The sequence below is a fragment of the Streptococcus infantis genome, from assembly GCF_047464215.1.
GTDB lineage: Bacteria > Bacillota > Bacilli > Lactobacillales > Streptococcaceae > Streptococcus > Streptococcus infantis_P.
The window spans coordinates 1-57671 of sequence record NZ_JASHCG010000004.1 but is presented as its reverse complement, the minus strand read 5'-3'; the positions used below and the strand labels follow the sequence as shown (position 1 = coordinate 57671).

Annotated in this window: 52 protein-coding genes and 1 tRNA gene (1 of these 53 running past the window's edge); 7 read left to right on the top strand and 46 right to left on the bottom strand. The window is 40.2% G+C overall.

What is annotated here, in order from left to right:
- The 17 genes from QM469_RS03580 to QM469_RS03500 all read right to left on the bottom strand — a co-directional run.
- Positions 1-319 carry the beginning of an SIALI-17 repeat-containing surface protein gene (locus QM469_RS03580; protein WP_414286091.1) on the bottom strand. It extends 7127 nt beyond the left edge of the window, so only the first 319 of its 7446 coding nucleotides appear in the window; its start codon is at positions 317-319; its stop codon lies off the left edge, out of view.
- A 322-nt stretch (positions 320-641) separates the two neighbouring features.
- Positions 642-1526: an ROK family protein gene (locus QM469_RS03575; RefSeq protein ID WP_414276784.1), complete on the bottom strand. Its 885-nt coding sequence runs from the start codon at positions 1524-1526 to the stop codon at positions 642-644.
- Positions 1527-1541: 15 nt separating this feature from the next.
- The gene (locus tag QM469_RS03570; RefSeq protein WP_049529758.1) at positions 1542-2459 is read right to left on the bottom strand and encodes a dihydrodipicolinate synthase family protein; all 918 of its coding nucleotides are present in this window, start codon (positions 2457-2459) and stop codon (positions 1542-1544) included.
- A gap of 164 nt (positions 2460-2623) precedes the next feature.
- A complete protein-coding gene (locus tag QM469_RS03565; RefSeq protein ID WP_414276785.1) occupies positions 2624-3274 on the bottom strand; it encodes a DUF624 domain-containing protein in 651 nt (216 codons plus the stop codon).
- Positions 3275-3294: 20 nt separating this feature from the next.
- The gene (locus QM469_RS03560) at positions 3295-3747 is read right to left on the bottom strand and encodes a YhcH/YjgK/YiaL family protein (protein ID WP_049548140.1); all 453 of its coding nucleotides are present in this window, start codon (positions 3745-3747) and stop codon (positions 3295-3297) included.
- A 200-nt stretch (positions 3748-3947) separates the two neighbouring features.
- Entirely contained in the window at positions 3948-4790 is an 843-nt protein-coding gene (locus QM469_RS03555; RefSeq protein WP_001183246.1) for a carbohydrate ABC transporter permease, read from the bottom strand.
- Between the two features lie 15 nt (positions 4791-4805).
- Positions 4806-5672, bottom strand: a complete 867-nt coding sequence (locus tag QM469_RS03550; protein ID WP_075227343.1) for a carbohydrate ABC transporter permease — start codon at positions 5670-5672, stop codon at positions 4806-4808.
- Between the two features lie 233 nt (positions 5673-5905).
- Positions 5906-7231, bottom strand: coding sequence for an ABC transporter substrate-binding protein (locus tag QM469_RS03545; RefSeq protein WP_153225117.1), 1326 nt, complete (start codon positions 7229-7231; stop codon positions 5906-5908).
- 114 nt (positions 7232-7345) lie between these two features.
- Complete coding sequence (locus tag QM469_RS03540) at positions 7346-8044, bottom strand: N-acetylmannosamine-6-phosphate 2-epimerase (RefSeq protein ID WP_001135642.1); 699 nt, start codon at positions 8042-8044, stop codon at positions 7346-7348.
- A 387-nt stretch (positions 8045-8431) separates the two neighbouring features.
- On the bottom strand, positions 8432-12004 hold the full coding sequence (locus QM469_RS03535) for an SIALI-17 repeat-containing surface protein (protein WP_414286093.1): 3573 nt from the start codon (positions 12002-12004) through the stop codon (positions 8432-8434).
- Positions 12005-12627: 623 nt separating this feature from the next.
- On the bottom strand, positions 12628-17238 hold the full coding sequence (locus tag QM469_RS03530; protein ID WP_414276614.1) for an SIALI-17 repeat-containing surface protein: 4611 nt from the start codon (positions 17236-17238) through the stop codon (positions 12628-12630).
- Positions 17239-17606: 368 nt separating this feature from the next.
- A complete protein-coding gene (locus tag QM469_RS03525) occupies positions 17607-18590 on the bottom strand; it encodes an acetylxylan esterase (RefSeq protein ID WP_414276615.1) in 984 nt (327 codons plus the stop codon).
- 469 nt (positions 18591-19059) lie between these two features.
- Entirely contained in the window at positions 19060-19986 is a 927-nt protein-coding gene (locus tag QM469_RS03520; RefSeq protein ID WP_001291283.1) for an ATP-binding cassette domain-containing protein, read from the bottom strand.
- Between the two features lie 10 nt (positions 19987-19996).
- A complete protein-coding gene (locus QM469_RS03515) occupies positions 19997-21064 on the bottom strand; it encodes an ABC transporter ATP-binding protein (RefSeq protein WP_414276616.1) in 1068 nt (355 codons plus the stop codon).
- Positions 21065-21072: 8 nt separating this feature from the next.
- A complete protein-coding gene (oppC, locus tag QM469_RS03510; protein WP_414276617.1) occupies positions 21073-21999 on the bottom strand; it encodes an oligopeptide ABC transporter permease OppC in 927 nt (308 codons plus the stop codon).
- Complete coding sequence (locus QM469_RS03505; RefSeq protein ID WP_000761009.1) at positions 21999-23495, bottom strand: ABC transporter permease; 1497 nt, start codon at positions 23493-23495, stop codon at positions 21999-22001. The genes oppC and QM469_RS03505 overlap by 1 nt, the downstream gene beginning before the upstream one ends.
- A gap of 64 nt (positions 23496-23559) precedes the next feature.
- Positions 23560-25560, bottom strand: coding sequence for a peptide ABC transporter substrate-binding protein (locus tag QM469_RS03500; RefSeq protein ID WP_414276618.1), 2001 nt, complete (start codon positions 25558-25560; stop codon positions 23560-23562).
- Positions 25561-25741: 181 nt separating this feature from the next.
- On the opposite strand from QM469_RS03500, the gene QM469_RS03495 reads away from it, so the two are divergent.
- Positions 25742-25812, top strand: a tRNA-Cys gene (locus QM469_RS03495).
- 481 nt (positions 25813-26293) lie between these two features.
- Positions 26294-26473 carry a hypothetical protein gene (locus tag QM469_RS03490; protein WP_315639860.1) on the top strand — a complete coding sequence of 60 codons (180 nt, stop codon included), beginning with the start codon at positions 26294-26296 and terminating at the stop codon, positions 26471-26473.
- Positions 26474-26693: 220 nt separating this feature from the next.
- Here the strand turns inward: QM469_RS03490 and QM469_RS03485 are convergent, their stop codons facing one another.
- From QM469_RS03485 to QM469_RS03430, 12 genes are all read right to left on the bottom strand, one after another.
- Positions 26694-27074 (bottom strand): PBECR2 nuclease fold domain-containing protein, encoded by a 381-nt coding sequence (locus QM469_RS03485; RefSeq protein WP_414276633.1) that lies wholly within the window; start codon positions 27072-27074, stop codon positions 26694-26696.
- A gap of 324 nt (positions 27075-27398) precedes the next feature.
- Positions 27399-28730 carry a hemolysin family protein gene (locus QM469_RS03480; RefSeq protein WP_414276619.1) on the bottom strand — a complete coding sequence of 444 codons (1332 nt, stop codon included), beginning with the start codon at positions 28728-28730 and terminating at the stop codon, positions 27399-27401.
- Positions 28731-28985: 255 nt separating this feature from the next.
- Entirely contained in the window at positions 28986-29816 is an 831-nt protein-coding gene (locus QM469_RS03475) for a DNA/RNA non-specific endonuclease (RefSeq protein ID WP_414276620.1), read from the bottom strand.
- A 197-nt stretch (positions 29817-30013) separates the two neighbouring features.
- Positions 30014-30208: a DNA-directed RNA polymerase subunit beta gene (locus QM469_RS03470; RefSeq protein WP_414276621.1), complete on the bottom strand. Its 195-nt coding sequence runs from the start codon at positions 30206-30208 to the stop codon at positions 30014-30016.
- Entirely contained in the window at positions 30195-31481 is a 1287-nt protein-coding gene (gene murA, locus QM469_RS03465) for a UDP-N-acetylglucosamine 1-carboxyvinyltransferase (protein WP_153225125.1), read from the bottom strand. The genes QM469_RS03470 and murA overlap by 14 nt, the downstream gene beginning before the upstream one ends.
- Before the next feature lie 25 nt (positions 31482-31506).
- Positions 31507-31737, bottom strand: a complete 231-nt coding sequence (locus QM469_RS03460) for a DUF1146 family protein (protein WP_000615324.1) — start codon at positions 31735-31737, stop codon at positions 31507-31509.
- A 56-nt stretch (positions 31738-31793) separates the two neighbouring features.
- On the bottom strand, positions 31794-32831 hold the full coding sequence (locus QM469_RS03455; RefSeq protein ID WP_000730764.1) for a SepM family pheromone-processing serine protease: 1038 nt from the start codon (positions 32829-32831) through the stop codon (positions 31794-31796).
- Positions 32815-33303 (bottom strand): pantetheine-phosphate adenylyltransferase, encoded by a 489-nt coding sequence (gene coaD, locus QM469_RS03450; RefSeq protein WP_153225126.1) that lies wholly within the window; start codon positions 33301-33303, stop codon positions 32815-32817. Before coaD ends, QM469_RS03455 begins: the two co-directional genes overlap by 17 nt.
- Positions 33293-33832 (bottom strand): 16S rRNA (guanine(966)-N(2))-methyltransferase RsmD, encoded by a 540-nt coding sequence (gene rsmD, locus QM469_RS03445; protein WP_049509607.1) that lies wholly within the window; start codon positions 33830-33832, stop codon positions 33293-33295. Before rsmD ends, coaD begins: the two co-directional genes overlap by 11 nt.
- 60 nt (positions 33833-33892) lie before the next feature.
- On the bottom strand, positions 33893-34885 hold the full coding sequence (asnA, locus tag QM469_RS03440; protein WP_281335223.1) for an aspartate--ammonia ligase: 993 nt from the start codon (positions 34883-34885) through the stop codon (positions 33893-33895).
- 96 nt (positions 34886-34981) lie between these two features.
- Complete coding sequence (locus QM469_RS03435; protein ID WP_281335222.1) at positions 34982-35665, bottom strand: Bax inhibitor-1 family protein; 684 nt, start codon at positions 35663-35665, stop codon at positions 34982-34984.
- Between the two features lie 53 nt (positions 35666-35718).
- The gene (locus QM469_RS03430) at positions 35719-36459 is read right to left on the bottom strand and encodes a TrmH family RNA methyltransferase (RefSeq protein WP_281335221.1); all 741 of its coding nucleotides are present in this window, start codon (positions 36457-36459) and stop codon (positions 35719-35721) included.
- Between the two features lie 33 nt (positions 36460-36492).
- On the opposite strand from QM469_RS03430, the gene QM469_RS03425 reads away from it, so the two are divergent.
- Complete coding sequence (locus QM469_RS03425; RefSeq protein WP_001174501.1) at positions 36493-36771, top strand: acylphosphatase; 279 nt, start codon at positions 36493-36495, stop codon at positions 36769-36771.
- 77 nt (positions 36772-36848) lie between these two features.
- Positions 36849-37775 carry a membrane protein insertase YidC gene (gene yidC, locus QM469_RS03420; RefSeq protein WP_414276622.1) on the top strand — a complete coding sequence of 309 codons (927 nt, stop codon included), beginning with the start codon at positions 36849-36851 and terminating at the stop codon, positions 37773-37775.
- Between the two features lie 83 nt (positions 37776-37858).
- Here the strand turns inward: yidC and pflA are convergent, their stop codons facing one another.
- The 13 genes from pflA to QM469_RS03355 form a co-directional block, all read right to left on the bottom strand.
- The gene (pflA, locus tag QM469_RS03415; protein ID WP_001287990.1) at positions 37859-38653 is read right to left on the bottom strand and encodes a pyruvate formate-lyase-activating protein; all 795 of its coding nucleotides are present in this window, start codon (positions 38651-38653) and stop codon (positions 37859-37861) included.
- A gap of 133 nt (positions 38654-38786) precedes the next feature.
- A complete protein-coding gene (locus QM469_RS03410) occupies positions 38787-40040 on the bottom strand; it encodes a diaminopimelate decarboxylase (RefSeq protein WP_049528287.1) in 1254 nt (417 codons plus the stop codon).
- Positions 40041-40112: 72 nt separating this feature from the next.
- Positions 40113-40937 (bottom strand): pur operon repressor, encoded by an 825-nt coding sequence (gene purR / locus QM469_RS03405; protein ID WP_049528290.1) that lies wholly within the window; start codon positions 40935-40937, stop codon positions 40113-40115.
- A 102-nt stretch (positions 40938-41039) separates the two neighbouring features.
- Positions 41040-41981: a 3'-5' exoribonuclease YhaM family protein gene (locus QM469_RS03400; RefSeq protein ID WP_000703215.1), complete on the bottom strand. Its 942-nt coding sequence runs from the start codon at positions 41979-41981 to the stop codon at positions 41040-41042.
- Complete coding sequence (gene rmuC / locus QM469_RS03395) at positions 41971-43227, bottom strand: DNA recombination protein RmuC (RefSeq protein ID WP_414276623.1); 1257 nt, start codon at positions 43225-43227, stop codon at positions 41971-41973. The genes QM469_RS03400 and rmuC overlap by 11 nt, the downstream gene beginning before the upstream one ends.
- 1 nt (position 43228) lies before the next feature.
- Positions 43229-43891: a thiamine diphosphokinase gene (locus QM469_RS03390; RefSeq protein WP_414276624.1), complete on the bottom strand. Its 663-nt coding sequence runs from the start codon at positions 43889-43891 to the stop codon at positions 43229-43231.
- Positions 43854-44510 carry a ribulose-phosphate 3-epimerase gene (gene rpe, locus QM469_RS03385; protein ID WP_414276625.1) on the bottom strand — a complete coding sequence of 219 codons (657 nt, stop codon included), beginning with the start codon at positions 44508-44510 and terminating at the stop codon, positions 43854-43856. The genes QM469_RS03390 and rpe overlap by 38 nt, the downstream gene beginning before the upstream one ends.
- Before the next feature lie 10 nt (positions 44511-44520).
- Positions 44521-45399, bottom strand: a complete 879-nt coding sequence (rsgA, locus tag QM469_RS03380) for a ribosome small subunit-dependent GTPase A (RefSeq protein ID WP_414276626.1) — start codon at positions 45397-45399, stop codon at positions 44521-44523.
- Position 45400: 1 nt separating this feature from the next.
- Positions 45401-46273, bottom strand: coding sequence for a 16S rRNA (adenine(1518)-N(6)/adenine(1519)-N(6))-dimethyltransferase RsmA (rsmA, locus tag QM469_RS03375; RefSeq protein WP_049509632.1), 873 nt, complete (start codon positions 46271-46273; stop codon positions 45401-45403).
- Between the two features lie 19 nt (positions 46274-46292).
- Complete coding sequence (locus QM469_RS03370; RefSeq protein WP_315639883.1) at positions 46293-47006, bottom strand: dimethyladenosine transferase; 714 nt, start codon at positions 47004-47006, stop codon at positions 46293-46295.
- 89 nt (positions 47007-47095) lie between these two features.
- On the bottom strand, positions 47096-48523 hold the full coding sequence (locus tag QM469_RS03365) for an SseB family protein (RefSeq protein WP_414276627.1): 1428 nt from the start codon (positions 48521-48523) through the stop codon (positions 47096-47098).
- Positions 48524-48656: 133 nt separating this feature from the next.
- Positions 48657-49220 carry a ribonuclease M5 gene (gene rnmV, locus QM469_RS03360; protein WP_414276628.1) on the bottom strand — a complete coding sequence of 188 codons (564 nt, stop codon included), beginning with the start codon at positions 49218-49220 and terminating at the stop codon, positions 48657-48659.
- Positions 49217-49993 (bottom strand): TatD family hydrolase, encoded by a 777-nt coding sequence (locus tag QM469_RS03355; RefSeq protein ID WP_223338766.1) that lies wholly within the window; start codon positions 49991-49993, stop codon positions 49217-49219. The genes rnmV and QM469_RS03355 overlap by 4 nt, the downstream gene beginning before the upstream one ends.
- 154 nt (positions 49994-50147) lie before the next feature.
- On the opposite strand from QM469_RS03355, the gene QM469_RS03350 reads away from it, so the two are divergent.
- Positions 50148-51992 carry an APC family permease gene (locus QM469_RS03350; RefSeq protein ID WP_414276629.1) on the top strand — a complete coding sequence of 615 codons (1845 nt, stop codon included), beginning with the start codon at positions 50148-50150 and terminating at the stop codon, positions 51990-51992.
- 249 nt (positions 51993-52241) lie between these two features.
- Here QM469_RS03350 and QM469_RS03345 read toward each other — a convergent pair whose 3' ends face one another.
- From QM469_RS03345 to QM469_RS03330, 4 genes are all read right to left on the bottom strand, one after another.
- Positions 52242-54206: a peptide ABC transporter substrate-binding protein gene (locus QM469_RS03345; RefSeq protein ID WP_414276630.1), complete on the bottom strand. Its 1965-nt coding sequence runs from the start codon at positions 54204-54206 to the stop codon at positions 52242-52244.
- A gap of 133 nt (positions 54207-54339) precedes the next feature.
- Positions 54340-54474 carry a 50S ribosomal protein L34 gene (gene rpmH, locus QM469_RS03340; RefSeq protein WP_000831905.1) on the bottom strand — a complete coding sequence of 45 codons (135 nt, stop codon included), beginning with the start codon at positions 54472-54474 and terminating at the stop codon, positions 54340-54342.
- 507 nt (positions 54475-54981) lie between these two features.
- Positions 54982-55320, bottom strand: coding sequence for a Cd(II)/Zn(II)-sensing metalloregulatory transcriptional regulator CadX (gene cadX, locus QM469_RS03335; protein WP_414276631.1), 339 nt, complete (start codon positions 55318-55320; stop codon positions 54982-54984).
- Positions 55321-55331: 11 nt separating this feature from the next.
- Entirely contained in the window at positions 55332-55946 is a 615-nt protein-coding gene (locus tag QM469_RS03330; protein WP_281335210.1) for a CadD family cadmium resistance transporter, read from the bottom strand.
- A gap of 28 nt (positions 55947-55974) precedes the next feature.
- Between QM469_RS03330 and QM469_RS03325 the strand changes: the two genes are divergently transcribed.
- Entirely contained in the window at positions 55975-56103 is a 129-nt protein-coding gene (locus tag QM469_RS03325; protein WP_414276634.1) for a FanG protein, read from the top strand.
- A 143-nt stretch (positions 56104-56246) separates the two neighbouring features.
- Positions 56247-57640, top strand: a protein-coding gene (locus QM469_RS03320) for an IS3 family transposase (RefSeq protein ID WP_414286095.1) whose coding sequence is annotated in 2 segments (ribosomal slippage) — positions 56247-56688 and positions 56688-57640 — 1395 coding nt in all. Because the reading frame shifts where the segments join, the coding sequence is not laid out codon by codon here.
- The last annotated feature ends 31 nt before the right edge of the window (positions 57641-57671 follow it).

The window sequence follows — 57671 nt, the reverse complement described above, 5'->3', positions numbered from 1 at the left end:
CAGGATAAGCACGATCAGAAATTTCTTCAGGGAGTAAATCGCCAGCCACTTCAGCAGTTTTTCCTTCCTCTGCCACCTTCTCGACAGCAGGTTCTGTTTTTTCAGTTACTTCTTCTTTGACTGCTTCTTCTTTTTCATGATCTACATCTGCCACTTCTTTTGCTTGACTATCTACTTCAAGTTTTGGTTCTGTTACGATTTCATTAGCCGAAACATTACCAGACGCAAAAAAAGCAAGACCAACTGCGACAGAAGCAACACCAACAGTCAGTTTACGAATACTAAATATTCTACCTTTTTCTAAAAAATATTGTTTCATCAAATACTCCTAATCTTCTAGAGCAGTCAGCTACTGCCCAAGCCCAGCTTTAGCTGGCGACATTTTTTGTTTGATTCCCTAACTTAAAATTCTTTCCCTGAGCTATTTATTTTGAGTAAATATAAGATTGTAGAAATCGCTTACATTTTTAAAAAATAAAATAATGCTTCCATTAGCAAGAATTTTTCTAGAGTTTTCGCATTATTATAAATATACTATGTTATATTAAAAAATGCAAGGGTTTTCAAAGTTTTAACTAGATTTTTACTAAATGATCATTTTACTGTTTATGACTAAAAAATCCTAAATTGGCAAGGCCAACTTAGGATTGTTTTGTTTTGAAGTGATAGTAAGCTCCAAGCATACCCGCAGTATTTTGATGACGCGCAAACTCTAATCTTGTTTTTTCCGCTAAACTTGGAACAAGCGCATCTTTCAGAGCTGTACGAATTTTCGGTTTCAAAATCGCTTCCTGCCCCATAATACCACCACCTAGTATAACAACCTCTGGATTGGCAACATAACAAATGTTAGCAAGACCTTTCCCAAGATAGTCTACCATACGGTCAATTCCCTCCATACAGAGTTTATTGCCTTCTGTAGCTTCTTTGAAAATTCTACGACCATTCCAATGGGCTACTTCTTCACCATGAGCCTTAGCTACATACTCAACCAAGGCAGTTGTAGAAGCTAAATCTTGGAAAGCCCCATCTTGCATATGCATATAGCCAACTTCACAGGCAGAATTACTAAATCCATGGAAAATCTGGCCGTCAATGATTAAGCAACCGCCGATACCTGTTCCGATGGTCAAACATAGCGTTATTCCTGCACCTTTTCCAGATCCAGAAACAGCTTCTGCTAGCCCTGCACAGTTGACATCGTTCTCAATCTCACATGGAATCCCAAATCTTCCTTCAATTTCTTTTTTAAATTGAGTCCCAGCATAATTCGGGATCTGTGGACCTGCATAGAAAATCTCACCCTTATCCGGGTCAACCATTCCAGCTGAGGAAATAGCCACACCTGCCACTGGACCTTTTTCTAGATAGCTAGCTACAATATCTTTTGTTTTCTGTAAGATATGTGGGCCGCCCTTATGAGCCTCAGTTGCTACTTCGTGAGACTCTACAAGTTGTCCATCTTGGTCAATCAAACCGTATTTGATATTAGTTCCACCAATATCAATTGCAACGTAATTAGTCATAAAGCCTCCTATTGATTAGAGGAAACGCTCCTTAGTTTCACGAATCAATGCCGCAGCTGCTTCTACAACTGGACGATCTTCTTCGGTCACTGGTGTAAGTGGAGAACGAACTGATCCGATATTAAGTCCTTCATTGATTTTCAAGACTTCCTTGATAACGCCGTACATGTTTCCATGTGCCGCAGTCAATTTACCAATGATAGCGTTGATTGCATATTGCAATTCACGCGCTGTTTCTAGGTCTTTGTCTGCAATCAATTGGTTGAGTTTCAAGAAGAGTTCTGGCATAGCACCATAAGTACCACCGATACCAGCTTTAGCACCCATGAGACGGCCACCAAGGAATTGTTCGTCTGGACCATTAAAGACGATATGATCATCACCACCAAGACTAACAAAAGTTTGGATATCTTGAACTGGCATTGAAGAGTTTTTAACACCAATAACACGTGGGTTCTTCAACATTTCTGTGTAAAGACTTGGAGTCAAAGCAACACCTGCCAATTGAGGAATGTTATAGATAACATAGTCTGTGTTTGGTGCTGCTGCACTGATGTCGTTCCAATATTTTGCTACTGAGTATTCAGGCAAACGGAAGTAAATTGGTGGGATTGTTGCGATAGCATCTACACCCAAGCTCTCTGCATGACGAGCAAGTTCGATACTGTCTTTAGTATTGTTGCAAGCCACGTGAGCAATAATTGTCAATTTACCTTTAGCAACTGCCATGACTTCTTCCAAGATCAATTTGCGGTCTTCTACGCTTTGGTAGATACATTCACCTGAAGAACCGTTGACATAAAGTCCTTGAACACCTTTATCAATAAAGTATTGCACCAAAGCACGAGTACGTTCTGGGCTTACTTCGCCCGCATCATCATAACATGCGTAGAAGGCAGGAATGACGCCTTCATATTTTTTTAAATCTGACATAGATTTCTCCTAAGATTTCTTATTTTCTGCCCTGAGCAGATGATTTTTTACTATTTTAGTATACACCTTGTGAAAAGCGCTTTCAATACATCCAAGCCACTTAGATTTTAATTTCTATTCATCTCCCATAGCTTTTCATGTTTGAAAGTAGTTTCATATCATTTTCAATCTGCTTGATATTTAGCAAACAATTTTTCCATTAATCCAGACTGGCAAAAGGCAAGAAGGCCAAAGCCAAAGAGTAGAAATGCTGATCCACCGAGCACTAGAGTAAAGCCTGATAGATAGAGAAGCATCATGATTAATAAAATAATCGCAAGCATCAAGAAGAACCACACGAAATTAAAGCTTACCAAGAGCAAGCCCTTTTGAAGAACTTCTTTCCAAGTTAAGTCATAGCGTGCTGCAATTGGATAGCTAGCCAACATCACTAGGGTTAAAAATATCAGAATTCCCAAGCAAATGGCTTTAATGAGCTGGAAGCCTAGGCCTGTTTGCCCCCAGAATAGAGACAAGTCAACTACACTAATTAGAAAAATTCCTAGTTCCAACAAACCTAACTGGAGGCCTAATTTCAAATTTTGCTTAAAGGCTCTCATATACGTTTTAAAAACAGGAACACGACGACTACTCTTAACTTCGAAGATTGTCTGATAGAGACTAATTTTTGCTACTCCGATTGTCACAATAGGCAAACAAGACACAACAAAAAGTAGGTTGACCGTCACGATATCTAACACTTTCTCACAAAATCGCATAAGAAAGTTATCCGTATCGAATGCTGCTTTTATCAATCCAGATCCTTTATGTGCCATTGTTTGCTCCTCCTAACTGACTAATCGATTAAAATTTTAAATAAGTATTTGCGAACTTTATCTTCCATACCTGCATAACCATTAGGTTGATGAGGTTCACCTGGGAAGAAGATTGCAAAATTGTGATAACCCAACAAAAGTGGGTAGTGTTCGTGACAATGGACAAAGCCAATATCACTGGCTTCATCAAAGGCTACAGCCTCGTCTTTTACACGAGAACCGTAACTAGAATACTCATGTCCTTCAACTAACAAATGCAAATCTGCATAGTTTTTATGATGCTCAAAGCGATCATTTTCATCTTGGTTGAGAACATTTTCCTGTACAACTAGAAAGACTTTATCCCCATCAATCTCGTATTTGCCTAATTCAAAGCTATCCTTACGATGCTCATAGAGATAATCAATAGCCTTATCTAGATTAGGATGAATTCCCTTGTAAAAGCTAATGTTTTTTAAATCATCAAAAATCATAGTAATTTCCTTTACCTGATTGTTACCTTCAGACATACGATGTCTAGCCAGTAAGTTTATAAGTGTCTAACAAAACTTCATGAAGTAAGCAACTCCTCTCCATTTTGTAGACACTTATATATCCTGTATTCTCTTAGTCTATCAACTATACTGCTGCATACTGATAAACAGATTCTACTATATTCAATTTTCGCAGAGGACTATCCTTTGACAGCTCCCATAGTAATCCCTTGAGTAAAGGATTTTTGGAAGACCAGGAAGACTGTTACGATTGGCACAGCTGCAAGGGCAGCCCCTGCCATGATCAAACCATAGTTAGTTGCCATCTCGGCCTGCATAGTCGCAACCCCGAGCGAGATGGTCAAGTTTTGACGTGAAGTCAACATTACCAATTGCATGAAGTAGTCATTCCAAGTATTGATGAAAGTGAAGATTGCAAGAGCTGCAAATCCTGGTTTTACAATAGGGAAGGCTACGCTCCAGAAAGTACGAATCTCACCACATCCATCGATTTTAGCAGATTCGAGCAATTCTGTAGGAATGTTTTCACTGAACTGTTTCATGAGGAAGACCCCGAATGGCCATCCAATCAAAGGCAAGATAACTGCCCAAAGAGTATCATGGATTCCCATGAAGTTGACGATACGTACCAATGGCACAAGGACAACTTGTTTTGGAAGAGCCATGGCAGCGATAAAAATTGCAAAGAGAATGCGTTGACCATAGAAACGTTTCTTAGCCAATACATAACCTGCTAGTGAAGAGGTTGCACAAACCAAGAACATTGTTACTAAAGAAATGAACACTGAGTTCCACATCCATTGCAAGGCTGGGTTTTGCACCATCAATTGTTGGAAGTTCTCCATTGTTGGAGCTTTAGGGAACCATTGTGGTGGAATCATAATGGTATCTGGTTGTGATTTGAATGCACCTGTCAAGATCCAGTAGAATGGGAAGATAAACAGTACAGTCAACAAGAGCAAAATGATTGTTGAAATAACAGTAAAGGCTGTTAATGGTTTCTTTTGTTGTGTAGGTTGCATAGCTGTCTCCTTTCCTTAGTATTCTACATCGTTTCCGAGGATCTTGAATTGAGCGAAGCTGACAAGGGCAATCATAACTGCCAAGAATACACCAATTGTATTGGCATAGCCATATTCAGTCAATTGGAAGGCTTTTTCGTAGAGGTAGTACATAAGTGTACTTGTTGAGTAGTTTGGACCACCAGATGTCAACAACTGAATCAAGGCGAAACATTGGAATGAGTTGATGGTTGTAATGATTGCGATATAAAGTGTTGTTGGAAGAAGGCTTGGCCATTTAATCTTCCAGAATACTTGGAACTCAGTCGCACCGTCAACACGAGCTGCTTCTACAAGTGAGTTATCAATATTACCCATTGCAGCGATGTAGAGAATGATTGGTTGACCAACTGATGTTGTCAAAAGGATAATCATAATCGCCATCAAAGCCCAGTTTTTATCTCCCAACCAAGAAATGTTTTGGCTGATGATATGGCTTGACTTAAGCACGAAGTTCAAAATACCTGATAGTGGATCGTAGATCCATTTCCATACTACTGTTACGGCAACACTACCTGTTACTACAGGAAGGAAGAAGACGAAACGGTAGAAAGATCTAGCGATGGCATTTTGTTGGTAAGTTTGTGATGCTACAAAGAGCGAGAAGAGTACAACGACTGGTACAGACCCGATAACCAAGATTACGGTATTAATCAAAGATTTTGTAAACACAGGGTCTTTAAACATACGAATGTAGTTGTCCAAGCCCACAAACTCAAAGCTAGTCATCGAATAGTTGAAGAAACTTGTGATGAAGCCCATGATCATTGGAGCTAAAACGAAGACGGTAAAGAAGATTAATACTGGTGCTAGGAATGCGTAGGAAATAATAGTTTCCCGCATGCGAATTTTATTGATTTTCACAGTTGGCACCTCACTTTCACATAGTTTTGTTTTTTTGACTGTTATCTGACCCTGATCTAAAATCAAAATGAAATTTTTCTAAGATTCGTCAATGTAAAAACTTCATTTTAATTTTGACCTGTCAGTTGCTTCTATTTCAAACAAAAGTCCCCCTTTTCATACACAGATATGCTCAGGGAAAAGGGGGGAACTCAGTTTTTATTTAGGGCTTATTATTTAGCTGCTTTTTTGATTGTTTCATTCGCTTTTTCAGTGAATGCTTTCAATGCTGCAGCAGGTTGTTCGTCACCATTTGATACAGCTTGCAACATTGGGAACCATAGAGTTCTCATTTCAGCAAATCCGTCGATTGTGTTGTAGTATGGAGAGTAGTATTGAGTCCAACCACTGATTGTTTCCATACGTTTGTCGTCGTAAAGTTTTCCAAATGAAGTACGAACTGGGAAGGCACCTGTACGAACTACGTCTTTAGGACCCCATTCTTTATCATCAGCGATGAATTGGATGAATTTCTTAGCAGCAGCAACTTTCTTTTCATCTTTGTTGTTAAATACTGCAAATCCGTTTACAAGGTACTCAAGAGCTGGTTTGCCTGAATCAGATGGGAATGGAACTTCTACCACTTCAACTTTACTTGCTTCCAAGAGTTTAGCTTGGATACCGTTTTGAGCTGGTGCCCAAAGGATTGTGTATGATGTTTGACCGTTTGCAAAGTTTTGGATGTCTGCTCCACCGTCAAATTGTGAACCGTTGTTCAACAAACCATCTTTGATCCAGCTAGCTGCTTTTTCAAGACCTTTAACGAATTTAGGATCGTCAGTTGTGTATTTAGTTACTTCTTTATCAGTTACAGAACCGCCGTAAAGGTTAGAGATGAAGGCACGTGTTCCTTGGTCTCCCCCTTGACCAGAACTGAACAATGAACCTGGAGTGTATCCTTTATCTTTAAGTGCTTTCAAGACTTTTTCAAAATCATCAGTTGTCCAACCTTCTTTAACAAGGTTAGCTACACCAGCATCTTCCAACATTTTCTTGTTCATAGCCATGTAGAATGGTGCAGAACTGATTGGATACATGTATGCTTTGTCACCAGCTTTACTTGCTTGTACGATGTTTTCGTTGTTAACATCTTTCACAAATTCATCTGTAAAGAGGTCATTCAACTCAGCCAATTTACCATTTTTACCGTAATTGATGATACGACCTGGTGCATCGAAAAGTACATCTGGAGCTGTACCAGCTTCGATAGCTGTTGTGATTTTTTCTGGTCCAGATTTGAAGTCGATTGTTTCTAATTTAACTTTGATATCTGGATTTGCTTTTTCGAAAGCTTCGATGATAGATTTTTCATAAGTTCCAACACCGTCACCAGATTTTTCTTGAGTAAATACCGGGAATGCCCACCAAGTAATTTCTGTTGTTGCTGCTGCATCGCCTGATTTGGCAGCATCTTTGTTAGCGTCTGATTTGCCACAAGCAGCAAGTGATAGAACCGCAGCACCCGCAAGTACTGTACAAGCTAGTTTTCTAAATTTCATTTGTATTCTCCTAATTGATAAGCGTATCCATATTGGATAATGAGCAATGTCGACTTTGTATACGTTTTCATTTTTTCCTACTAATCAACCACTCTCCTCGTTTTTTATATTGTGTTATTTAAGACCCGCAACAAATCGTTCCGTAATCTCTTTTGGTCTAGTAATAGCGCCACCAACTACGATACCTCGCACTCCGTAACCTAGGATTTGCTTAGCTTGTTCTGGTGTGTGAATTTTTCCTTCAGCGATGACGTCCACCCCTGCATCACAGAGTTTCTTGATGAGTTCAAAGTCTGGGCCATCCACTTTTGGACTGTAAGAAGTGTAACCTGATAAGGTTGTTCCGACAAAGTCAATTCCTGCTTCAACTGCTGTTAGGCCTTCCTCAAAGGTACTTGTATCAGCCATCAAGAGTTGATTTGGATATTTTTCTTTGATCTGACGGATAAATTCTTGGATCTCCAAGCCATCATGACGTTCACGTTTGGTACAGTCAAGAGCAATGACTTCGATGTCAAGAGCTGCTAGTTCATCCACTTCCTTCATTGTAGCAGTAATGAATGGTTCTTGCGGTGGATAATCACGTTTAATAATTCCGATAATCGGAAGTTTAGTGACCTCTTTAATCTCCTTAATATCTCGAACACTGTTTGCTCGGATACCGACTGCGCCACCTTGTTCAGCTGCTTTCACCAACAAGGGGATAACTCCTCCCGCTTCTGTATAGAGCGGTTCATGAGGAAGTGCCTGACAAGAAACGATGATTCCATCTTTGATTTGTTCAATCAAGGCTTCTTTACTAATTTGTGGCATCTACTTTCCTCCTTTTCTTTTCCTTTGTGTTTATGTGACTATTATAGCTTATTATTAAAGCGCTTTCAATAACTTGTGCTAGAATAGATTGGAGTTTCAAAACAATTTTATGCAACAGTTTCTTCTGAAAGTAGTTTCAGGGGCCTAACATCTATCCCAACACCTCTTAAATCTTAAAACCAGCCCTTTTTTAAAGAAAAAGGCCGTAACAAATTTCCGTTACGACCCTTTCTAACTAATACTCTTCGAAAATCAAATTCAAACCACGTCAGCGTCCCCTTGCCGTACTCAAGTACAGCCTGCGGCTATCTTCCTAGTTTGCTCTTTGATTTTCATTGAGTATAAGATTTAGTTTTACTAAGGAAACCTTCAATTTTAACGATTTGACTAAGCTTCTTTTCTCTTCCCAAAAGCAAACATACCAAGGAGCAACCCCACAAGTCCTACTGATGCAAGGGCAGAGGCATCTTCATTTCCTGTCTTAGGAAGAATATTTTGACCAACTGCAGGTGCTTGATAAGTCTTATCTTGTGCCATAGTCTGAGATACAATAGACTGCTGACCTGTGAACTCTGAGACTTCCTGGTCTGCAGCTTCTGCAGCATTGACTCCACCTACAAATTCTGGAGATTCTGCTTTTGCTGCTTCTACTGCATTCACACCACCTGTAAATTCTGGTTGTTCATGAACCGCTGCTTCACTACCATTGACTCCACCTGTGAATTCTGGTAATTCATGCACAGCTGCTTCACTACCATTGACTCCACCTGCAAATTCTGGTACTTCGGCTACTGCAGCTTCCTCACCATTGACTCCACCTACAAATTCTGGTACTTCGTTAACAGCAGCTTCGCTACCATTAACTCCGCCTGTGAATTCTGGAAGTTCTGCTATCGGTGCTGCTTCTTCGCCTACTGTACCAATAGCTTCAGTATACTCTGGAAGCTCCGTTACAGCAGCCTCTTCGCCATTCACACCACCTTCGAATTCTGGTACTTCATGCACAGCTGCTTCACTACCATTGACTCCACCTGTGAATTCTGGAAGTTCTGCTATCGGTGCTGCTTCTTCGCCTACTGTACCAATAGGTTCAGTATACTCTGGGAGCTCCGTTACAGCAGCCTCTTCGCCATTCACACCACCTTCGAATTCTGGTACTTCATGCACAGCTGCTTCACTACCATTGACTCCACCTGTAAATTCTGGATTTTCAGCAGTCGCAGCTTCTACACCATTCACACCACCTGTGAATTCTGGAACTTCGTGAACAGCTGCTTCACTACCGTTGGTAGCTCCAGGAATACCTGCTCCTTCAAGACTCACTGGAAGATTGTGCATACTCTCGATCGCTCCAGAAGCAAGTCCAGTTATTTCTTGACCACGATCTGACTTGTCTATTGTAAATAGCAAAGTCTTAGTATCATACTGGGTCATGAAGTTTACTTTTTTACCATTTGCCAATTGAAGTGTTGGAATTTTGTTAACCAAAACTTCTGAATCAAACTCTACTGCAAGAATTCCCGGCCATTTTTCAATAACATTTTTAACTTTGGCTTCTTTAGGAGAAATTCTTTCCTTCATTAAGAAATCCCAGTTGAATTTCTTGAAGGATAGAGTATAAGGATTGCCACCAGCTTCATGATGTTCGTACAAGAGACCAAATTCTTTTGGTCCGATCTGTTGAAGTGAGTTATAGGCATACTCCCCTTCTTGAATCAAATGATGATGCAGCCAAGTCAACTCGCCATCTTCTTCTACGCGAGCTACTCGAATGTAACCATTCTTACGACCTGGGCCATTGGCATTTGCTAGAAGGATATACTCCTTACCATCTTGAACCGTATGAGTCGCTGCCATTTGAACATAGACATCTGGTACATCATAGCGTGCTACATAGTTGTCCCATGTAATGCCACCATCATTACTTGTCGCAACCTGCAAATCACCAGTCAAACCACGCATAAAGAGTTTCAACTGACCATTGTTCAGCTGAACAACTGAAGCCTCCGTATTTTGAGCATAGTAATTATTCATGTTGCTTGAATCAACTACTGTACCATCATAAAGTGTACGGTTATCATTGACACCGCCACCCATATGCCAAGTCTTACCATGGTCATCTGAGTAGATGATACGAGATGATTGAGATCCATTGAGGTGGTTTGTTCTATTCGTCGTATAAACAGGAACGACGATACGACCTTTATGAGGTCCATTCTGGAGGGTAATGCCCACTCCAGGTCCCACACCTAAGAATTTCATCCAATCAGCTTTGACCATTGGGGTAATATCTTGTGGTGCAGACCAAGTCTTACCGTCATCATCACTGTAAGACATCCATAGGTAGCTGTCTTTAGCAATTCTAAATGGAGAAGTTTTATTGCTTGTAAAATAGATATTTCCTAGCAGTTGATCACCCTGATAAAGATCACCCTTATCGCTATAAGCCGGCTTGACTGGATTTACAACAACACGGTAATCCGTTGCCTGACCATCTGGCGTGTAGACAACACCATTTTCACGAATGGTATAGGCTCCATTTTCTCCTTCACGATAGAGAATTTGGTAGGTTTTCCCATTAATTTCTTTATAAGCTTCCTCTTTTTCAGCTGACATCCCAAAGATACCTTTTCCTTCTGGGAACATATCATAGACTGAAAAGATGCGCTTGGTTTCAGTATCTTGGGCTAAAACCATATCGATATTTACTGGTGAACCAACAGATGGATCAGTAGCTTTTGGATTGTCGCGTAGATTCGTAAGGGTGATACGATCGCCCCATGTTTGACCCTGATCTTCACTTCGTTTGACAACCATACCGATATCGCCCCAGTCATAGTGGTGCAAACGACGTTCATCAGCTCCAGCAATCAAAGTTCCCTTGTCAGTCTTAAGGAGGGCTGGAATACGATAGCTATTAATACCATCTGGATTTGACTGCCCATTTTTACCAGCTTCAAAAACATCCTTTTTATCTGTTATCTCAGCTCCTTCTGGAAGCTTTTTCTCTAATTCGGATCTTTCAAAGAGGTAGCTACGATTTTGAACTTCTTCTGGACTAAAGGCACGATCGTAAACAGTTAGATTACGAACTTGTAAACCTGCCCCCCAAACCATACTTCCTGCACGATTTGTGGTACCAATTTGCATATGATTCACATCAGGCATATCTTTGATAAAGCGTCCTGATTTCTTACTTGTTCGTGACAAAACTCCGTTTACATAGAGACGAACCTGCCCATCTGGAGAATCTGCACTTGGTCTTTCAACTGTAAAGGTTACTGAGTTCCACTGACCTGGTTTGACTGTCAAGGGTGCATCTGTATATCTATCATAAAATTGATCGCCGTTTTGATCGCGGCCCTCAATCAAGGCAACGTTGTTATACACAGCCATTGTAAAGTATTCATTTCTTACCTTATCACTTGATACTGAGAAAAGGTTGTAAAATGCTGGCGCAGAAGCATCTGGTTTGAACTCCATATGAATGGTCGCATTTTGAAGCTGTTTCAGTTTGTCCAATTGCTCTGTCAGATCAATTCTATTGCTATTTGCAGCATTAGTCTCTACATCTTCCTTTTCAAGAACAGTATTGACATTTTCCAACTCTCTAGCATAGTAATCACGTGGAAGTGCAGCTGGATCTTTTTCGGTTTCTCTAGTTGCTGTTGCAGTTGTCTCTGTTGCAGTTGTCTCTGTTCCAGTATGTGCTTCTGTAGATGCATGTGTGACTGTATCTACCCCATTAGATTCCGTAACATTCTTTTCAACGATCTCTGCTTTTTCAGGCTGTTCCTTTTCGACACTAAGCTCGGTGGTCTCTTTACTAGTGACCGTTGATTCTTGTGCCAATACTGGCGATGCACCAAAAACAACTGCTCCAATAACGACTGAAGCGGCTCCTACTGTAAATTTGCGAATTCCGTATCGTTGTTTTCTATCCAACTGATTATGCTTCATCTTTCTTCCTTTCATTTTTAAAAATAAAGCGCTTTCTTTTTCGCTTAAAATTTTTAGCCATCTGACTAAATGACAAAAATTACTTTTTCACGAATGGTTACACTCGCTCTTTCAAATTTTCTCTCACTTAACGACCCATCGTTAACTAGAGTCTCCTACTCCTTTCAAATTTTATCTTATTCTCATTATATAATAAATCCTCCCCTTTTAAGAGAGATTGAGATAGAACAGATTATACTTTCAGTTTTTGAAACATAAGTTCAGACATTCGAAACTACTTTCGGATGCTTTGGATTTTTCTAACAGAAAATTGCTTCATTCGGTTGAATCGTTTTTTTAATGAACTTTATCTCAAACTTATACTCAATGAAAATCAAAGAGCAAACTAGGAAGCTAGCCGCAAGCTGCTCAAAACACAGTTTTGAGGTTGTGGATAGAACTGACGAAGTCAGTAACACATATACGGTAAGGCGAAGCTGACGTGGTTTGAATTTGATTTTCGAAGAGTATTAACTATTTGACTCCTGATTTATCTAGATCAAAAAGGCCGTAACTAGTTCTAGTCACGACCCTTTCTAATATAAGATCAAATTTCTCTATGAATTTCGTTGATTTTAACTATTTCATTGATCTTCTTTTTTCTTACCTAGGGCAAACATGCCGAGGAGTATTCCTACAAGTCCTAGAGAGGCAAGAGGAGCAACAGCTTCACTTCCTGTTTCAGGAAGAAGTTGATGACGAGCAGCAGGGGCTTGATAAGTTTTATCTTCTGCCATGGCCTGAACCACAATTGACTGTTCTCCCTTGTACTCTGAGACCTCATGGACACCAGCTTCAGCACTGTTTACACCACCTACATAGGCTGGAACTTCTCTACTCGCAGATTCTAGCCCATTGACACCGCCTGTGTATTCTGGAACTTCTAACTTAGCGGCCTCTACTCCATTTACACCACCTGTATACTCTGGTGCTTCTAACTTAGCAGATTCTACCGCATTGACACCACCTGTATATTCTGGCACCTCTAACTTAGCAGATTCTACTCCATTGACGCCACCTGTGTATTCTGGAACTTCTAACTTAGCAGCCTCTACTCCATTGACGCCACCTGTGTACTCTGGAACTTCTAACTTAGCAGCCTCTACTCCATTGACACCACCTGTGTATTCTGGAACTTCTAACTTAGCAGATTCTACTCCATTGACACCACCTGTGTATTCTGGAACTTCTAACTTAGCAGATTCTACTCCATTTACACCACTTGTATATTCTGGCACCTCTAACTTAGCGGATTCCACTGCATTGACACCACCTGTGTATTCTGGAGAATCTAACTTAGCGGATTCCACTGCATTGACACCACCTGTGTATTCTGGAGCTTCTAACTTAGCGGATTCTACTGCATTCACACCGCCTGTATATTCTGGCACCTCTAGCTTAGCGGATTCTACCGCATTCACACCGCCTTCGAACTCTGGACTCTCTGCCTTAGCTCCTTCTTCGCCATTGACACCACCTTCAAAGGTTGAAGTGTCTGACTTAGCGGACTCTACTCCATTCACACCGCCTTCGAACTCTGAACTCTCTGCCTTAGCTCCTTCTTCGCCATTGACACCACCTTCAAAGGTTGAAGTGTCTGACTTAGCGGACTCTACTCCATTCACACCGCCTTCGAACTCTGAACTCTCTGCCTTAGCTCCTTCTTCGCCATTGACACCACCTTCAAAGGTTGAAGTGTCTGACTTAGCGGATTCTACTGCATTCACACCGCCTTCGAACTCTGGACTCTCTGCCTTAGCTCCTTCCTCACCATTGACACCGCCTTCGAAGTCTGAAGCGTCTGACTTGGCTGCTTCTACTGCATTGACTCCGCCTTCGAACTCTGAAGTGTCTGACTTGGCTGCTTCTACTGCATTCACACCGCCTTCGAACTCTGGACTTTCTGCCTTAGCTCCTTCCTCACCATTGACACCGCCTTCGAAGTCTGAAGTGTCTGACTTAGCTGCTTCTACTGTATTCACACCGCCTTCGAAGTCTGAAATTTCATGAACCGCAGCTTCCCCTTTTGAAGTTTCCACTGGAATATATTCTGGAACTTCATGGACCGCGGCTTCTTCGCCGTTCACACCACCTTCAAAAGCTGGCACATCATGAACGGCTGCTTCGGCACCATTGACTCCACCTTCAAATTCCGGAACTTCGTGAATAGTTCCTGGTGGATTTTCTTCAACCTCTATTTCTGGAATTTCATGAACGGCTGCTTCCTCGCTGTTCACACCACCCTCGAAGTCTGAGACTTCATTGACTGCTGCTTCAGCACCATTCACACCGCCTTCGAACTCTGAACTCTCTGCCTTAGCTGCTTCTTCGCCGTTCACACCACCTTCAAAGGCTGGCACGTCATGAACGGCTGCTTCCTCACCGTTGACGCCACCATCAAAGGCTGGATCCTCATGAACTGTACCTTCACCATTGACTGCACCTGTAAATTCTGGGACTTCATGAATTTCTGCTTTTGCTCCATTTTTACCACCAGGGACTCCTGCACCTTCAAGACTTACAGGCAAATTATGCATGCTCTCAATTGCACCATCAATGATTTCTGTAATTTCTTGACCAATATCTTCCTTGTTAACTGCGAAAAGCAATGTTTTTGTATCGTATTGCGTCAAGAATGTTGCAAAATTACCATTTTCCAGTTTAAGAACTGGTGGCCGATTCACCAATACTTCAGAATCAAATTCTAAAGCAATGACATTTTTGCTCATCTCCACAGCATTTTTCACAGTTGCTTTTGTTGGAGCAATTCTATCCTTGCTTAAGAAATCCCAGTTGAATTTCTTATAAGATAAGGTGTATTCATTTTGAGTGGCACTTGCATGCTCATAAAGTAAGCCAAATTCACCATTTCCAAGATCTTGCAATGAGTTATAGGCAAATTTGCCACTTTGAATTGGATTGTGCTTGAGCCAGGTTAGATCTCCATTAGCTTCCACACGCGCTAAGTGCACCAGACCATTGTAACGTCCTGGCCCACCTGCATTACTGAGGATGATATATTCCTTACCATCGTGCACCGTATGAATGGCAGACATTTGAACGTAGACGTCTTTGACATCTGAATAGCGTTTTACATCTTTTTCCCAAGTTGCTCCGCCATCTTTACTTGTCACTACTTGAAGATCACCTGTCAATCCACGCATGAAGAGTTTGAGATCCCCATTATTCAACTGAACAACTGTTGACTCCGTATTTTGAGCACCTGGATTATTCATAGTTGAAGAGTGAATTGTTTGGTTGCCTACTGGGCGGTTATCATTGACAGCTTCACCAGCGTGCCAAGTTTCACCATGGTCATCTGAGTAAATGACGCGTGAAGACTGAGAACCACTTAGGTAGGATACGTTATTTGTAGTGTAGGCAGGGATAACAAGACGCCCTTTATGAGGTCCTGAATGTAAGGCAATACCTGTACCAGGTCCAGTACCTAAGAAGTGCATCCAGTCCTTACGAATGCCGTATGTAATATCTTTAGGTGCAGACCAAGTTTTTCCATCGTCATCGCTATAAGACATCCAGAGATAGTTGGTGTTTGAAACTCTAAAGATATTCTTGTCGCTATAATCGAAGTAGACATTACCAATCAGTTCTTCACCTTTATACAAATCACCCTTATCACTATAGGCTGGTTGCTTAGGATCAACTACAACTCGATATTCTGTCTTTCTATTTTCGGGATCAAAGACTTCACCATTTTCACGGATTGTATATCGTCCTGCTTCACCTTTTTTGTATAGAACCTGATAAACCTTATCTCCAATTTGCTCATAGGCTTGTGGTGCTTTTCCTGGTAAATCTCTGACAGCTTCACCTTCTACGAACATATCAAAAATAGAGAAGATTCGCTTAGTTTTCGGATCTTGGACTAGGGCCATGTCAATATTGACTGGTGATCCCGCATGAGCTCTTCTGGCATTCTCATTATCACGAGGATTTGAGATGACAATTCTATCTCCCCATGTTTTACCCTTATCATCACTACGACGAACAACCATACCGATATCGCCCCAGTCAGAGTGATGCAAGCGTCTCTCATCTGCACCAGCAATCAAGGTTCCTTTATCCGTTTTCAGCAAGGCTGGAATACGGTAGCTTGCGATACCATCTTTATTTGGCTTGCGGTTCTCACCACCTTCAAAAACATCCAGTTTATCAGTAACTTCTGCTCCTTCAGGAAGTTTCTTCTCCAACTCTCCTCTTTCAAAAAGTTGGCTACGTTTTTTAACTTCTTCTGGAGTAAGAGTACGATCATAAACCGTTAGATTACGGACTTTAAGATTAGCACCCCAGAAGTTTTTGCCTGTACGTTTTGTTGTACCGATTTGTACATGATTAACATCTGGCATGTCTTGGATGAAACGACCAGACTGAGGACTTGTACGCGACAAGACACCATTCACATAGACACGAACTTGACCTTTTGGTTGGTCTGCATTTGGTCTTTCAACTGTAAAGGTTACAGAGTTCCACTCACCTGGCTTAATCTTCAAAGGAGCAGTTTTATAATCACCATAGAATTGGTTTCCATTTGCATCACGACCTTCAACGATAGCTGTGTTATCAAGGATGGCCATAGTGAAATACTCATTTACTTTGGTATCACTAGAGACTGAGAAGAGGTTGTAAAAACGTGGAGCAGATGCATCTGGTTTGAACTCCATATGGATGGTCGCATTTTGAAGTTTTTTAAGCTTGTCTAGCTCCTCCTTCATGTCAACTCTTTGACCGTTTGAAGGATTGGTTTCAACATCTTCCTTCTCTATAACAGTATTGGCATTTTCCAACTCTCTGGCATAAAAGTCACGGGGAATATTTCCAACTTCCTCGTCTTCACTCTCTGTAGCTGGAGTTTCGTTTGATGCTTCTGTTCCTGTTGGTTTTTCAGACCCTGGGTTTGCTTGCAACTCTTCACGGCTCACTTCTGTTCCACTATTATTTACTGTGGTTACTTGGCCTGCAAGCTCCTTATCTAAATTAGCTAGACTTCCTGTCTCTACTTCCTTAGGCAATTCTGGCAAAGATTGCCCCGCTGTTTCACCATTCGCTGATGGTACCTCTTGAGCCAAAGCAGGGGCAGCACCAAAAACAACCGCTCCAATCACTACTGAAGCTGCTCCAACTGCAAATTTCCGAATTCCATATCGCTGTTTTCTATCAAAATGTCTCTGTTTCATGTTTTCCCTTCCGTTATTTTAAAAAATAAAGCGCTTTCTTTTTTGCTTAAAATTTTTAGCCTTTCAGACTAGCTGCAAATAAGAAACTGTATTATTGAATGGAATTGCCATTCTTTGTAAATGAAATGCTGTTGCTCTTTTATAAATTCCAAGTTAAAAGATTCGCAACTAGCTATACTCCTTTCACTTTTTATCTTAACCATATTATATAATAAATATTCTAAATTTTAGACTTTATAATCCATAATAGATTCTACTTTCAAAGATATTTAGAAGTTTCAAACTACCTGAAACTACTTTCTCATTATCTGAGTCACATAAAGAAAAGACTGTAGTTCATTCGAAACTACAGAGCTTTTTTTCAATTTTTAGTGACCAAGATAGGTAAAGGGGATCTCACTACCACACAACCAGTTGTAAACTTGATCATTGACATGAACATTCATGGCTTCGTGAGCATATTCAGGCATGATACGATAACTCTTTTCACAAGTCAAACGGTTGTAAATAGCAAACTGAGTGATTGGATAGCAGACATCGTCATCAAGTCCAGTAATCATCCGAACTTCCCCCTTAATACGATGGGCAAGATTTTTTACATCGATATAGCTAAGTGTTTCCATAATCTGCTCTTCTGTCTCATGGAATGGGTCATGGAACTTAAAGTAACGAAAAAGCTCATCATAGGCTTCGCTGGTATTTCCAATCTCTATCACTCGTCTAAAGTCTGATAAAAATGGATAAATAGCAACGGTTCGCTTGATACGTGAATTTAACCCCGCAGCCACTAGAGCCAGCGCTCCTCCTTGAGAAGCTCCATAGCTTGCTAATTGGCCTTCATCCACTTGTGGGAAGCTAGCGACAATCTCAACTAATTGATAAATATCAAGATAAACATCCTTATAGAAGAGTTGCTCTTTTCCTTCTACTGCACCACGAATAATTTGGCCCTTAACTGTATTTCCGAGTGGCGAACGTAACCCATCTTGTGAGTAACCAGACTGACCACGGACATCCATAGATACGACACCATAACCAGCGACTGTAAAGGCTAACATATCTGTCCAATCCCAACAACGTCCCATATAGCCATGGAAGTGAAAAATAACTGGTACTTTCTGTTCTGATTTTGGTAAGACCACGCGCGCATAAACAAGACCTTCCCGAGTGCCCTTAAAAGTTAGCTCATAACACTTCACATTTGGAATACGAAAATCACGTTCCTCTAGTTGGTAATCTGGCAAGACTGAAACCTTCTCAATCTCCCCATCCCAAAAATCGTCAAAGTCTTGCGGAACTTCATCTCTTCCCTTATAATTTTTCATTTCTTCTATTAGTGCTGGATTTCTCATAAAACCCTCCTTAATTTTGTAACCGTTACCATAACTCTAACACATATAGGTAGGCTTTGCAAGATAGATTTTTAAATAGAAAGTGATTTTAATTTTGAAAATTCATAAAAGCTTATCTGAAAGTAGTTTTATCCATTCCATTCTGTATAGATTCAATACTCTTTCAAAGAATAACAGCTTCTTTGGTCTCTCCTCCAAGAGTCATTGAAGACTAGTCTTATACTCTTCGAAAATCTCTTCAAACTAGGTCAGCTTTATCTGCAACCTCAAAGCTGTGCTTTGAGCAACCTGCGGCTAGCTTCCTAGTTTACTCTTTGATTTTCATTGAGTATTAGCATGTTTTCGGGTATATATAGTAGATTGAATCTAGAACAGTACACTATAGTTGTCTATCTTTAAACTAGTTTTTTTACAAAAAAAGCTTCATAACCTTAATAGAATTGTTCTACCAAGATTACAAAACTCTTTCTTATTTCAAATCTTTTTTATAGCGTTCCAACTCTGCTTGGTTTGCCCAAACATAGTGACCTGGACGAATTTCTACCATAGAAGGTTTATCAGTTTCATAGTCATGTTGATCTGGATCATAGACTTTCAAAACTTTTTTACGTTCCAAGATTGGGTCTGGAATAGGAACAGCTGATAGAAGTGCTTGCGTGTATGGATGAACTGGATTGTTAAACAATTCTTCAGTCTCAGCCACTTCAACAATGACACCCTTATAAATTACCGCGATACGATCAGAGATGAAACGAACTACTGACAAATCGTGGGCGATAAAGAGATAAGTCAAGCCTAATTCCTTTTGGAATTTCTTGAGCAAGTTCAAAACTTGGGCACGTACTGAAACGTCCAAGGCTGAAATCGGCTCATCCGCAATAACGAAGTCAGGTTGCATAACCAAGGCACGGGCAATCCCGATACGTTGACGTTGTCCACCTGAAAACTCATGTGGGTAACGTGTCAAGTGTTCAGCCAAAAGTCCCACTTCACGAATGATATTTTGAACTTTTTCTTTTCTTTCTTCTTCATCTTTAAATAAATGGTGGTTATAAAGACCTTCAGAAATGATATAGTCAACCGTTGCACGTTCATTCAAACTTGCAGCAGGGTCTTGGAAAATCATTTGGATACGACGGATTAATTCCGAAGCTTGTTCACGTGATTTTTTACCATTAATTTTTTGACCTTCAAAGATGATATCACCTTTGCTGGTATCATTAAGACCGATGATAGCACGACCAATTGTTGTCTTACCACTACCAGACTCTCCAACAAGTGAGAAAGTTTCTCCTTTGTTGATAAAGAAGTTCGCATTTTTAACAGCGACAAACTTTTTGCTTCCTTCACCGAAGGAAATTTCTAAGTCTTTAATTTCTACTAATTTTTCAGACATTTCCTTCCTCCTAGTCCTCAAGATGTGTAAAGCCCATCTTTTCACGAATCTTGTCGTGTAAATCTGCAATCACCGCTGGTTTTTCAACTTTTGGAGCTTGTTCATGAAGCAACCATGTCTTAGCCCAATGAGTATCAGATACTGCAAACTGAGGTGCTTTTTCCTCGAAGTCAATCTTCATAGCATAATCTGAACGAAGAGCAAAAGCATCTCCCTTCAATTCAGTATAAAGCGATGGAGGTGTTCCAGGGATTGAGTACAATTCACCTTTGTCATCCGCAAGTTGAGGCAAGCTTGACAAGAGGCTCCATGTATATGGATGACGTGGGTCGTAGAAGATTTCTTCAACAGTACCATACTCAACGATTTCACCAGCATACATAACCGCTACTTTATCAGCGATACTTGCTACGACACCTAGGTCGTGGGTGATAAAGATTGTTGTAAAGTGGTATTCGTGTTGAAGTGACTTCAACAAATCAATAATCTGTGCCTGAATGGTCACGTCAAGAGCTGTTGTCGGCTCATCACAGATAAGAATGTCTGGACGACAGGCAAGAGCAATCGCGATAACAATACGTTGACGCATTCCCCCAGAATATTGGAAAGGATACTCGTCAAAACGTTTCTCAGAATCTGGAATACCAACTTTATTCATATAGTCAATAGCCATCTCTTTAGCTTCTTGAGCAGTCTTACCTTGGTGTTTAACAATAACTTCCGTGATTTGACTTCCGATTGTCTTGATTGGGTCTAGACTGGTCATCGGATCTTGGAAGATAGTTGCAATCTTGGCACCACGAATAATTTCCCATTCTTTATGAGAAGATAAGGCTGTCAAATCTTGTCCACGGTAATTAATACTACCTTGTGCAATACGACCATTTTCTTCCAACATTCCTGTGAATGTTTTTGTCAAAACTGATTTACCTGAACCTGACTCCCCAACTAAAGCGAGAACCTCTCCCTCGATCAGATCGATGGAGACGCCTCGAATAGCTGTCAAAATCTTGTCACGAACATCAAATTCCACGACAATATCTTGAGCAGTCAAAATTACATTTTTTCCTTTTATCATGTCTACTCCTATCTATGTGTACGTGGATCACTAGCATCCGCTAGGTTCTGACCAACTACGAACAGTGACAAGGATACCAAGACCAAAGTTGTCAATGGAATCCAGAAGAGGTAAGCATTTGTTGTTACGTTCTGAGAATAATCCGAAATCAAACGTCCCAAACTTGGTACTGTGATTGGCAAGCCGAGTCCAAAGAATGACAGGAAGGCTTCATATGAGATAAATGCAGGAAGCATTTGTGATGTAGTTGTAACAATAACAGAAACCAATTGAGGCATGATATTTTTAATAACAATCTTATGGGTTGGTGTTCCCAGTGTACGAGAAGCAAGGTTGTACTCCAAATCACGGTAACGCATGATTTGGATACGAATCATATAAGCAATACCAATCCAAGTAGTTACACTCATGGCAAAAATCAAGTTCCAGAAACCTGCACCGATAGAGTAAGTCAAAACAATAACGATCAAAAGTGAAGGGATGTTATTGATAACGTTATAAACTTCCATCATGATACGGTCAACTGATTTTGAAATCCCCCAGATTCCGCCGACAATAACACCAATAACAACGTTGATAAAGGTCGCAATTACGGAAATCAAGATAGAGTTACGTGCTCCAAACCAGACACCGTCAAAGAGAGATTTACCATTACTATCTGTACCAAACCAATGTTCAGCATTTGGCTTAATGTAACGAGCGCTAAAATCATTTACCTTACTTACATCATTGAAGTCAAAATCAGAAAACATTGGATAGATGAAACTCATCAATACGATGGAAATCAAAATACCAAGCATGATGATTGTTGATTTTTTCTTCAAAAACTGTCTAAAGACAGAACCCCAATATGAGTAGGTAGGAGCATCAATTGCTTCAGAGGCAAAATCATCTCGTTTTACAAATTGAAATTTATCATTACTAATCGTAGACATTATTTGCCTCCTTTCTCTGTCAATTTAATACGTGGGTCAATAATAGTCATCCAAATATCTCCAATCAAGTAAGAGAAAATTGAAACACATGTAAAGATGAAGACCAGACCAACTACCATATTGTTGTTTGAAGCCTTTACAGAGTCGATCAACATTTTACCCATACCTGGGAAGGCAAAGACTGTTTCAGTAAGAGTTGCTCCACCAATAACACCAATAATTGAGCCTGGGATACCAGAAACGAGTGGTACCATAGCGTTTTTAAAGATGTGTTTGTTAGAAATTTCTTTTTCAGAAAGACCTTTAGCTCGAGCAAAACGGACAAAGTCTTGAGATTGTAAGTCAATCATGTAACGACGAATCCAGATAGCTAGACCAGGTGCTCCAAGTAAACCAAGAATGACTGATGGAAGGACATAAGATCGCCAATCGCCAGCACCCAAGATTGGGAATGAGTCTGGGAATCCGATAGAAGAACCAATCAAACGAATGATATAAACTAGAGCAATCGTTGGGAGGGCCATCAAGAAGGTCAAAGTACCTGTAGATAGGCTGTCAATCCAAGTATTCTTGAAACGAGCCATTGCTGAACCAAGAGGAACTGCAATCGCATATGAAATCGCAAGACCAATCAAACCAGTGATAGCAGAACTTGCAATCATTGATGGGTACTGATAGTTGCTCTCAGTAGCTGTATATGGATCATCTTTACCGTAGTTGGCTACTTCACGAGCATCAGCTTGACTCGGAGATTTATAAGTTCTTGAGTAAATGTTAACTGATGATGTTTTCTTACCAGTTGGGAATTGAACTTCTGAAGTCTTCGTTTGTCCTTGTCCTTGTGTGATTACTTGAAGAACAGGAGTATTGGCATAAGTTGGATAAGAATCTCCTAGGTTCAAGTTGACAAAGTTTTGGTGAACAAATGGGAACTGACTATTGAAGTACAAGAGGTATTTGTGTTTAGTACCTGAACCCACAAGAGACCAACCGATAGCAGGGTCATTCTCAAAGCGCAAATAACGCTCTAAGTTAGGATTCTCAGGGTCTTGGATCTTGTTTGTATGGTCAATATCAAGTAAGTTTGCATAGAATTTGAACACACGCTCAAAAATAGGAATTTCACGTGTAGCGTAGAATTGTCCACTCTCTGTAAACTCACCTAGAGTCCAACCATTCCCAAGTTGTTGGATATATTTTTCATAGATTGCTTTATTTGTATCATTTGCATCTACTGTAACAGAAGAGTCAATGCTACTAGCTTTTTCCTGCAACTCTTTCGTATCGTAATATTCGATATAACCCATACGCTCAAAGACGGTATTTTCATAGTTATCACGTTTATCAGCTGTCGTTGCAATTTTATTGTAGTTAGTATCTTGTTTGAAGATCAACTTCCGTGGAACCATCGTATAGATGATTGTGTAAATCAAGGTCGTTACTAAGAAAATAGAAACCAACGACCGCAAGATACGCATAAAAACATATTTTTTCATATTATTTCCTTTAAATCCCAAAAGAACCTTCTCCTTTAGGAGAGAAAGTTCTGATGAGCATTATTTATTTCACATGACTCGCTAACTCTTTTTGAGCTTTTTCGTTTGATTCAGCTTTTTCTTTAAGCCATTTTTCACGAGCTTTTTGGTATTCTTCTTTTGTAATAGGTTTTTCACCAACCTCAGTGTACTTCAAGTAACCTGAGTTTTCTCCTTTAAGACCCGCAGCGGAGTAAGAAGAAGTAAATGGAATAACTTTAGATACAAATGATACAGCGGTTTCTTTTGGACCTGCCATCACAGGAATTGTCAAACCGTTGTCTGTTAACCAAGCTTGAGCAAGGGCATATTTTTCGTAGCGTTTTTGAACGTCTTGATTTTCTTTATTTGCTTCATCAACTAATTTTTCATAGTCAGACAAACCAAGTTTTTGGATAACTGATGCGTCAGTATCTTTGTCAATACCCATAAGCAAGCGAGTATTTCCGCCTTTAATCGTGTACTGCTCTAAGAAAGTTGAGGGATCCTGATAATCTGGATTCCATCCAGTCAAAGTATGAATATCCCAGTCTTGTTCTTTTGCTGTTGGAGCACTGAATGAAAGTGGTAATGCTTCTGCTTGAGTCATTTGTTGAAGATCGATTACAACATTGTCTGATCCAAGTACGTTTTCAATAGATTGTTTAAGTGATTGAACACGGTTTACAACAGCTGTAGATTCTTGGATTGTTAGAGCATCCAAGTGGATTGGGAATTCTACCCCTTCAGCTTTCAAGCTTTCTTTTGCTTTTGCAAAGGCTGCTTTAGCTTTTTCTTCATTGTAGAGACCATTTTGTGAATCAGCAAGTGAAATGTTTGACCATGTGCCTGAGTTTGTCTTCGAAAGACTTTCTTCTACAAGTTCACCAAATTGTTTGTCACCAACTGGAAGATTATATGGTGTGAAAGTATTACGGATTGCAACTGCAGCTCCTTCTGTGCCATTTGTCTGTGCTGAGTAAGAATTACGATCTACCGCAAAGTTTAGGGCTTGACGGAATTCTTTATTTAGCAAGGCTTTTCTTGTAGATTCTTTTTGGCTATCTGTTGTTTTTGAAGTGTGGTTATAAGTTGAACGACCATAGTTCACACTGACAGTAGCGATGGCTGATCCTGGTTCGCTAAAGTAGATGTTGTCTTTGAACTCAGACGCATATTTTTCGTATGTTGAGCTAGTAGGATAAATACGAGCTTTACTGTATTGTCCTTCTGAGAATCCTTTAGCAACAACATCTTGGTCTTTCCCATCCCAGTATGTAAATTTAATGTTTTGAATTTTAACTGCATCTTTATCCCAATAGGCATCATTCTTAGCCATTTCGATTGAAGACTTAGCTGTGATTGCTTTCAAAACAAATGGTCCATTATACAAAATAGAAGATGGATCTGTAGGTGCACCAAAGCCTTCCCCTTTAGATTTAAGGAAATCTTCATTGATTGGCATCATCACGCCATTTGTCGTTTTATCATTCCAGAAAGTCTCTGGCTGATTCAAGGTGTATTCCAGAGTGTTATCATCAACTGCTTTTACTCCAACAGTTGAAAAGTCGTTTGTTTCACCGTTAATGTAAGCGCTGAGTCCTTTAATTGAAGAACTAATAACAGACAGCCCTTTTGATTTTCCTTCTACCGCGTGTTTCAACCCTGTCACAAAGTCTTGGGCTTTAACTGGAGCGTATTCTTCTCCTTCAGCAGTAACCCACTTAGCATCCTTACGGATTTTATAAGTGTAAGTCAAACCATCTTGTGAAACTGTCCATGATTCAGCAATCGATGGTACGAGGTTGCCATATTTATCATTAGCAAGCAAACCATCTACTGCATTTGTAGTTACAAAAGAAGTAGAATCAACGTTGTTAACAACATAATCCAATGTTTCTGGATCAACTGAATAAACGTATTTATAATCTGATGCTAATTTTGCATTGCTTGAACCTGCATTTGAATTCGTGTTTGAACATGCAGCAAGCACTCCTGCCGCAAGCAAGGACACCCCCGCTACTGCAAGAATCCGACTTTTTTTCATGTTTAATTAACTCCTCTATTAAAATTAATGAGATACTGTTGATTATACCATAATCCCTCTCAAAAGTAAACGAATTTTCAGAATATTTTGTCGCATGCCTTTTGAAAGCAGGAAAACTTACATTTTCAGAAAAGAAACTATTGACGAGATTTAATTTAAAAGGTATAATAATAAAAGTTAAGGCGGTATAGCCAAGTGGTAAGGCACGGCTCTGCAAAAGCTTGATCGTCGGTTCAAATCCGTCTACCGCCTTATAATACCGATTTTATCGGAATTTATCCAGACAAAAAGCCCGATTTTATGGGCTTTTTTATTTTTATTTCATGATAAAAAAGGATAACTTTAAAAAACTGTTGGGGCGAGTTTGGGGCGAGGACGTTTTAAAAACTTCATTAAAAGTCTTGATTTTCTCACTTCCCCGTGACATGATGTAATCAAGCAAAGGAAAGGGGAAAAGTGAACAAAGAAGATTGGATTAGCGATAGACAATATCCCTGAAACAGGAACTGCTATCGCAAGTCTAATGACCGCGATAACGGTCGCAAGGCAAAACAAAAAGCGTAACCCAAAATTCTGACAAAAGAAAAGGTAAACGCTAAGAGGTCGGGGCGAAAGCCCCTTACACCTCTATTTTATCAAACGAAAAGAGGAAAAGCAATGGTTAGTGCAATAGCTATTTTTATAATTGCAATCAATGTATACATTTATCTCAAAAATAAAAAGGACAAATAAAATGAGAAAAGGTATTCAAGAATTATTAGACAGTTCGATATCTACATCTGCTATTTCGCAAGGCGCTGGAGTTCCGTGGACTACTGTTTCTGACCTTAGAAAAGGAAAAACAAGCATGGACAAAATGGCCCTTCTCACAGCAGAAAAACTTTATGATTTTGCCATATCTGACAAGCAGTGATTTCGGTCACTGCTTTTATTATTTCAAAAAACCTCAAGCCTGAGCCTGCGGTTTGTGTAATCTATTTTAAAATTCTCGAATAAAAAAGGAGCATTACAGCCCCTCTTTTGAAATAACGGACACTTGGCTGGTCGGTGTACCCAGCATCTCAGATACCTTTTTCAAGGTGCGGCAGGAACCTTTCTGCCCTCAAATGTCTTCCGTTAATTTTATTCTAGCACTATCTACTTTTTTTGTCAATTTTTCTCAATCTACCAGACTTAATACGACTTTGTAACTTGTAATCTTGTATACGATACATGGTCGGGACGTAAAAGAAATCGCCACTTCTATGTAACTTGATAGCAACAAGTACATTATCATCAAATCTTTTTACATATTCAAAACTAGCGCCTTTCTCTCGTGGATTGATCCCAACGAAATCTGGATTACTTAGTATGAGTTCCAAGTCTTCAATATGCTGAATCACATCATTATGATGGCGTTTCATCATATGACTTCTCAGCCCTTCTTTGTTAACCTTGATGTCGCTCGCTTCAAGAACAATATTAAAAATCTCTTTTACTTCATTAGTAACCTGACCAATTTTTTCATGATTCATCATTTCCTCCGTTATTCCACAACTATTATATCACATTTTATTTGGTCGTAATCAAGCATCAAGCTCAATCGTAAACTCCGGCTTGTCTGTCATACTATAGTGAAATGAAATAGAATCTGAACAAATTTACCAGAGTAGTTAAGTCAATTTCTAGCATTTTTTAGAATTCACAGTGTACCATTTTGTATTTGATCTACTATATCATCTGGTTTCAGGTAGTACCAGCTGTCTGTCGCCTCTATATTATCAAAGGCTCCTACAGGGGTCTTTTCTTTTTTACTACTAGAAAAGCTTTATCAGTTCTACTCTGATAAAGCTTTTGTTTTATTCTGTTTCTTCTTCTGATTCGAGTGCTTGGATTTGAACCTTAAGCTTGGTTACACGTCCATTTTTGACCTTATCATTGGTTAGAGTGATATGCTTATTGCTACTTTCTAACTCATAGCTAAGTTTTTCTGATGTTGGAATAGTTCCCACACCAGTCAAATAGTAACCAGCGATCGTATCTACATCGTCACTTTCAAGTTCGACATCAAAGTAGTCATTGAAGTCATTTAAATTCATTGTTCCTTGGACGATATAGGTATCTTCTCCAATTGTATGAACATAGACTTCAGCTCTGTCAGTTTCATCATCAATCTCACCAACAATCTCTTCAAGTAAATCCTCAAGAGTGACCAAACCAGCCATTCCCCCATACTCATCTAGTAGGATAGCCATCTGTCTTTGAGTATTTCTAAACTCTTTTAATAAATCATCTACAAAAATGGTTTCAGGTACAAAGAGTGGATCTTGTAAGATTCGCTTCCAGACAATATTGTCAAAACCGCTGGCAAAGGCTTCTTTGAGGAGACTCTTAGTATGAATCAATCCAATAACATTGTCCTTATCTCCATCATAAACAGGAATACGAGAAAAATTCTGTTTTAAGATACTTTGGATAATGGTTTGAGTGTCATCTTGAATATCTACCATGAAAGCATCGGTTCGAGGAACCATGACTTCACGTGCCATGAGCTCGTCTAGCGAGAAAATCCCTTGTAACATTTCAATTTCATCAGCATCCAAGGTTTCTTCACTCTTAGACAACATGTACTCAATCTCATCACGAGTCATTTTTTCATCTGCATCGTCAAATGTCATCGGTGTCAATTGACTCAAGAGATTAGTTGATGCCGAGAGCATCCAAACGAAGGGACTCACAATCTTACCAAGAGCAATAATAAACGGTACTGTTCGGATAGCCAAGGCATCCTTAAGATTTAGAGCAATTCGCTTAGGATAAAGTTCGCCAAAAACAATAGAAATATAGGTCAAGAAAGCTAATGATAAGAAGCTAGCTACCGCATAGGCAGTTTCGCTATTTCCCATCCAAGAGGCGATTAACTCACCTAGTGAATCTGCTAGTTTAGCCCCTGACAAGATCGTAATTAAGGTGATACCAACTTGAATGGTTGATAAAAAGTGATTCGGGTTTTCAAGTACCTTTAGTAAACGGATATAGCGTTTATCTCCCTCCTCAGCTTTTTGCTCAACACGTGAACGACTAAGTGAAACCATGGCCATTTCTGTTGCAGAGAAAAAAGCATTTAAAAAGGTCAAAACAACTAATAAAACAAATTGCAGTAACAAATCCTGACTGCTCGGGTCTTCCATTTTCCTTCTCCTAAAAAGTATAATTGAAACTATTATACCATATTTTCCAATTTCTACACATTAATTTTCAATTTCTATGATAAAGGGTCGCTGAATAGAGAGCTGCAATCCAAGTTCCGACGCCCTAGTTCCAGCCTTGTGAATTTTCAAAAAAGCTCTTTAAAAATCTGAAAAGAGGAAAATACAACCAATCGTGTCAACAGTTCATGACTAATAAAAAACGAGGTTGGGATTTTCCCTCAACCTCTTGATCAATTAGTTAGCTTTTGTGACTGTGACCTCACCTGTTCGGTAATCTAACTGAATTCCCTTTTGGACATTTGGAATCACGACATTAAACTCCAATTCTCCATCAGAGGACTTAGCTTCAATCTGGGATGCGGACGGCACCAAGTCTTCCTCAGACGCATAGAGCAACGTCACACGGTAACGCACTCGTTTGTTTTGATCTAGGGCTTTTCGAACCAAACTCTCATAGTAGTTTTGACCTGTGGAATCTTCTGCACGCGCTTGGTTGGCCCAAGCTGTCTGTACGGCAATATTTTTAGGATTGCTGGTAGAAGCATCAAAGCCATCTAAGCCACCGATCAAGGCATAGCCTAACAAGTGTCCTCTATCAACTGCGTGATTATAACTTCCTTTTAGGTTCTTAACCTGATGCCAACCCGCAGGCGTCCAAGATGTTGAACCATTGCCAGTTTCTTCACGGTCCTTGTACTGTCTTGTTGCCTTTGACATGATTGCATTCGCTACTGTGGGAACTGTCTCTCCTCCTACAATCTTTGTTTTATTATCCGCATAGGGTTTGCTTGAAACCTTAGCATCCAGATTGGTTTTATTGTTATTGACGATAAAGGCTCCTGCGCCATTCCACTCTAGCGTGCCCTTGATTTGTTTTTTAACTGAATCTGTTAGGACACTTTCTGCCAGTTCTTGACTTGGAGTATCAGACGACTGTGATTTTTGTTTTACTTGTGTTTGTGGTGCAGTGTTGGAAGACTGCATTTGTTTAATATAGTAGCTTCCTGCTGACAAGAGCAAAAAGAGCAAGAGGCCAATTAGGGCCTGCCTTGTTTTTTTATTCATATTTTCTCCTTGTACTCTTCGAAAATCTCTTCAAACCACGTCAGCTTCATCTTGCCGTATATGTGTTACTGACTTCGTCAGTTCTATCCACAACCTCAAAACCGTGTTTTGAGCAGCCTGCGGCTAGCTTCCTAGTTTGCTCTTTGATTTTCATTGAGTATTACATTCACTTCCTAGAAAAAGACTGGTCTCCCAGTCTATTTTCCTGTAAATTTTGCGATGAGTTCTTGCCATTTTACTGGCGCTAAAATAGCCCAAGGATCTTGACCTTTTCCTAGAATACCATAGCCAATCATCAAACCAATAGCAAGAGCTAAGAATCCTAGTAGTAATACTACAATTACTAGGATAAAGCGACGTAAGACATATTTGGATTGTTTATTCATCTTCATCAGCTTCCACACTTACCCGTTCAATCTTAGCTCCTAACTGGGCTAATTTTTCATGAAAACGGTAGTAACCTCTATCTAAATGGACAAGCTTTCCTACAACTGTTTCGCCTTCAGCTACCAAGCCTGTCAAAATCAAGGCTGCACTGGCACGTAAGTCTGTCGATAGAACTTCTGCCCCTTGGAGAGGCTGTCCTCCGACGATACGGGCTGTATCACGGATGATTTCAGAGTGCAAGCCCATACGACGCATTTCCTCTAAATGTTGGAAACGATTCTCAAATACAGTCTCTACCATAGTTGACTCACCTTGAGCAACGGTCATTAGAGCAGTGAACTGTGCTTGCATGTCTGTCGGAAATCCTGGATGTGGAAGTGTCTTAACGTGGACAGCCTTTAATTTTTCACGTTGAGAACGAATACGAATTCCTTCGTCCTCATCGATGACTTCAACACCCATTTCCAATAATTTAGCAATCAAGGGGCGATTGTGTTCCCAGATAGCATCCTGAATCAAGACATCTCCACCTGTAATGGCAGCTGCTACCATGAAGGTTCCTGCTTCGATACGGTCTTGCACAACATTGTGGGTCGCACCATGTAGTTGCTCAACACCAGTAATCGTCACAGTTTCTGTTCCTGCCCCCTTGACCTTGGCACCCATTTTATTTAGGAGAACAGCCAAGTCGACAATCTCAGGTTCACGCGCAGCATTTTCAATGACAGTCACTCCGTTAGCAAGAGTTGCCGCCATCATCAAGTTTTGAGTAGCACCTACACTTGGGAAGTCCATGTAAATGTGAGCTCCGTGCAAGCGTTCTGCCTTAGCTTCGATATATCCTGCCGTTTGAGTAATTTGAGCCCCCATCGCTTCGAGTCCCTTTAGGTGAAGGTCGATAGGGCGACTACCGATCGTACAGCCACCTGGCATAGAAACCTTTGCATGTCCTACACGAGCCAAGATTGGCCCCAATACTACAATTGAAGCACGCATCTTGCTGACGTACTTATAAGGTGCTTCTTCGGTGATGTCTCCAGTAGCATCAACTTCAACAATATGTGCTTCTTGATCAAATTCTACTTTCGCATTTAATCCACGAACCACCTGATTCATGGTAAAAACATCCGATAAAATAGGAACATTTTTTAAGACCGTTTTTCCTTCACTTGCTAAAATAGTTGCTGCAAGCAGTGGCAAAACTGCATTTTTTGCGCCCTCGATGGTAACACTTCCAACCAAACGATTATCGCCACCTTGAACTACAATTTTTTCCATAAAGTATTTTCCTTCACTTACAATTTTAGAATAACGTTCTAACTGCTTCTTGCCAAAGTTGGTAGAGGTTCAGAAAAAAGGAACTAATCAGATATCCTAAACCGATACTACACAATACTACCAAGAGTCGAACCTTCTTCGCATTATCCTTTGTCACCTTCAAAATTTGATCCCATCTGACCAAATCTTTCAAGAGCTGAAAGACTAGGTAGACAAAAAACATATGACTACTAAGGGTAAAAAACAATTGAATCATTTGCCTATTATACCATCTTCTTTTTTTCTACGCTAGTTTAGGGATTCGCCTACTGTTTAGGGATTGTTTTTTAAATAGTCAATCGCATCTTGAAGCGTTTTGACTGGAACGATTTTCATGTCTGTTTTAATCATTTGAGCTGCTTCTAGAGCTGTGTCATAGTTACTCTTGGCATTTGGATTTGCCTTTTTAGCTTCCTCAGTTACTGGATTGTTAGGAGCAAAGAATACAGTAGCTCCCTTTTTAGCTGCGGCAACCACTTTTTTATCAATTCCGCCAATGTCACCTACGTTACCATCTCTATCGATGCTTCCGGTACCCGCAATGATACGTCCATTTCGAAGAGTAGGATCTGCAATTTGCGTATAGATGGATAAACTGAACATCATTCCGGCACTAGGACCTCCAATGCCAGCAGTTGAAAATTTGATTGGTACATCACTAGATACTTCTGTGCGGTCAATCAAACCTATTCCGATACCATTCTTCCCATTTTCTAGAGTAATGATCTTTCCTTCGGCAGTCTTAACTTTTCCATCCTCCTCATAAGTAACCTTCACCTGATCGCCTAGAGTTTGAGAATTAACGTAATCCACCATCTCTTTTGAACTCTCAAAAGTTTTATCATTCACAGCTGTTACGGTGTCAGCAATATTAAGAACTCCCTTGAAAGTCGAGTTATCTGTTACAGTCAAAACGTAGACACCCAAATATTTGAGCTCTATTTCCTTACCCGCCGTCTTTAGACCTTGATATTTGGCCATGTTTTGCGAAGTTTCCATGTAAAACTGGTTGATTCTCATAAATTCTGCATCTGATGAACCACCAGTCATCTCTTTGGCGCTATGTATGTCCGTGAAAGGAGTTAGCCAGGCATAAAACAAGTCAACCATTCTAGCGTGCTTAACTCCAACCGTCACAAATTGGTAGGAACCTTCCTCTTGGTCAGGTTGGTTATTAACTTGTAAAACCTTTCGAATATCTTCAGAAGTTCCTGGCACCTCGATATAATAAGGCAGGGGCACCGTAAAAGCGATAAAAGTGATAATGAGCCCAATAATGAGATATAAGGGCCATCTAGTTTTTTTCTTCATTGTTTAACTCCTCTAGGACAGCATTTGGTACATAATCACTGATATCTTGACCAAATTTCAATAGTTCTCTCACAGCTGAAGAGCTGATGTAAACATGCTCCGGCCGACTGTGAAGGTAGATTGTCTCCATTTCTCCTGCTAGCTGATGGTTGTAAAAATCAAAACTGGCTTCATACTGAAGATCTGTTGCATTACGCAAGCCACGCACCAAGACCTCTGCACCTAATTTTCTAGCAACATCAACGACTAATTCATCGTGAGAAGCTATGACTTGGACATTTTTGAGATGTGCTAGTGCTTTTTCAACAGTTTTCTTTCGGCTCTCAATCGTCAAAAATCCTGTTTTATGAGGATTATAAAAAATTCCTACATACAATTGATCAAAGAGCTTACTTGCACGCTCAATGAGATCCAAATGTCCATTGGTCATCGGATCAAAGGAACCTGTAAATAGCCCAATCTTATCTGACATAAACCGTCACCTTACTAATCCCATATATTTTTTCCTTCCAGATACCCAAACAGGCGATTTCTTCTGGAAGTTCTACTGATTTATCGGTTTCGCAAACCACCATGACATCTTCTGAAAAAAGATCTCTCTCTGCCATTTTTTCAATATCTGACACGATTTGTTCTTTTGCATAGGGAGGGTCCAAAAAAATTAGATCAAAGGCACCATCCACCTGTTCTAATGCACGACTGGATTCCATTTTCAATAATTGAAACTTGGAAGTTTCCTTAGTCATTCGGATATTTTCTGCGACTATATTCTGGGCTCGGCGATCCTTCTCGACCAGAACGGCACTGGACATCCCTCTTGAGACTGCTTCGATGGATAGACCACCACTGCCAGCATAAAGATCTAGCACTCGCCCACCTTCAAAGTAGGGACCAATCATATTAAAAATAGCGCCCCTTACCTTATCTGAAGTAGGTCGAGTTGTTTTACCGTCCAGCGTCTTTAAAGGACGCCCTCCGTAGATACCTGATACGATTTTCATACCGTATATTATACCAAATTCTTATCAAAAAAAGAAAATCGAACCTTACGGCTCGATTGATTAAAGAATATTTTCGTAGGTGTCTCTCACTTCTTGTGGCCAAACACTGGTTTGGACTTCACCGATGTGCTTCTTACGAAGCAGGAACATAGCCATACGAGATTGGCCAATTCCTCCACCAATTGTCAATGGGAAGAGGCCGTTTAAGAGAGCTTTGTGCCACTCCAAAGAAAGGCGGTCTTCGTCTCCTGTGATAGCTACTTGGCGACGGAGGGTGTCTTCATCGACACGAATGCCCATTGAAGACAATTCAAAGGCTGCACCCAAATTATCATTCCAAACAAGGATGTCCCCATTCAAGCCATGATAGCCATTTTCAGATTCAGTTGTCCAGTCATCATAGTCTGGTGCACGTCCATCATGAGGTTTTCCATCTGACAATTCTCCACCGATACCAATTAGGAAGACCGCACCGAACTCCTTACAGATAGCATTTTCACGTTCTTTTGGTGTCAAGTCTGGGTAGCGTTCTACCAACTCTTCTGTATGGATAAAGGTAATTTGCTTAGGCAAAATTGACTCAATATCATAGCGTGCTTCTACTGCTAACTCTGTCAAACGAATCGCCTTATAAATCTTTTCTACCGTTTCTTTAAGATAGGCAAGATTGCGCTGTCCGTTTGGAATAACTTTTTCCCAGTCCCACTGGTCTACATAGACTGAGTGAGTCGCATCTAGTGAATCTTCGTCTGGACGAAGGGCCTTCATGTGAACAAAGAGGCCTTCACCCTCGCCAAAACCAAAACGGGCCAAGGTATGGCGCTTCCACTTAGCAAGCGAATGTACCACCTCATAAGATTCATCTGGAATTTGCAAAACCTTAACAGAAACTGGATGTTCAATCCCTGAAAGGTTATCCTGCATCCCGTCCCCAACTTTACTCAAGATTGGACCCTGCACTTCTACAACTTCTAACTTATCTTTCAAATACTGGGTAAAGGTATTTTTTACAAAGGAAATTTCTTCCTGTTGATGGATAAAACTTTTCTTCATACATCTCTCCTTTTGAATAATAAGATGATTATACCCTTTTGCTAGTAAAAATAAAAGTAAAAATTTAAAAAAGAGCTCATTTGAGCTCTAAAAGTATTAATCGTCACTTCCAAAGATACGCAAGAAGCTAAGAAAAAGGTTGATAAAGTCAAGGTAGAGGCTAAGCGCCAAAGAAATTGCCCAACCTGTAGCGACTTGACCATTTGATTCTTCATAAACATAGCGAATCTTTTGGTTATCCCAAGCAATCAAACCTGCAAAAACAAGAACCATGACTATACTGATAATGTAGTCAAAGAGACCACTGTTTAAAAATACATTGACAATCATAGCTAAAATGAAACCTACCAAGGCTGCAATCAAAGCACGCCCGATACCACTCAAGTCCTTTTTAATCACAACTCCGACAATTGCCATGACAAAGAAAAGGGCAGCGCTGGAAATGAAAGCCGTTAGAACCGTTCCTGGTAGATAGAGCGACACGATGAAACTCAGTGAAAAACCGTTCACTACTGAATAGATGAGAAACATCGGAAGAGCTGCTGGGCTATTTTTATAAGCCATATTACTGGCTGCAATTACAAGAGCAACTTCAACTACTCCTGTCACGATTAGCCATATGCGGGCATTAAGCATCAACTGAACAAGAAGGTCTTGGAAGGTTGTTAACATCAAGGCTGAAACAAGTGCAGATAAGGCGATCCCAATTCCTACAAAAGCATAAACTTTTGCATAAAATTGATTCAAACCTGAACGTTCTTGAATAATTGTTTGATTCATATCTTTTTCTCCTTATGAAATCTTTTTACTGATTATAACAAAAATCAAATCATTTAACTCAAATAAAACATGAGTATACCTGCAGCAATGGCGACATTGAGGCTTTCTGCCTGCCCTTTCATGCTGATGTGGACCAATTGATCTGCCTGGTCTGTCATGAATGGACTAATGCCTTGACCTTCATTCCCCATGACTAAGACAAAATCTTCTAACCGAGTCAGTTCACGATAATCTTTAGAGTTTTGTGATAAGGTGGTTGCCAGAATTGGTAAACCGCTCTTTTTAGCTTGTTCCACAAACCCTTCGACAGACATGCGATAAATCGGCAAATGGAAATGACTGCCTTGCATGGAGCGAAGCGTTTTGAGGCTATAGATATCTGCTGACTTGCTGGAAACGATGACTCCAGAAAAACCTGCTGCATCTGCCGTCCGAATCATGGTCCCAACATTTCCAGGATCCTGCACATCTTCTAAGAAAAGATATTTCCCCCGACTCAAATCTGGTAACTGCTCATCCTCCTTTTGAACAATGGCAACAATGCCCTGAGGCGTTTGAGAATCTGCTAAATCGAGCAAGATTTCTTCTGTCACAAGGACAGTCTGAGGATAGTCTACTAATTTTTCACCATACTCTGCGAGAGCAAAAATTTTCTCAATCTTTGCACCAGCTTGAATAGCTTCTTCAAACAGATGCCATCCCTCAATCAGATATGAGGTTTTCCGATATTTTTTTCGATGTAATTTTTTGGCATTTTTCACCACAGAATTGGCTTTAGAGGTTATAATAGTCATAGAAATATTATAACACAATCAAGGAGGTTTGGTATGCAAAAGGTTAAAATGATCGCCCAAGGTCGCGTCCAAGGAGTGGGCTTCCGCTGGGGTGTCTATACCCTAGCTCTAGAACTAGGTGGCATTACGGGTCGTGTCTGGAATAACGATGACGGAACCGTTGAAATCCTTGCCCAAGCAGAATCTTCAGCCATCATGGCTAAATTTATCCAAGAGATCCGAAAAGGCCCTACCCCATTCTCTAAAGTAACCTATCTTGATGTTCAATTGAGTAACTTTCCATCTTATTCAGACTTCAAAGTCGCAAATTAGGTCTCTAGAACTATTGTATATTTTCCAAAAAAACAGTAGAATAGAAAGGTATAATTTTTAAAGAAGGAATAAAAACAGTGAAATCAATTAAACGAATCGCTCTCTCAGTCATGGGAGTGGCTATGCTATTAGTCTTGACAGGTTGTGTCCAGGTTGATAAATCAACAGGACTCCCAACTGGTCCCGTTTGGGATTTCTTGGGTGCTCCAATGGGAGAAGCTATCAAATACTTCGCTAATGATCAAGGTCTCGGTTTCGGTGTTGGGATCATCATCGTAACCATTATCGTTCGCTTGATTATCCTCCCACTTGGTATCTACCAATCATGGAAGGCGACCCTTCACTCTGAAAAGATGAACGCTCTCAAGCACGTCCTTGAACCACATCAGACTCGCCTGAAAGAAGCAACGACACAAGAAGAAAAATTAGAAGCTCAACAAGCTCTCTTTGCTGCTCAAAAAGAGCACGGCATCAGCATGTTTGGCGGCGTGGGATGTTTCCCTATCCTCATTCAAATGCCTTTCTTCTCTGCTATCTACTTTGCTGCCCAACATACTGAAGGAGTTGCCCAAGCAAGCTACCTAGGAATTCCTCTAGGCTCACCTAGTATGATTTTGGTTGCCTTTGCTGGTATCCTTTACTATCTTCAATCACTCCTTTCTTTACATGGAGTTGTGGATGAAACTCAAAGAGAACAAATCAAGAAGATGCTCTATATGAGCCCCCTCATGATTGTCGTGTTCTCTGTCTTCTCACCAGCCAGCGTTACACTTTACTGGGTTGTCGGTGGTTTCATGATGATCCTTCAACAATTTATCATCAACTACATCGTTCGTCCAAAACTTCGTAAAAAAGTACGTGAAGAATTTGCTAAGAACCCACCAAAAGCAAGCAAAACTTCAAGCACTCGTAAAGATGTAACCCCTGAACCAGCAACAGCTATCACAACTTCTAACAAGAAGAAAAACAAAAAACGCAATGCTGGAAAACAACATTCTAAATAAAAAATAAAAGGCTTAGCTTAAATGCTGAGCCTTTTCTATAGTCAAAAAGAGGCCGAGAAAAAATTCCGACCTCTTCTTTCATTTTATCCATGTACACGTTTCATGTAATCTTGATAGCTTTCTGTATCCATCAATTCCTTAGCATTCTTAACACGATCTGCTGTTGGAGGTTTAACTCCTTCAAGTGAATACGGAATCCCAAGCTCACGCCATTTGAACTCACCCATAGTGTGATAAGGCAAGATTTCAAACTTATCAACATTTTTGAGAGTTTTTACAAACTTACCAAGTTCAATCAAATCTTCATCGCGGTCTGTCAATCCTGGCACTAGCACGTGACGAATCCAAACAGGTTTACCGATTTCTGACAAGTACTGAGCACAAGCCAGAATATTTTTATTGGTTTGACTGGTAACAATCTTGTGTTGTGCTTCGTTGATTTCCTTGATATCAAGGAGAACCAAGTCTGTCACGGCCATTAACTTGTTGAACTTTTCTAGATAGCGTGGTTTGTTACGGAATGGAAGGGCACAAGTATCCAAGGTACAGTGGATACCCTTTTCTTTTGCCTTGGTAAAGAGGGCAATCAAGAAATCAATCTGCAAGAGGGCTTCTCCTCCGCTGACTGTGATACCTCCCTTGTCTCCCCAGAAACCACGATAACGAAGCGCTTCTTCTAGAACATCATCTACTGTTCGTACACGAGATTTATTGGTTTCCATAGCCCAAGTATCAGGGTTATGGCAGTATTGGCAACGCATCTGACAGCCTTGCAAAAAGACAATAAAACGAATTCCAGGGCCATCTACCGCCCCAAAACTCTCTGTCGAATGCACCATTCCTGTCACTTGTCCATAGTCAATTATTTCCTCAGACATATCGTTACCTTCCTTGAAAACGTTTTATAGTCTTTATTATACCATGACTGAAAAGAAAAACCACAGATTTTGCCTATTTTTTAGAAAACAATCTGTTTTTCACTTTCAACTTTCATGATTTTCAAAATATTTATTAATCCTTGTCAAAATCAAACCCATAGAGAGTCGCAAAATAATCCTCTGGTCGCTCTGCTCGGCGGATCAAGCGTGCTCCACCGTCCTCTGTATAGAGAATTTCTGCCGAACGAAGTTTGGCATTGTACTGGTATCCCATAGAGAAGCCATGCGCACCTGTATCATGAATAACTAACAAATCACCAATTTCTGTTTGAGGTAATTCACGATTAACTGCAAACTTATCGTTGTTTTCACAAAGGGAGCCAACAACATCAACTACTTCAGTCTGACCATCAGGATGCATCATATTGGTGATGTGGTGATAAGCACCATACATAGCTGGTCTCATAAGGTTAACAGCTGACGCATCTACTCCTAGATAAGTACGATAGGTTTTCTTTTTATGAGTAACTTTTGTAACGAGAATGCCATGAGGTGCCAACATAAAACGTCCTAGTTCTGTAAAGATCTTAACCTGACCAAGGCCTGCTGGTGTCAAAACCTCTTCATAAACCTGACGAACTCCCTCACCAATCAAAGCGATGTCATTAGGCTCTTGATCTGGGCGATAGTTGACCCCGATACCACCAGAAAGATTGATAAAGTCCAGTGAAATACCTAACTTTTCCTTGATTTCTACCGCTAACTCAAAGAGCTGGCGAGCCAATTCTGGATAATAGAGATGAGTAACAGTATTGGAAGCTAGGAAGGAATGAATCCCAAAGGTTTTAGCTCCCTTTTCTTTCAAGATGGCAAAGGCTTCAAAAAGCTGTTCCTTAGTCATCCCGAACTTAGCTTCACCAGGATTATCCATAATGTCCGTGCCCAGTTCAAATACGCCACCAGGATTGTAACGGCAAGAGATGATTTCTGGGATGCCTGCTGCACGTTCCAAATGCTCGATATCTTCAAAGGCATCTAAATTAATCGTCGCACCTAATTCACGAGCATAAGCATACTCTCTATCTGGGGTGTTATTAGATGAAAACATCATATCCGCCCCTGTAAACCCAAGCTTGTGACTCATTAAGAGTTCTACATAACTAGAACAATCCACTCCACATCCTTCTTCTTGCAAAATCTTCAAGATAGCTGGTGTTGGGGTTGCTTTAACTGCGAAGTATTCTTTAAAGCCCTTATTCCAAGAAAAGGCCTTGTTTACTGCGCGTGCTTTCTCACGAATCCCTTTTTCATCGTAAAGATGGAATGGGGTTGGAAACTCCTCAACAATCTTTTCTAAGGCATCACGTTTAATAAATGGTGTTTTCATAGGACTCCTTCATATTCATTATCAAAGAAAGGCTGGGACGAAAGTTCCAACCTTTGTATTTCAAGTCAATTCTTATTTTTCTGTATCGAAGATATTTCCAACTTCAACAGCAATTTGTTGGTTCTTCACATCAATGTTCGTGACTCTCAAGAGTGACTTGTAGTCAAACTGTTGTTCACGGTCTTCCTGTGCATTATCAGCAAAGACAGCTACACCAGCCAACTCTGAATCAAACTCAGACAAGAGGCTAATCATCCCGTTAATGGTTCCTCCACCCTTCAAGAAGTCATCGACGATCAAGACACGACTTCCTGCTTTGAGGCTACGTTTTGAAAGGAACATCTTTTCGATACGGTCACTAGAACCTGAAACATAGTTGACACTAACAGTTGAACCTTCAGTGATTTTCAAGTCGCGACGGACAATGACAAATGGTACGTTGAGGACATTTGCTACCGCATTCGCAAGCGGAACCCCTTTGGTCGCAACAGTCATAACGGCATCAATCTTCTGATCCATAAAGCTCTTAGCAATAATGCGACCGATATTTTTCAAAATAGCTGGAGTGCTCAATAGGTCAGATAAATAAATGTAGCCACCTGGCAGAATGCGGTCACTCTCTGAAAGTTTATCACGAAGCTCTTCGATAATCGTTTTAGACTCAAGGGTAGAGATCGATGGTGTAAAAATAACACCACCACCAGCACCTGTCACCGTTTGAATATGACCGATTTCAATTTCTTCGAAAGCACGTTTAATGATGACGATATCTTCAGAAATAGACGATTTGGCAGATTCATACTTTTCCGCAAAGGTGTTGAGACTGGTTAATTTGTATGGATTGTTAATCAAGTAATTGGAAATGACAACCATCCGATCACTTCTTCTTAATTTCATTATATTTTTACCATTCTTTTTTATTTAGTCTTTTTCTCATTATATCACACTAAAGCAAAAAAACGAACTTTATTGCCTAAATAAAGTTCATTTTTTTAGTTTCTAGTCTAATTTTGGCTTGTAGAAGGAACGATTGTCCATAGCAAAGACTTTATTGGTCATTTCTCCCTCATCAACAAGGGCCAGAGCTGTTGTCATCATCATCATGCTGGCATCCAAATTATCAATCATATGAATAATTTCTGCTTCCATCACTCGAGGACGAACTGGACTACCATACTCAAGGAGACCATGATGACTGAGAATGACATGGCGAAGAAGTACAACTTCTTCTCTGGTATCATCAATGCCAAGCTCCATTACTGCTTTGGTAATTTCGCTATCAATCAGAGCGATATGACCGATAAGGTTTCCTCTTACTGTGTACTCTGTCTGGTCAGGACCTGTCAACTCAATAACCTTGGCCAGGTCATGCAACATAATCCCCGCGTAGAGCAAGCTCTTATTGAGCTGAGGATAAATATCTGCAATTGCTTCTGCTAAACGAACCATAGTAGCTGTATGATAAGCAAGACCTGTTTCAAAGGCATGATGGTTGGTCTTAGCAGCTGGATAGGAGTAGAATTCCTTGTCATACTTAGTGTAGAGATTCCGAACAATTCGCTGCCAAATTGGATTTTCAATTTTAAAAATCATCTGCGCCATATACTCACGAATCTCTTTGGCATCTACTGGAGATTTAACCTTGAAGTCCGCTGGGTCATTTGGTTCGCCAGGTTGTGGTAAGCGAAGGGTGATTTGATTAACCTGAGGCGTATTGTTGTACACTTCACGACGACCTTGCATATGGACTACTTTCCCTGCTGTAAAGGTTTCAACATTGTGGGGTTGAGCATCCCAGAGCTTCCCTTCGATTTCTCCACTATCATCTTGGAAGGTGAAGGCTAGGTAATTTTTCCCAGCACGTGTCTGTCTCAGGTCAGCTGACTTGATCAGGTAAAAGCCTTCAAAAAGCTCATCTTTCTTCATGTGACTAATCTTCATATTCTTCCTCATCTTCTTGGAATTGGAGCAAATCAAGCGCAGGCTCACCTTCTGATAACTCAATGTGACGAAGCGTTCGCTCGATAGCTGTAGTACGACGGTTTAATAAATCATCAATATTGCCAGAGGCATGTTGGAGATGTTTTTGTGCCTTGACCAGAACACCTCCAAACTTGCCAAATTCTGTTTTGACACTAGCTAGGGTTTTACTGATATGGTCTGCACTCTTTTGGATATTGAGAGTCTTGAAGCCAACTGATAAGGAGTTAAGAAGAGCCGACAAGGTACTTGGACCTGCAACAATAATCTGTTCCTCCCGTCTCAAATCATCAAAGAAAATCGGATTGCGAACGATTTCCGAATAGAGACCTTCTGTCGGAACAAACAAGACTCCAAAATTAGTTGTCCGAGGTGGCGCCAGGTACTTACTCTTGATATCCTTGGCAAAACGCTTGACGCTTGCTAAGAGAGACTTACGGCAGCGCTCGATTTCATCCTTATCACCTGCTTCATAGGCTTCTTCCAGACGGTAATAATCCGCCAGGGGAAACTTAGAATCAATCGGTAGATAAACATATTCCTGGTCACCTTTCCCAGGTAACTTGATGGCGTATTCCACACGTTCACTAGAGTTTTCAACTGTAGCAAATTCTCGTTCATACTGGGCAGGTGTCATGATGTCCTCTATGATTTGCCCCAGTTGTAATTCACCTAGAATTCCTCGCGTTTTAGTTCCAGAAAGGACTTTATTAAGCGCACCGACATCTCGCGCAACCGTCTGCATTTCACCCAGACCACGATTGACAGATTCCAGTTGTTTAGATACCGTCTCGAAGGAGGCCTGCAAGCGTGTCTGCAAGGTCTTTTCTAATTTTTCCTCAACCGTTTGGCGCATTTGTTCCAAGCGTTGCTCATTTGATTCCTGCAAGGCTTGGAGGCGTTGGTCGGTCTTATCTCTTGTTTGAAGGAGGTTCTCATTCATTTCCTGCCGAACTTGAGTTAAGCCTTGGTGCAATTCAATACGCACCTCCTGCAAACGGTCACTAACAGCTACTTCTAGATTTTTTTGATCTAGCTGACTAGCTTGTCTGGCTTGTTCAAATCGATAATCTAGCTGGTCTGATAGGTTATCTGCTTGGTCCTCCAAGCTCTTGGTCAGATATTTTTCCTGCTTGTCCTGCCTTTGCCAAATAAGAAAGAGGCCGGCTAGATTAGCAACTAATAAAACAACAAGTAAACTTTCCATCCTACCTCCTGTCCTTACTATGCAGCACAACCACATAACCATCTGGGCAAGTCACCGAAACTTCCCTATCTATATATTCGTTAGAAGCGTAAACTTTCTTAAAGAAAAAATTCTCCTCTGTCAGTTCATACTTGGCACCGAGTATTGTCAAACGACTATCCCTCACAGGCATAAAGGCCAAATAATCATAGTCCGAACGTGGTTCAAGTTGACTGGTTCCTTCTGGACAGTAACGAATCAAATTTTGCCCATCCTCAATCTCTATTTGGCACATATAGGGTGCCAATTTGGAATTACTGGGTAGAAAGACATTGGCCAACATATGATCGATGCGACCACCTAGGGCACCAAAAATGGTCACCTGAGCTTGAGGATTTTTTTCAAAAATCGTTAACAGTGCTAGTTCCAGATCGGTATCATCTTTTTCTGGCTGGGCTTGCACAAAATACTGGGCACGTTTTTGAATCACCTGACGTTCGTCTGCAGTCACCGAATCAAAATCTCCAACTGCTAGAGCAAGAGGAAGTTTTTTCTCTAGTACCCAAAGCGAGCCTCGATCCACACCGACAAAGCAATCAAAATCTGTTCGATAGTGACCACGGTCTCCGCCGGCAAAAACAGCAACCCTAGTCCAGTTGTTTTCTGAGAGCTTGCACTCGTTCATTGACATCTCCCTTAAAGACATAGGACCCTGCTACAAAAACTGTTGCACCAGCTTCTTTGGCTTGAGCAATGGTTTTATCATCAATCCCACCATCCACTTCGATCTCAAAGTTCAAATCTTTTTCCTCACGAAGGGAAACCAATTCACGTATCTTATCCATGGTTTCTGGCAGAAAGGCTTGCCCACCGAAGCCAGGATTCACCGTCATGACCAAGACTTGATCAACTAAGTGAAGCACATGCTTGATAGACTCAACAGGCGTACCAGGATTGATGACTACCGAAGGTTTGACACCGAGAGAACGAATCTTTTGGAGAGCGCCATGGATATGAGGTGTTGCCTCGACATGGATGCTGATAATATCCGCTCCTGCACGCGCAAAATCTTCTAAATGATGTTCGGGAATTGATACCATCAAGTGGCAATCAAAGACCATCTTGCTGTGGGGGCGAAGACTTTCAACCACACCTGCACCAAAACTAATTTGGGGTACAAAGTGACCATCCATGATATCGATGTGGGCATATTCTGCCCCAGTTGCTTCTAGGCGTTTAATTTCACGTTCAAAGTTGGCATAATCCGCTGCCAGAATTGACGGAGCAATCTTGTATTGAGACATAGGTTTCTCCTTATTTTGGAATTTTTTTGCTGACTTTTTTATAGGTTTCTCTACGATTTTCAATCTCACTGAGGAATTGCAGGTAGTTGTCAAAACGGAAGGTAGCAATGATCCCCTCTTCTACTGCTGGTTTCACTGCGCAAGATGGCTCATGGGTATGAGTACATGTACGGAACTTACAGTCTCGGCTGACAGAGGCAATCTCTGGAAAGGCCTGGTTGAGGTCTTCTGACGTCGATACTTCATAATCTAGCGATGAAAAACCTGGTGTATCTGCGATTTTCCCACCATTGAGGTTGTAAAAACTAACAGCTCGAGTAGTATGGCGACCGCGACCCAGACTGTCTGAGATTTCTCCTGTTTCAAGATTGAGATCTGGTGCGATTTTATTGAGAAGGGTTGACTTCCCAACACCTGTCTGCCCCATGAAGACCGTAACTTTATCTGTCAACAAGGGCAAGAGTTCCTCTTTACTCGTCACAAAGTCGTAACCAATAGCATCATAGGTTTTCTCGTAGAAATCCAGTTCTCTCCTATCCTCTAGTAAGTCCATTTTGGAAATATAGACGATAGGATGAATGTTCTTGTGTTCCAAAAGAACCAAGAAGCGATCCAGCAAGTTGCTATTAAAGTCAGGTTCTTTAACGGACATAATGACAACGGCTTGGTCAATATTGACAATCGGTGGGCGAACCAGACTATTTTTTCGTTCATGAATCTTGAGAATATAGCCTTCGGAATTTTCCTCCGCAGAAAAATCTACCCAATCTCCAACATAGGGCGTGTGACCTTTTTTACGGAAATTCCCACGCGCCCGTGTTTGATAAACCTGACCATCACTTTCCACATAGTAGAAGCCGGCCAAGGCTTTAATGATTTGTCCCTGCATCCTAGAGTCCTTGTCCTTTAAGCGCATCTGCTAGACTGGCAAATTCTTCTAAGCCAAGAGCTTCTCCTCGTACACTTGGGGATAGTCCGGCCTGGTCCAAAGCCTTAGTCAGTTTGTCCTTGACTTCCTCAGTCTTGCCAAAGTAACCTGTCAAGTTGTTCCATAAGGTCTTGCGACGATGGGTGAAACTAGCCTTGGAAACCTTAAAGAAGAAGTTCTCATCTTTTACTGCTACAGCCGGTTCTGGGCGACGTACCATTTTCAGGATAGCTGAGTCCACGTTGGGCGCTGGCACAAAGACCGTGCGAGGTACGATAAAAGCAACCTTGGCAGTCATATAATACTGAACGGCAATCGATAAGCTGCCGTAAGCCTTGGTATTTGGTTGAGCAGAGATACGATCTGCCACTTCTCTTTGCATCATAACCACAAACTCACTAAACGGAATGCCACTTTCAATCAAGTGCATGAGAATAGGTGTCGTGATATAGTAGGGTAAGTTGGCTACTACCTTGATTGGCAAGTCAGGATTTTTGAAATTCTGGATATGTTGCGCTAGGTCAACTTTTAGAATGTCCTCGTTGACTACGGTCACATTGTCAAAATCTCGCAAGGTATCCGCTAGGATTGGTACCAAGCGGTGGTCAATCTCAAAGGCCATAACTTCAGCTGCACGCTCAGCCAAAAATTCCGTCAAGGCGCCAATCCCTGGCCCGATTTCGATGACATTGACCTGGTCATCAATTTCAGCCGTATCAACAATTTTTTGAAGGATATTGGTATCGGTCAAGAAATTTTGTCCGAAGGACTTTTTAAAAGTAAAGCCGTGACGCTCCAGCACTGCCTTGGTCACGCTATAATCTGCAATTCTCATTTATTCTCTTTTCTATTTATTAGCTAAAAATAATATATAAAACCCACATAATTCCTAGTGCCAACAAAATCCAAAACACTAAAAGAACACGAGGCTTGTTCCCTTTTGAATCAGATCCAGTCATATCAAGCACTTTCTTATCTTCTTGGGGGTTCGTTTTCTTCAGTTCATCCTGATAGGCAACCGAATCTAGAATATTGTCTTCTGGCAATAATTCTGAAGCATAATAGTCAGGAAAACCCATAGCAAGACCAATTAAGTTCTTTTCAGTCAAAGAAAAATCTAAATCTTTGGGTTGATTTTCCCGAATAGCCCGTATATTTTTTAACAGTTTATCAGAAACAACAGACACTTGGTCCATAAAAACAACATCTAAAGGATCAAATCCGAGCACATCACCATCTTTTACGTTTGCAAGAATATAACGAACAAAGGCATCATATAGTTGCACGGATTGCGGGGCATTTTCTTCTAAAAAAGATCGGTTTTTGAGGGCATTCTGCTGGAATTTTTCAATAGAAAGCAAGATAGCTACATTCTGCTCTTGGTAAAATCTTTCTGCTTGCTCTTCATCTTCTTCCAGTTTTTCTGCTGTTTCCCAGAGAGCAATCGGAGCTTTTAAATCTTCTTCATCCCAAAACAATTGCCAAAAATAGGGTATTGTGTAGATGCCTTCTGTTAAGATACGAGCTTCATCTCTGTTTTTTAAGTAAATATAACTTCTATTTGCCATATCATTTCCTTTCACAACCTTTGAAAAAGGTTAGTGGTTCAAGTAGGATGTAGATAAAACTATATAGTTTCCCAATGTAAAGAAACTCTCTAATCTTTAGCGCTGCCTTCTAGTTCCTCACCAAGCTTTTGCATCTCTTTAAAAGCTGTTAGGCTAACATAGGCACCCGCTTCATAGTATTCCGTTGGATTAATGGCATAGTCAAAAACTTCAATCATGCCTCCTGCTTCTTCAATCATGCCATTCCATTTTTCATCAAAGACCATTCGCAGACGTTTCCAATCAGTAAATACAGGCACAGAATTTCGCCCATCTTTTCCTTCTTTAACTGGAATGTTGAAACTAGAATCTTTTTCTAAAACGAAGGAATTTCCTTCCTGACTATCGCCCTTAAATTCCGAAGCCGCATCTAGAGGAATTAGGAATTTAGCTTTCGGCATAGCTTCTGAAAAGAACTTATAATAGAGCTTATAAATTACTTCTTCATCTTCTGTCGTCGGGCTATCCAATTGTCCCATCAACAACATCCATCTTACTAGGTCAGGATTCATTACAGGAACTTGTATTTCTGGTAAATCAGAAAAATCTGGTTTTTGGACTAAGGCTGAAGCACTGATGCTGACTTCCTTGGAATTAAAGATTGCTCCCAAGGCACCATTTAAGTAAAAGGCTGTTCCAAGGAAATTCTCAATCCCTTTTTTATCTTCCGTATTTTCAATCAGTTTTACGACAGAGTTTGGTCGACTATCAATGGTTTCCTTGAATTGGCGATACCAAGATGGCGTCAAAAGCATGATCATGGGATCCGTACAGAGATACCCCTCTTCTCCCCTGTCATAGGTCGTTGAGAAAAGATAGGGTTCGCCTGTTTTTTCTGAGAAAACTGCATAAACTGAATCTGCTGCTAACAATTTGTCCTTGACGATTTCCGCTAGACCTTCCAACTTGCGAGTGTTGGCTTGATAGCTTTCTTCACTTTCAGTTTCCTGATTTTGACGGCATTTCCATAAAAAGAGACGTAAAATTTCTACGCTATCATCAAGGCTAGCTGCCAAATAGTCTTCATTTGTTAACTGACCCTCTTGGATGGCTACAAAAGCACGATAAAGAGCATCTGAATAGCTAGATAATTTTTGCTCTTCCTCAATACCTGAACTAAAGAGCACACTTCCTTTTTTCAGTTTATCCAAAGAAGGAATCCTATCAACCACTAGATGGGCAAGAACTTCATCAGTTAGACTATCTGCATCTTTGTTTTGACTGCTGAGTTTTTTAACCTCTACAGTACCAAGACTTTCCATTCCTTGGTCGGGATTGCAAAACTGCAACTGATCCCCAACCTTGAGACTACCTTCTAGACTCCCAACAATCAATAATTGATTCGTTTCCTTCATCGGGAACAAATCTAGAACTCCAATACATGCATTGTTTTTAGATTCTTCTCTTTCTTTCTGTGCTTCACTTATTTCAGTTGCCTCTGCAGTTTCTGTCTTTTTTAAAAAATCAAAGATTCCCATAACTTTTCCTCATTGTCTCCACTTAGCGCAAATCCTATGGAGTCACTTTTCTAATGCTTGCTACCAAGCCTGATTAAACCGTATATGATTACTTCTATTGTATCATATTCCCCCTACATTTTGGGGGAGTTTCTCAATCCTCATACGATTTCATGGCATCTTCAACTTCAGCTAGACTGATGCCAAATAATTCTAAACGCTTGAGAAGTTGTTTACCATTGGAATAACCGATACGAAGGCTTTCTCCTAAATATTCTCTGCGTTTTCGGCTGTCTGCTCCAGCTAGAAAACCAAGGCGAATCAAGTCACTACGGCTAATATCAAAGTCACTTTCTACTTCAAATTGCTCTGTTACTTGAGCCAGTGCTGTTTTCAAGTCTTCATAACTGGCATGTTCGATTCCTAGGGAACGTCCCTTGGTCTTGGACTTGGGAGCAGCTTCATCACGTTTGAGAAAGGCATGCTGGACTGTTGGGATGGCGGTCATAATCAGGCGCCGGATTCGTTCCCCATTATAATCAGGATCTGTAAAGACAATCACCCCATAACGTTCATGTAGACGTTGGATTCGTTCAAGATCCTGCTCATTGATAGCCGATCCACGAGTCTCATAGGTCTCCACATCAAAATAACGTTTAAGATTGACCGTATCATCGCGTCCTTCAACTACGATGACTTGGGAAATTTTCTCTTTCATGATTTACTTTCCAATCCAAAGATGCCTTCTGCATTGGCACTTGTCGCAGCAGCTAATTCTTCCGTCGTCATGTCACGCAAGTCGGCAATAAAGTCTACTACATAGCGCGTGTAAGCTGTCTTATTTTCACGCCCACGCTTGGGTACTGGGGCTAAATAAGGCGCATCTGTCTCTACCAAAATCTTATCCAAAGGTAACTCTTTGGCTGCTTCCTGAATATCTGTCGCCTTCTTGAAAGTCACCACTCCAGAAAAGGAAATAGTCATACCAAGATCTACAAACTTCTCCGCCCAATCCAAAGAACCTGAAAAGGAGTGCATAATCCCTCCACGAGGTCCGACTCCCTCGCTCTTAATAATCTCATAAGTGTCTTCTAGCGCATCACGGGTGTGAACTACAAAAGGTAAGTCCAGTTCCTTAGATAGCTGAATCTGACGACGGAAAACTTGTTCCTGTACTTCTTTAGGGGCTGTCATCCAGTGGTAGTCCAAACCAATCTCGCCCAAGGCAACAATTTTTGGATGTTTTAGTTTTTCTAACAAGTAAGACTCCACTTCCTCTGTGTATGTCCCTGCTTCCGTTGGATGCCAGCCAATCGTAGCATAGAGTTGGTCATACTTGTCCACTAGTTCAAGAGCACGCTCAATAGTCGGTTTGTCAAAACCAACAATATTCATCCGAGTTACACCCATTTCAGCCGCTAAGGCAAGTTCTTCTTCTTCGCGTCCCAAAAATTCTTCCACATTCAAGTGGGTATGTGTATCAAAAATCATTTATATTCCCTCATTTTTTCTACCTTCTATTATACCAAAAAACTAGTCTCATTCTTATAGGAAAAAATATTTTGAAATCACTCATTTTTTCTTGACGGTATTTTTTCGTAGCAGTATAATAACTCTTGTTGAAATTTTCAGAAAAGGAAAGAAAATGTTTACAAAACTAAAATATACCTTTATTGGTCGTCCCCTTAAGTCCTTAACTGAAGGCGAGGGAGGACTACTTGGAAAAACGCAGGCACTCGCAATGCTATCAAGCGATGCTCTATCATCTATTGCCTACGGGCCTGAACAGGTCATTCTCGTATTGGCTAGTCTTTCTCCGCTTGCTATCTGGTGGAGTCTTCCTATCGGCATTTTTGTCCTCTTACTATTAGCTAGCCTGACCATTTCTTACCGACAAATCATCCATGCCTACCCTCAAGGTGGAGGTGCCTATATGGTTACTCGAGAAAACCTCTCCCCTGAGTTAGGTTTGATTGCTGGGGGAAGTCTGCTTGTTGACTACATGCTAACAGTAGCCGTATCAGTGGCGGCAGGCGCTGACGCTATCACTGCTGCATTTCCTGCCCTCCATCCTTACAACCTCCACATCTCCATTTTTCTAGTATGTTTGCTCATGCTTTTGAATCTGCGAGGCTTGAAGGAATCTGCCAGCTCTCTGATGATCCCTGTCTACCTCTTTATCTTTAGTACGGTCTTCCTCTTATTGTTTGGTATCTTCCAACTATTGACTGGTTCTCTCAGCTATCATGCAACTTCTGCAATTGGTCAAACTGTCCCAAGTCTCTCAATTGTCCTAATTTTAAGAGCCTTCACCAGCGGTTCAGCTTCATTAACTGGAGTTGAAGCCATCTCAAATGCCGTTCCATTTTTCAAGACTCCTAAAGAGAAAAACGCAGCCCAGACGCTTACTATCATGTCTCTGATTCTTGGATTTCTATTTGCAGGAATTACCTTCCTAAACTACTGGATGGGCATTACTCCTCAACACGGAGAAACAATCCTTTCACAGATGGCTAAAGGGATTTTAGGGGATTCTACTCTCGGTCAGATTGTTTATTATCTCTTCCAATTCTCAACAGCCCTAATCCTAGCCGTTGCTGCAAATACTGGTTTTTCTGCCTTTCCGATGTTGGCTTACAATATGGCCAAGAACAAGTACATGCCCCATCTCTTTATGGAGAAGGGAGACCGCCTAGGTTACTCAAATGGTATCTTAACACTAGCCTTTGGCGCTATGATTCTTCTGCTCATTTTTAACGGAAATACAGAACGCTTGATTCCTCTCTATACTATCGGAGTTTTCGTTCCTTTTGCACTTTCTCAAACAGGGATGATTCGCCACTGGAAAAAAGAAAAAGGCTCTCATTTCTTAAAGTCTGCCTTTGCTAACATCCTCGGCGCTATCATTTGTTACGCTATCGTCCTTATTCTACTCCTCTTCAGGCTTGGAGATATCTGGCCATTCTTCCCAATTATCCTGGTCCTAACCTTCCTATTTCTGTCCATCCACAGTCATTACCAAAAAGTGGCCAAACAACTTCGACTCTATGAAGGGATTCAAAAGCAAAGCTACGATGGCAATGTCGTTCTTGTATTAGTGGGAAATGTTACTCGAGTCAGTGTTGGAGCGATTAATTACGCTCAAAGCATCGGAGATGAAGTTTTGGCCATGCATATTTCCACCAAGGAAACCGAAGAAAAAGACCAAGAAATCCTCCAAGAATTTGCCGACTACTTCCCAAATATTACTCTTAAAAACATTAATACCAGCTATCGCGATATTATCACACCTACAGTTCGATATGTTCGAAAAATATCTCAAGAAGCCAAGAAAAAGAACTACACGGTTACAGTTCTTGTACCCCAGTTTATCCCTAACAAACCTTGGCAAAATATCCTCCACAATCAAATGAGCCTTAAATTAAAATATGCTCTCAGATGGCACGAAGATGTCGTTATTGCTAGCTATTCATATCATTTGAAAGAATAAAGAAAAGGCATTACCAGAACCAATAAGCTCCTGGTAATGCCTTTTTTCTGAATCTAGTCCCTAAAATTAGACTTATACTCAATGAAAATCAAAGAGCAAACTAGGAAACTAGCCGCAGGCTGCTCAAAGCACTGCTTTGAGGTTGTGGATAGAACTGACGAAGTCAGTAACCATACCTACGGAAAGGCGACGTTGACGCAGTTTGAAGAGATTTTCGAAGAGTATTAAAATTTTATTGATAACCTTCTTCTATCGAACGTGGTTAACCAAATCTTCTTGGGCTTTTTTATTAGACTCAGCTTTTTCTTTTTGCCATTTTTCATAAAGTTCTTGGTACTGTTTAGCTGTCACAGGTTCCTTTTGCAATTCAACATATTTGTAGTTGTCCGCATCTCCTTTGTGCCCAACAAATGAGAAGGCCCCTGTAAACGGAACTGTCTTACGGAAAATAGGATTTGCTCCTGCACTTTGAACTGGTAGGAAGAGAGCACTATCTGTCAACCAAGCTTGAACTTCGGCAAATTTTTCATAACGTGTTTGCGTATTTTCATTCTCACTATCTGCCGCATCCAACAACTTCTTGTAGGTAGCTAGACCGAGTTTTTCCTTGATCTCATTGTCTTTTCCTGGAGTCAAGCCAAGATTTTTCAACTGAGAACCAGAGTCTGGATCCAAAAGGTCAAGATAGGTTTTCGGATCTGAGAAATCTCCACTCCACCCTGAGATATCGATGTCATAATCCTTTTGATCGGCGGTATCCGCAAAGAAGGTAGCATTGTCTTTCTCATCTGGTGACAATTGAATGATATCAATCACAACATTATCTGATCCAAGCGTTGCTTCAACGGTTTGCTTGAAGGAGCTTGCTTGCTGAACATCCAACTTAGCAGTTTGGTCTACCAACATATCCAAGTGGATAGGGAAGGTCACGCCTTCTGCTTGCAAACTTTCTTTAGCCTTGGCAAATTCAGCCTTAGCTTTTTCAGGGTCCAAGAAAGCAGCTTGAGCATCGTTCAGATTGATATTAGACCACTCTGTACCATAGTTGACCATCTTTTCATTGACAGCATCCCCAAAGTTTTTGCCACCGATTTGAACAAAGTTACTTGGTGTGACTGTATTTCGAAGGATTCGATCAGCCCCATCTTCTCCATTTGTCTGGGCAGCATAGGCATGACGGTCAAAGGCAAAGTTAATAGCTTGACGGAAATCTTTATTTTGCATTGCTAGACGTGAGTCCGTCTTTTCTTTATCCGTCTGTTTCATGGTTTGCTTGTAGCTTTGACGATTAACATTGAAGAGATAATAGAAGGTTATAGCATTTTGAGGAGTATAAGTAATCTTGTCCTCATTCCCTTTTTTCAACTGGTCAAAGACTGAGCTTGTTGGGAAGGTACGCCCGTCTGTATAGTTGCCTTCTAAGAATCCTCTAGCCAAACTGTCTTGGTCTGAACCGTCATAGAAGGAAAGTTTTACTTTCTCAATCTTCACATTGTCCTTGTCCCAATAATTAGGATTCTTTTCAAACTCAATCAAAGATTTTGAAGTGAATGATTTGAATAAATATGGCCCATTTGACAGGATACTAGATGGAGTTACACTTCCAAATTCGTCCCCCTTAGATTTCAAAAAGGCTTCATTGACTGGACTCAAAATTCCACCTGTTGTCTTAGAATTCCAGTAGGACTCTGGCTTGTTTAAGGTATATTGGAGAGTATAGTCATCGACTGCCTTGATTCCAACAGTCTCAAAGTCTGATGATTGCCCCTCAATATAGTCCGCCAAACCTTTGATAGAGTCTTGCACCAAGTACAAGTTTTCTGCCTTTTTATCCGCAGCATACTTTAGGCCTGTCACAAAGTCGTGAGCTGTTACTTCAGCATATTCTTCTCCTTCAGAGGTATACCACTTAACACCTTGGCGAATTTTGTAAGTATAAGTCAAGCCATCTTTTGATACTGTCCATGATTCAGCCATGGAAGGAACCAGATTGCCATACTTATCATTTTCCAACAGTCCATCAATCAAGTTTGTTGTAATGCTGGATGTCGAGCCACGTGTCGAAGTAATGTAGTCTAATGTATCTGGATTGCTAGCAAATACATAAGAGTAGGTTTTATCAGATGCATTTGACTGTGTCGAGCTACAAGCTACCATCAAGAAGCTAGCACTCAAAATTCCAACCCCTAGTAAGAGAGCTTTTGATTTTTTCATAAATATTCTCCATTTATATAGTATATGAAATATTATAGAAAAAATAGAAAGCTTATACAAACTATTATTTTAGGGCAAAACAAAAGCCAGTAGACTCGAGTTCCTACTGACTTCATTGTTGAATTCGTTTGGATTATGCAGCCAAAACTTTGCGTCCTTTACGACGACGAGCTGCCAATACGCGACGACCGTTTTTAGTTGACATACGGTTACGGAATCCGTGTTTACGCGCACGACGTAGTTTACTTGGTTGATAAGTACGTTTCACGATGAATACCTCCTCATAGATTTTGTATTCGTTTAGCCGGCTATAAAGTGATCAGTTACTAAACATACTTTACTATTCTATCTGATTCTTTTGCATTTGTCAATAGCTCTGACAAATGTTTCCAGCTTTTTTGCTGAGGAGATAATTTGAAAATCCTTCCAATTTACTTTCGAAATCTATAAAATATCTAATGTACTAGTAATTTACCCAATTGGTACACTCAAAGTTCCAAGTTTTTCCTCTTGAAACCTTCCGCCTGCCTATTAAATGTAAAAGGTGTTTTCTATATTTTCCTTCTGTCACTTCTTGCATTTAAAAAGCAACAACACCGTAGGATGACGATTCTACCGTCTTTTAATTGGCAATAAACAAGATATTTAGTAATAATCCTTTCTAGTTATCATCGATTAAATCTCATTTTTAAAAAAACTAATATGTGTAGTTATCTAAAACCTCTATCTATTCTTCTTAAACAACACAAAAACGCTCTAGACGTAAAAATAGTTGTTATCCTAGTTGATTAAAAAAATCTCTGATTTCCTCATCTTTTATAAAATAATATATAATTTTCCCCTCTCTTCTAGTGTCCAAGATGTTTTGATTGGCTAGTTTACGAAGATGGTGGGAGGCAGATGCCATACTGAGATCTAGTAAACAGGCTATATCACAGACACAGAGTTCTTCAACAGCAAGGAGATAAAAGATGATATTTATCTGTTTATTATCGGTAAACTTTGTTAAAATGCGAAGTGATTTTTGGACTTTTTCCTTTTCAAGGTAGTTCGTTGCGGTTGTAACATTTTGTTGATTTATAATATTCACTTGGCATATACTATCTTTTTTCATAATTTTTTCTCCTAGCCGAACACAGTCCTTAGCATGTCAAAGCTGTTGTTTTCAATCAGGATATACATCCCCAATCCTAAATAAACAACGGCAATAAACCATCTGCTATATTTTTCCAAAGTTTCTCCAACAGAAGGGACTTGTGCCAATTTTTGGGCAGAAAAAACCAAGAGATAAATCATGACTAGAAAAGTAAGTAAAGCCACTATCAAATTCGCTAAATTTAAGGTAATAAAATATGGGACAAAAACACCAATATTGTCAGCACCACAACTTGCAAAAGTAATCATAGCGACTAGAAAAATCAGGTTTTTATTATCTTTGCGCAAACCATCTTTTGCAATAGCTTCTCCATCAGAATCTCCTAAAAGCAAAACTTTGAATCCTAGGAAAATTGGAATCAAACCGAGCAAACCTAAAATCTCTTTACTAGGAATATAATTTAAGACAAATGCAAAAAGTAAACTTAGCAATATTAGACTAACAGAGCCTAGAAATTGTCCTAAATAGATGTTAATGATGTCTTTTCTGCTTTTTCTTTTGGCAAAAAATAACATTAGGATAATAAGTAAGTCTACGGCTGTCCCAGAATACAGGATTATTGAAGTAACAACATTTTGAATCATAAAATACCTCATTCAAATATATTTTTGAATATATTTTAACATTAAACTTTATAGATGTCAACTTCAGCTCCATCAAAATATAGATAAGAAGGTAGTGTACCAAACATTAAAAAGCCCTGCCATCGAAATGATAGCAGAGCTTAATTTCAATATCTAAATGATATATTTATCTAAAAAAGGTAGTGAAAAAGGTAGAGATTGAACTGAAATATAGTAAAATTAACAAAAGAAAAAAACGCTTGGAATGAACTGCACCCCAAAAGTTAGACATAAAAATCTAACTTTTGGGGTATTTTTATTATGAAATTAACTTATGATGATAAAGTTCAGATCTATGAACTTAGAAAACAAGGATATAGCATAGAGAAGCTTTCAAATAAATTTGGGATAAATAATTCTAATATTAGGTACATGATTAAATTGATTGATCGTTACGGAATAGAGTTCGTCAAAAAAGGAAAAAATCGTTACTATTCTCCTGATTTAAAACAAGAAATGATTAATAAAGTCTTACATGAAGGCTGGACTAAAGATAGAGTTTCTCTTGAATACGGTCTCCCAAGTCGTACGATACTTCTTAATTGGCTAGCACAATACAAGAAAAACGGGTATACTATTGTTGAGAAAACAAGAGGGAGAGTACCTAAAATGGGACGTAAGCCAAAAACGAGACCTGAAGAGAGGACAGAATTAGAACGTCTTCAAGCAGAAAATGAGTACCTGAGAGCGGAGAATGCTATCCTAAAAAAGTTAAGAGAACTCCAATTGAAGGAGGAAAAAGAGAAAGAAGAAAGACAGAAATTGTTCAAGAATTAATTACTGAGTTTTCGTTAGATATTCTTCTAAAAGCCATTAAACTAGCTCGTTCGACCTACTACTATCACTTGAAACAGCTAGACAAACCAGATAAGGACCAAGAGCTTAAAGCTAAAATTCAATCCATTTTTATCGAACATAAGGGAAATTATGGTTATCGTCGGATTCATTTAGAACTAAGAAATCGTGGATATCTGGTAAATCATAAAAGAGTTCAACGCTTGCTGAAAGTACTCAATTTACAAGCTAAAATGCGACAGAAACGAAAATATTCTTCTCATAAAGGAGACGTTGGCAAGAAGGCAGATAATCTTATTCAACGCCGATTTGAAGCAACCAAACCAATGGAAAAGTGTTATACGGATGTGACAGAGTTTACCATTCCAAATAGCACTCAGAAACTCTATTTATCGCCCGTTTTAGATGGTTTCAACAGCGAAATCATCGCTTATCATCTTTCTACTTCACCGAACTTGGAACAAGTGAAGAGCATGTTAAAACAGGCCTTCACAGAGAAGTACTATGAGAATACGATTCTCCATAGTGACCAAGGATGGCAATACCAACACGATTTTTATCATCATTTTTTAAAGAATAAGGGAATCCAACCATCTATGTCACGTAAGGGGAATAGCCCAGATAACGGTATGATGGAATCTTTCTTTGGCATTCTTAAGACTGAAATGTTTTATGGTTATGAGAATACGTTTCAGTCACTTGAGCACTTGGAACAAGCTATTGTAGACTATATTGATTACTACAACAACAAACGAATTAAGGTAAAACTAAAACATACTAAGATTAGTAGTGAGGAAATCTCCGACGGGAGAAAGTACTCACTACTTTTTCGTTATGTTAAAGTAGTGGTGTCTTGTTAAGTCGATAAGTCCTTTGGCGCTAGACGTCGTA

What these genes read in the sequence shown, in the direction of transcription:
- QM469_RS03575 (WP_414276784.1), bottom strand. Translation starts at nt 1,526, where the DNA reads ATGACTAATTACGTTGCAATTGATATTGGTGGAACTAATATCAAATAC.
- QM469_RS03570 (WP_049529758.1), bottom strand. Translation starts at nt 2,459, where the DNA reads ATGTCAGATTTAAAAAAATATGAAGGCGTCATTCCTGCCTTCTACGCA.
- QM469_RS03565 (WP_414276785.1), bottom strand. Translation starts at nt 3,274, where the DNA reads ATGGCACATAAAGGATCTGGATTGATAAAAGCAGCATTCGATACGGAT.
- QM469_RS03560 (WP_049548140.1), bottom strand. Translation starts at nt 3,747, where the DNA reads ATGATTTTTGATGATTTAAAAAACATTAGCTTTTACAAGGGAATTCAT.
- QM469_RS03555 (WP_001183246.1), bottom strand. Translation starts at nt 4,790, where the DNA reads ATGCAACCTACACAACAAAAGAAACCATTAACAGCCTTTACTGTTATT.
- QM469_RS03550 (WP_075227343.1), bottom strand. Translation starts at nt 5,672, where the DNA reads ATGCGGGAAACTATTATTTCCTACGCATTCCTAGCACCAGTATTAATC.
- QM469_RS03545 (WP_153225117.1), bottom strand. Translation starts at nt 7,231, where the DNA reads ATGAAATTTAGAAAACTAGCTTGTACAGTACTTGCGGGTGCTGCGGTT.
- QM469_RS03540 (WP_001135642.1), bottom strand. Translation starts at nt 8,044, where the DNA reads ATGCCACAAATTAGTAAAGAAGCCTTGATTGAACAAATCAAAGATGGA.
- QM469_RS03535 (WP_414286093.1), bottom strand. Translation starts at nt 12,004, where the DNA reads ATGAAGCATAATCAGTTGGATAGAAAACAACGATACGGAATTCGCAAA.
- QM469_RS03530 (WP_414276614.1), bottom strand. Translation starts at nt 17,238, where the DNA reads ATGAAACAGAGACATTTTGATAGAAAACAGCGATATGGAATTCGGAAA.
- QM469_RS03525 (WP_414276615.1), bottom strand. Translation starts at nt 18,590, where the DNA reads ATGAGAAATCCAGCACTAATAGAAGAAATGAAAAATTATAAGGGAAGA.
- QM469_RS03520 (WP_001291283.1), bottom strand. Translation starts at nt 19,986, where the DNA reads ATGTCTGAAAAATTAGTAGAAATTAAAGACTTAGAAATTTCCTTCGGT.
- QM469_RS03515 (WP_414276616.1), bottom strand. Translation starts at nt 21,064, where the DNA reads ATGATAAAAGGAAAAAATGTAATTTTGACTGCTCAAGATATTGTCGTG.
- oppC (WP_414276617.1), bottom strand. Translation starts at nt 21,999, where the DNA reads ATGTCTACGATTAGTAATGATAAATTTCAATTTGTAAAACGAGATGAT.
- QM469_RS03505 (WP_000761009.1), bottom strand. Translation starts at nt 23,495, where the DNA reads ATGAAAAAATATGTTTTTATGCGTATCTTGCGGTCGTTGGTTTCTATT.
- QM469_RS03500 (WP_414276618.1), bottom strand. Translation starts at nt 25,560, where the DNA reads ATGAAAAAAAGTCGGATTCTTGCAGTAGCGGGGGTGTCCTTGCTTGCG.
- QM469_RS03490 (WP_315639860.1), top strand. Translation starts at nt 26,294, where the DNA reads ATGAGAAAAGGTATTCAAGAATTATTAGACAGTTCGATATCTACATCT.
- QM469_RS03485 (WP_414276633.1), bottom strand. Translation starts at nt 27,074, where the DNA reads ATGAATCATGAAAAAATTGGTCAGGTTACTAATGAAGTAAAAGAGATT.
- QM469_RS03480 (WP_414276619.1), bottom strand. Translation starts at nt 28,730, where the DNA reads ATGGAAGACCCGAGCAGTCAGGATTTGTTACTGCAATTTGTTTTATTA.
- QM469_RS03475 (WP_414276620.1), bottom strand. Translation starts at nt 29,816, where the DNA reads ATGAATAAAAAAACAAGGCAGGCCCTAATTGGCCTCTTGCTCTTTTTG.
- QM469_RS03470 (WP_414276621.1), bottom strand. Translation starts at nt 30,208, where the DNA reads ATGAAGATGAATAAACAATCCAAATATGTCTTACGTCGCTTTATCCTA.
- murA (WP_153225125.1), bottom strand. Translation starts at nt 31,481, where the DNA reads ATGGAAAAAATTGTAGTTCAAGGTGGCGATAATCGTTTGGTTGGAAGT.
- QM469_RS03460 (WP_000615324.1), bottom strand. Translation starts at nt 31,737, where the DNA reads ATGATTCAATTGTTTTTTACCCTTAGTAGTCATATGTTTTTTGTCTAC.
- QM469_RS03455 (WP_000730764.1), bottom strand. Translation starts at nt 32,831, where the DNA reads ATGAAGAAAAAAACTAGATGGCCCTTATATCTCATTATTGGGCTCATT.
- coaD (WP_153225126.1), bottom strand. Translation starts at nt 33,303, where the DNA reads ATGTCAGATAAGATTGGGCTATTTACAGGTTCCTTTGATCCGATGACC.
- rsmD (WP_049509607.1), bottom strand. Translation starts at nt 33,832, where the DNA reads ATGAAAATCGTATCAGGTATCTACGGAGGGCGTCCTTTAAAGACGCTG.
- asnA (WP_281335223.1), bottom strand. Translation starts at nt 34,885, where the DNA reads ATGAAGAAAAGTTTTATCCATCAACAGGAAGAAATTTCCTTTGTAAAA.
- QM469_RS03435 (WP_281335222.1), bottom strand. Translation starts at nt 35,665, where the DNA reads ATGAATCAAACAATTATTCAAGAACGTTCAGGTTTGAATCAATTTTAT.
- QM469_RS03430 (WP_281335221.1), bottom strand. Translation starts at nt 36,459, where the DNA reads ATGACTATTATAACCTCTAAAGCCAATTCTGTGGTGAAAAATGCCAAA.
- QM469_RS03425 (WP_001174501.1), top strand. Translation starts at nt 36,493, where the DNA reads ATGCAAAAGGTTAAAATGATCGCCCAAGGTCGCGTCCAAGGAGTGGGC.
- pflA (WP_001287990.1), bottom strand. Translation starts at nt 38,653, where the DNA reads ATGTCTGAGGAAATAATTGACTATGGACAAGTGACAGGAATGGTGCAT.
- QM469_RS03410 (WP_049528287.1), bottom strand. Translation starts at nt 40,040, where the DNA reads ATGAAAACACCATTTATTAAACGTGATGCCTTAGAAAAGATTGTTGAG.
- purR (WP_049528290.1), bottom strand. Translation starts at nt 40,937, where the DNA reads ATGAAATTAAGAAGAAGTGATCGGATGGTTGTCATTTCCAATTACTTG.
- QM469_RS03400 (WP_000703215.1), bottom strand. Translation starts at nt 41,981, where the DNA reads ATGAAGATTAGTCACATGAAGAAAGATGAGCTTTTTGAAGGCTTTTAC.
- rmuC (WP_414276623.1), bottom strand. Translation starts at nt 43,227, where the DNA reads ATGGAAAGTTTACTTGTTGTTTTATTAGTTGCTAATCTAGCCGGCCTC.
- QM469_RS03390 (WP_414276624.1), bottom strand. Translation starts at nt 43,891, where the DNA reads ATGAACGAGTGCAAGCTCTCAGAAAACAACTGGACTAGGGTTGCTGTT.
- rpe (WP_414276625.1), bottom strand. Translation starts at nt 44,510, where the DNA reads ATGTCTCAATACAAGATTGCTCCGTCAATTCTGGCAGCGGATTATGCC.
- rsgA (WP_414276626.1), bottom strand. Translation starts at nt 45,399, where the DNA reads ATGCAGGGACAAATCATTAAAGCCTTGGCCGGCTTCTACTATGTGGAA.
- rsmA (WP_049509632.1), bottom strand. Translation starts at nt 46,273, where the DNA reads ATGAGAATTGCAGATTATAGCGTGACCAAGGCAGTGCTGGAGCGTCAC.
- QM469_RS03370 (WP_315639883.1), bottom strand. Translation starts at nt 47,006, where the DNA reads ATGGCAAATAGAAGTTATATTTACTTAAAAAACAGAGATGAAGCTCGT.
- QM469_RS03365 (WP_414276627.1), bottom strand. Translation starts at nt 48,523, where the DNA reads ATGGGAATCTTTGATTTTTTAAAAAAGACAGAAACTGCAGAGGCAACT.
- rnmV (WP_414276628.1), bottom strand. Translation starts at nt 49,220, where the DNA reads ATGAAAGAGAAAATTTCCCAAGTCATCGTAGTTGAAGGACGCGATGAT.
- QM469_RS03355 (WP_223338766.1), bottom strand. Translation starts at nt 49,993, where the DNA reads ATGATTTTTGATACACATACCCACTTGAATGTGGAAGAATTTTTGGGA.
- QM469_RS03350 (WP_414276629.1), top strand. Translation starts at nt 50,148, where the DNA reads ATGTTTACAAAACTAAAATATACCTTTATTGGTCGTCCCCTTAAGTCC.
- QM469_RS03345 (WP_414276630.1), bottom strand. Translation starts at nt 54,206, where the DNA reads ATGAAAAAATCAAAAGCTCTCTTACTAGGGGTTGGAATTTTGAGTGCT.
- cadX (WP_414276631.1), bottom strand. Translation starts at nt 55,320, where the DNA reads ATGAAAAAAGATAGTATATGCCAAGTGAATATTATAAATCAACAAAAT.
- QM469_RS03330 (WP_281335210.1), bottom strand. Translation starts at nt 55,946, where the DNA reads ATGATTCAAAATGTTGTTACTTCAATAATCCTGTATTCTGGGACAGCC.